The sequence below is a fragment of the Streptomyces sp. sk2.1 genome (assembly GCF_008120935.1).
In the GTDB taxonomy this organism is placed as follows: domain Bacteria; phylum Actinomycetota; class Actinomycetes; order Streptomycetales; family Streptomycetaceae; genus Streptomyces.
Genome location: NZ_RDBO01000021.1, coordinates 115,343 through 172,020 on the forward strand (window position 1 = coordinate 115,343; position 56,678 = coordinate 172,020).

The following is a 56,678-nucleotide window of genomic DNA, read 5'->3' on the forward strand; positions in this document are numbered from 1 at the left end:
GGTGCTGGCCTGGGGCGCGCTGATGCTCCTCAACGTCGTCGTCAACAACCCCGTCTCCAACGCCCGTTACTGGTTCCTGACGGTCCTGGTCTCGTTCCTGTTCACCGCGTTCCCGAGCAGTTCGGCGATGTACCGCTCGGTGCTGGCGCTGGGGGTGGTGGGGGCGCTGGTGGTGTTCCCGTACGCGGACCGGTTCCGCTACGACGGCGACGGGTACCGGCCGGTGGAGTCGTCGTCGGTGTTCGAGCCGCTGGCCACCAAGGACTACGACCAGACGGTGATGTTCGCCAACGCCATCACCTGGGTCGACACCCGCGGCCACACCTACGGGCGCCAACTGGCGGGCTCCGCGCTGTTCTTCGTGCCCCGTTCGGTGTGGGACGGCAAGCCCGAGGACACCGGGGTGCGCGTCGGCCAGTGGATGGGGATGCGGATGACCAACCTGTCGGCGCCGTTGTGGGCCGAGCTCTGGGTCGACTTCGGCGCGCCGGGCATGGCGGGCGCCTTCGCCCTGGCCGGGTACGTCGCCGCCCGCACCGACCGGCGCTACGCGCGCGCGGTCTCCCGGGACGGGCCGGGGCCGGGCAGTGTGGCGGCCGTCTCCGTGCCGCTGCTCGCCGGGTACGCCTTCATCCTGTTGCGCGGGCCGCTGTTGCAGTCCGTCGGGAAGCTCGCCGTCGCGGCGCTCTGTCTGCTGCTGGTCACGAGCTTCCGGGAACGGGGCGAACGGCGTCCGCGCTGACCGGCGGCCGGTTCGCTGCGGGGCGGCGCCCCAGCCGGGCCACCCGGGTCCAGGTGGCCACCGCCTTGCAGACGGAGCCCAGGCACAGGCCCCAGGCGGCGCCCGGCACCCCGCCGAGCGCGTATCCGCCGATGAGGAGGGCGGCGGCGGTGAGCGAGAAGACCACCTGGACGGGGAGCGTGGTGCGGGGGTCGAGCATCCGCAGGGCCAGCAGCCCGCAGGTGCCGACGGCCATCGCCACGTACTGGCTGCCGGTCGCCGGGAGGAGGGCGGCGGCCGTGGGCCAGGTGTCGCCGAGCAGTCGACGGCCGACGCCGTCGGGCAGCAGGGCAAGTGCGGTGGTCCAGGCGGCGGCCGTGGCGGCCAGGACGGCGGCGAGCGCCGCGGCGGCCCGGGTCCGGCGGTGTGCGGAGGGGATGCGGCCCAGCAGCGGCGGGCCGAATCCGGTGGCCGAGGTGAACAGCACGTTCAGCGGCCCGAAGAGGGTGGTCGCGCCGCGCAGGGCACCGACCACCAGGGGGTTGCCGACCGCTCCGAGTCCGAGGACGGAGAGCTGGCCGGTGGCGTTGCCCACCCCGAACTCCACGACGAAGCGCCGCCCCAGGTGGTCGCGGCGCAGCAGGCTTCCCGGGCGCAGGGGCGCACCGGCCGTCCTGCGGTGCAGCAGTACGGCCGACAGCAGCAGGGCCGGGAGCGCGGACAGGCCCCACACGGCGACGAGCCGGGCGGCCGGGGCGCCGTGCGGCTGGGCGAGGAGCGCGCCCAGGGCGCAGCCGAGCCTGAGCAGGTCGCCGGTCAGCGCCAGGTGCGGCAGGTGCAGGGTGGAGAAGGCGTAGCGCATGGTGTCCTGGCCCAGGACGACCGGCAGGACGAGTCCCAGCGCCGTCAGGGCCGGTGCGGTGGCGCCGGGCAGCGAGAGGCAGACGGCGGCCGTCGGAACACCGAGCGCCGCCGCCGCGAGCAGGGTGAAGGCGACCGCCGACCGGCAGGAGCCGCGCACCTCGTCGGCGTCGCCGCGGCGCAGCACCAACGGCTGGCCGACGTAGGCACCGAAGGACCCCAGCAGCACGGTGAAGACGAGGTAGACCGCCGAGAAGCGGGCGAAGTCGGCCACGGTGGACAGACGGGCGGCCGTGACCAGCACCAGGATGTTGGTGAGCGCCGCCACGCCCTGGTCCGCGACCGAGCAGACGATCGCGGTGCGTGCCCTCATCCGTGTCCCGCGGTGGAATCGAAGGTGCGCAGGCCCAGGGTCTCGGCGGGGTCACCGGTGTACTCCGGGCCGCTGCGGTCGTTGCCGCCGGGGCCCGGGGCCGAGCCGTACCGGGCGGCCTTCGCGCGGCGCTTCCCGGCCTTCCTGAGGGCCCGGCGCTCGTAGCGGCCGCGGGCGGGGTGCAGCAGGGCCCCGAGCACGGAGCCGTCGGCCGCCTCGATGATCTCGCGGATCCGTTCCAGGTCGCTGCGGCGCACGTCGCGCGGGTCGCAGACCACGACGACGCCCTCCACCCGGTCGAGGAGCGCGACGGCGTCGGCGTACGCCAGCACGGGCGGGGCGAGCACGATCACGACGGCGTCGGGCCGGTCGCCCTCGGCGATGATCCGTCCGACGGGGGGCGAGGTCAGGGCGCGGGGCACGTTGCCGGTGCGGCGGCCCGCTATCAGGGTGAAGGCGCCCGACCCCGGTACGTCCACGTTCATCCGGCTGTCCGAGGGCCAGGCCCGTTCGCCCTCCGCCGCCCACCGGGGCCGGACGCCCTGCACCGCGGGGCCCAGGTCCCCGGCCAGGGAGGGGGTGCGCAGGTCGGCCTCGACCAGGATGACGTCGCGTCCCATCTCGGCGAAGGCCGCGGCCAGGTTGACCGCGGCGGCGGCCGCCGCGGCGCCGTCCCCGCGCGGGGCCGTGACCAGGAGCCGGCGGCGCCGGGAGAACGACGGGTCGTAGGCGAGCCGGAAGGCCACCGCCCGGTACTCCTCGGCGAGCCGGCTCCCGCCGCGGCCGACGGCGAGCAGGGTCCCGGCGGTGGCGCGTTCCCTGGGCAGGGTGCCGAGCAGGGGGGCGCCGAGCGAGCGGACCAGTTCGCGGGTGGAGCGCACGGCCGGGTCGAAGACCAGGCGCACCCAGGACAGGAGCAGCCCGAGCGCGAGGCCGACGACGCCGCCGAGCCCCAGCAGCAGGGGCAGTCCGGCACCGGTGGGTCCGGTGGGGGCGGCGGGTTTCTTCGTCAGGTATCCGGGGGTGGTGTCCAGGGCGCGCAACTCGGAGATCTTCCGGTTGAGTTCGGAGATCGCGACCACGAGGTTGGCCCGTGCGCTGGTCACGTCGTTGCCGCCGGAGGTCTGTTCCGCCAGCTGGTCGCGCTGTTCGGTGAGGGGGGTCAGCTGGGCGCGGTAACCCTGGACCATGTGGGCGATGCTGTTCTCGGTGCGCTGTCTGCGTATCTCCAGATAGGCGTCGGCCAGTGCCTGGGCCCGGCCCCTGGCCAGTTCGGGGGTGCGGCCGGTGTAGGCGAAGCGGAGCGCGAGGGTGTTGGGCGGGTTGGTGACCTGGAGGCCGGAGAGCAGCGGCCCGACCTCCACCGGGTCGCCCTGCCGGGCCAGGACGACGGCGGCCAGGCTGCCCACGGTGTCGCTGACGGCGGTCTGCCGCTCGGAGCCGATGTTGATGCCCTTGTCGGCGGAGGCTCCGGCGGCGAAGGGGTCCGAGGTGGCGGAGCGCACGACGACCTCGCCCGTCGAGGTGTAGTTCTCCTCGCCGCTCAGGGCGAGCCAGCCGCCGCCGAGCAGGCCGACGACCACGCCGGAGACGAGCAGCGCCCGGTAGCGCAGGAGCTGGCGGAACTGGTCCCTCAGCAGCGCGGGTTCGTCCTGGTCCTCCAGGGCGCGGATCGGCTGGTTCATCGGCGTGGTCTCCCTTGTGTGTCCGCGAGGACCTCGGTGAGCAGCGCGTCGAAACGGGCCAGGCCCGCCTCCCGGCTCAGGTGGCGTGTGACGTACTGGGGTCCGTTGGCGCCGAGCAGGTCCGCCTCGGCGGGTGCTTCGACGAGCTTGCGCACGGCCGACAGCAGGGCCGCCGGGTCCTCCGGCGCGACGAGGAGGCCGGCGCCGGACCGCTGGATCTCCTGCGCGGTGCCCCCGCCCCGGGCGACGGAGCCGACGACGGGGCGGCCCGAGACGAAGTACGAGGTGAGTTTGGACGGGACGCTCATGTCGAGCACGGACGCCCGCTGGGTCACCGCGAGCACGTCGGCGGCGGCGAGGACGTCGGTGAACGTGTCCTCGTCGGCGGGCGGCAGGACGTCGAGGTTGCGCAGGCCCGCCGCGCGCCGCAGCAGTTCCTCGCGCTGGTTGCCGTCCCCCATCAGCACCACGCGGATCTCCGGGGCGAGCCGGGCCGCGTCGACGAGGACCTCCAGGCCCTGTTTGAGGCCCATGTTCCCGGAGTGCAGGACCACCGGGGTGCCCTCGCCCCAGCCCATCCGGGCCCGGGTGGCGGCCCGGTCGGCCGAAGGGGTCCGCACGTGCGACCAGTTGGGCACGAGGCGGACGCGGTCCGGGTCGACCCCGTACGCGGTGACGCGGGGGACGAAGCTCTCGTGGATGACGCCGACGAGGGTCGCGGCGCGCAGCGCGTACCGTTCGGCGGCCGAGGCCACGGCGGCGGCCCTGCCCCCGCCCCGGATGCCGCTCTGTGCGGCGGCGGCACCCATCAGGTCCTGCACGACGGGTATGTACGGGACCCGGTGGCGGCGGGCCAGCCGGGCGCCGACGACCCCGCCGGCGAGGCTGGGCAGCTGGGCGACCACGGCGTCCGGCGGGCGTGTCGCGGGCGGGGAGAGCAGGGCGTGACCGAGCACCGTTGCCTCGAACAGCCCTCTGCGCAGAGCGGTCTGACGGGGCGGCACGTAATGTCTTCGCCGATGCACCATGACCCCGGCCCGTTCCTCGGTGACCCGCCACACTCCGCGGTACTCCGCGTCGGTCCGCCAGGACGGATAGTGCGGCATGCCGGTCAGTGCGTGTGTCTCGGCTCCGCGGCCGGCCCAGTGCTCGGCGAGTTGCGCGGCGTACGGGCCGATGCCGGTCAGTTCCGGCGCGTAGTTCGTCGAGACGAGCAGCAGGGTGCGGCCCCCGAACGGCTCGTGATGGTCTGCATCGGACATGGACGCCCGCCCTTCCCCCCGGAACAATCCGTGCTCCCCAAGGAACAGCGTCGGGAAACGCCCTTGAGGAACAGCCCCAAAAGCGAGCTTATCCGTTCACGAGATGCGCAAGTGGTCTTCACAGTAAGGTCGTTGCACCATCAACACCGATACCGATATCCCATGGCACCGGATGCCATGTCCGGACAACGGCCACGGAAGACGGATGTCGCGTTCACCGTGGGGGGAGAGAACGGATGGCACACAGGGTCGGCTACGCGCCGGGGGTCTACGACCTGTTCCATGTGGGGCACCTCAACATCCTGCGGCATGCCCGCAGTCAGTGCGACTACCTCGTCGCCGGGGTCGTCTCGGACGAGATGGCGGCGCTCGCCAAGGGCCGCGGACCGGTGATCCCGCTGCCGGAGCGCCTGGAGATCGTACGCAGTGTGCGCTACGTGGACGCGGCGTTCGTCGAGACGGTGCCCGACAAGGTCGAGACCTGGCAGCAGGTGCGGTTCGACGTGATCTTCAAGGGGGACGACTGGCGGGGCACCGAGAAGGGCAGGCGGCTGGAGCGCGACTTCGCCGAGGTCGGTGTGGAGGTCGTCTACTTCCCGTACACGGTGCACACGTCCAGCACCCAACTGCGACGGGTGCTGGACTCGCTCGTCAGCCCGCAGTCCGGAGCGATCTCAGCTCCCTGAACCACTTGGCGAGGAACATCACCAGGAACAGCGCGTGCACGGCGGCGAGCACCGCGTAGCCGAGGCGGAACGCGGTGCGGTCGCCGAGCAGCAGGAAGACCAGGCAGAACACTCCGTAGTCGGCGGGCAGCAGTGCCACGGCCCGCAGCCGGGAGACCGGGGCCGCCGTTTCGCCCGCGACGGGCGGTACGGCGGCCCCGTCCGGTTGTGTTCCATCCGGTTGCGCCGTGCCTCGTCGTGTCCTGCTCCGCTGTGCCATGCCCGGTTGCGCCTTGCCCAGTTGTTCGCGCAGCAGCCCGGCGCAGAAGGTGAGCACGGCCGCGAAGAGGAAGCCGAGCGGCAGCAGCAGCCAGCCCTCGGACGGCAGGTCGAAGAACCGCCGGAACGAGATCAGCACGGCGGTGTGCACGAGGATCATCTTGGCGCAGTCCACGACGTGGTCGAGCCATTCGCCGTCCGGGCCGCCCCGTCCGGTCAGCCGGGCCAGTTGCCCGTCGGCCGAGTCGAGGGCGAAGCCGACGACGAGACCGCCCCAGACCAGCGCGGCCAGGCCCCAGGACGGCCGGACGAGCGCCACCGAGGCGATGGCGGAAAAGGTGAACGCCGCGCTCAGCAGGGTGACTTGATTGGGCGTCATGCCGATGCGGTACGCACCGGCCGCGAGGACCCGCCCGGCCGGACGGTTCACGTACCGCGAGTAGAGCGAGACCCCCTTGGCCGTCTTCTGCGCCCCGCGCAGCTCACGCATGACCGTGCCCGTGGTTCCCATACGCCCCCCAGCGTGCAGCCGTTGCCGACGGCATCGGGGAAGCCGCCCGGACACCGCCGCCGAAGCCGCATCATGGCACGCCGCCCCGGTCCCGCGCGGCCACTCGCCCGCTCCGGCCGGGGAACGGCATCCGGCCGCGTCCGGAACCGGTCCGCGTCCAGAGCCGGTCCGCGACCGGCCCGGGACGGAACCGGTCAGTGCGGGGCCGGGCGGCACCGGTCAGTGCGGAGCGGGACGGCAGCGGCCCTCCGGCCGCCGGGCCGGTCGCGTCGGCCCCGGCTCCGGCTCCGGCCGGACGGGGACGGAACCGGTCCGCGCGGGGCCGGGCGGTGCGACAGGGGGCGCCGGGCGGCGTCCGCTCAGGCGGGGGCGGTGCGGCACTCCGGGTGGCCCCAGCCGTTCGGGTTCTTGGCGATCGGGTCCTGGGCCGCGTAGGGCTTCCCGCAGTGGCAGCGGCCGGCGAACCTGGCCTTGATGGTGGCGCCGGAACGCGCGGTGCGCGCCGTGCCTCCCGTCCTCCGCGCCGCCGTGCCGCTCCGCTTCGTCGCCGTGCCGCCGCTCCGCCCCTCGGTCGCCCGGCCGGGAGCGGGGGTCGGCAGCTCGGTGGCGCCGTGCGCGGTACCGGCGGGCACCTGCGCCACCGCGGCCTCGCTGGCCGCCTGGTCGGCGAGCGCGTTGAGCGGGTCGCCGTCCACCTGGTGGGCGGGGACGTGGGTGAAGCGCACGGACCGGCCGGTCAACAGGTCGTCGATCCGGACCACGAGGTCACGATTGGCCACCGGCTTGCCGGCCGACGTCTTCCAGCCGTTGCGCTTCCACCCCGGCAGCCATTTGGTCACCGCGTTCATCGCGTACTGCGAATCCATCCGCACCTCGATCGCGGTGGCCGGGTCCGTCGACTCCAACAGCTCACGCAACGCCGTGAGTTCGGCGACGTTGTTGGTGGCGGTGCCCAGCGGCCCGGCCTCCCAGCGCTCCGGCCGCCCCTGCGCGTCGGCCACGACCCACGCCCAGGCCGCAGGTCCGGGATTGCCCTTCGACGCCCCGTCACACGCGGCGATGATGCTTTCGTTCATGCCCCCGATCATGCCAGCGCCGTATCACCTCACGGATCCGTGACGCTGAGTGACGATTCGAGGTGCGGTGGCCCGGCGACGCTGGTTCTCTGATGGAGCCCGCTCTTCCCTACGCACAAGGAGCGATGATGAGCGCTGCACGTGAATCCGGTGACCGTGCGCAACAGCTGCGCGACAAGGCCCGGCACATGACCGAGGCCGCCGAGCGCACCACCGACCCCGATCAGCGCCGACGCCTTCAGGAGAAGGCCCGGCTGCTGCGGGAGCAGAGCGACCAGCAGGGCACCATGGGTGGCGAGGACATCCGCCCGACCCGGTAGGCCCGCCGTCGCACGCCGACGCCCCGCCGTCCTTCCATGAGTGGGCGGCGGGCCGTCGCACGGCCGCTGCCGCTCCCCGCCCCTCCCGTACCGCCTGTTGACGTTCCCCGGCCGTGGCCCCTACGGTTCGGTAAGCGCTTTCCAGTCGTATCGGGAGACTTTGGGGACATGAGCAGTCCACTGCGCATCACACACATTCACGGGGACCGGATCACGGTCACGGAGGAGCGCCGCGGCGTCGAGCTGATCTCCTACGTCTACCGCCCCGAGGCGGCCTGGGAGGCCCCGAAGCCGTACATCCATCCCCTGCGCACCTTGGCCGATAACGTTGTCAGCGACTACCGGCCCAACGATCACCGCTGGCACAAGGGCCTCCAGATGACGGCCTCCCATCTCTCCGGGCAGAACCTGTGGGGAGGCAACACCTATGTGCACGGGCAGGATTACCAACCGCTGCCCGAGCTGGTCGGCTCGATGGCGCACCTCGGCTTCGACGAGGTGACGGCGCAGGCGGGGCGCGCGGTCATCACGGAGCGGCTGAGCTGGCGCCACCACGACGGCACGCACTGGGCGGACGAGCTGCGCCGGATCGAGCTGCACGACGTCGAGCACGGTGTCGGACACCCGGAACCGGCCGCCGGCGACACCGCCCCCGGCGCCGAGCACGCCGGACCGGACACCGCCCCCGCGGGGGCCGGCGGGAGCTGGACACTGACCTGGTCGAGTGCCGTCACCAACCGGCGTTCCGAGCCGCTGCGCTTCGGCAGTCCCACCACCCACGGCCGGGAGGCCGCAGGCTACACCGGCCTCTTCTGGCGCGGCCCGCGCGCCTTCCGCGGCGGGCGGATCACCGGCCCGGACGGGGAGGGCCCCGGGCTGATGGGGACGCAGGCCCCCTGGCTGGCCTACAGCGGCGAACACGACGGCGCCGACGGACACGCCACGCTGATCTTCCGGCACGCCCCGGAGAACGACCATTCGGGAGCGGGCGGCACCCACCCGGCCCACTGGTTCGTGCGCAACGAGCCGTTCGCCGCCGTCGCCCCCTCCTTCGCCTTCCACGAGGAGCTGGAGCTCGCCCCGGGCGACACCCTCGCGCGCCGCTACCGGATCACCGTCGCGGACGGGGCATGGGACCGGGACCAGATCACCGAGTACCTCGCGGAGCACCCGTGGTGAACGCGGGCGATCACCGCCCCGGCCTGTACGTGGAGCTGCCGCTCGACGAGTCCGGCCGCGCCCGCCTGCGGGAACTCGCTTCCGGGCCCGTGTGGTTCGCCGAGCCGGGGACGGTCTCCGCGGCCGATGACCGTGCCCTCGCCGACGCCGGCATCGCGCTCGGCAACCCCGAGGCCGCCCGGGTGGCCGAGGCCCCCCGGCTCCGGTGGCTGCAGCTCGCCTCGGTCGGGATCGACGGCTATCTCGGCCTGGACTGGCCGGTCCTCGGCCGTCGGCTGACCGTGACCAACCTGGGCGATGTCTTCGCCGACCCGGTGGCCGAGTCGTGCCTGGCGGGCATACTCGCACTGCACCGCGGCATCGACGAGCTCTCCGGGCTGCGCTCCCGCGGTACCTGGGCGAAGTCCGTCGTCCGACCGCGGCTGCGACTGCTGTCCGGTGCCCGGGTCCTGGTGCTGGGCCGGGGGTCCATCGCCCTGAGGTTCGCCGAACTGCTCGGGCCGTTCGGCTGCCGGATCTCGCACTTCGCGCGCGGCTCGGGCGACATCCGCACCCCGGCCGGGCTCGATGCGCAACTGCCGGACTTCGACGTGGTGGTGGGGCTGTTGCCCGGGACGCCCGGTACGAGCGGGCTGCTCGACGCGCGGCGACTGGCCCGGATGCGGCCCGGGGCCGTCCTGGTGAACGCGGGCCGGGGATCGCTGGTGGACGAGGAGGCGCTGGTGTCCGAGCTGTCCTCCGGGCGGCTCGGCGGTGCGGTGCTGGACGTCACCGGACAGGAGCCGCTGCCCGCCGGACATCCCTTGTGGACCTGCCCGAACGTCATTCTCACCCAGCACACCGCGGGGGGTTCGACGGACGAGACCGCGCGGGTGATCGACCTGTTCGCCGAGAACCTGCGCCGTTTCGAGACCGACGCCCCGCTGCGCAACCCCGTGCAGTGGGCCAGGGGATTCTGAGGACGCGACGACATGGCCGAACACACTTCCTCGCGCATCGGTGCGCTCGATGCCGGGGCACGGATCGCGGCGGTCCGGCCGGTCCTGCTCAGCGCCCCGTACGCCGACCCGGAGAATCTGGAGGTGCGCGTGGCGCTGCCCACGGGGTGGCGCACGACGGGACTGGTCGAGGTGACCCTGGACGACGGGACGACCGGTCTGGGCGAGGGGTATCTCGCCGTGTTCGCCCCGCATGTCTTCGTGTCGACGGTCGAGCTGATCACCCCCTACCTGGTCGGACGTCCCGCCGGGGACCTGGCTGGGCGCTATCGGGACATGGTGGACGTCACGGGGTACTGGAGCCTTCAGGGAGCGGCCCGTCATGTCGTCTCCGCCGTGGAGGCGGCCCTGGTCGACGCCCTCGGGAAACGGGCCGGCGTGCCGGCGTACGAGCTGCTGGGCGGCCGTCGTACGAACCGGATCCGGCTCTACGCCAGCGGGGGCGACTCGACCTCCCCCGCGGCGATGAGGGCCGAGATCGCCGCTGTCGCCGCCCTGGGCATCGACACCTTCAAGATCAGGGCACGGGGCCACGAGGCGGACAAGGCGGTGTGGACACTTGAGCACGCGGCCCCGCACGGGGTCGGGATCGCCGTCGACATGGCACAGAATCTCCATGACCCAGGCCAGTCGGCGGCGGACGCGCTGGCGTTCCTCGACGAGGTGCGGGCCGGCACACGGCGGCCGGTGCGTTTCCTGGAGGAACCGCTCGGCCCCGCCCGTACACACGAGTACCCCGCCCTGCGGCGGGCGGCCGGCTGCCCGGTGGCGGGCGGGGAGACCGTCACCACCGCGCGCGAGCTGCTGGAGCGCGTGACTGCGGGGTATTACGACATGGTCCAGCCGGACGCCACGGTCGTCGGCGGGCCACGACAGACGCTGGCCGTCTTCGCGGGGGCCGCGGAACACGGCGTCGCCACGGTGGTCCACTGCTGGGGCAGTGCGGTGTGCCAGGCGGCCAACTACCACGCCGCGTTCGCCGGGGGCGGTCGGCTGGCCGAGTGGCCGCTGCCCGCATACGCCCTGCGGTCCGAGCTGCTGGTCGAGCCGTTCCGCATCGAGTCGGGCCGGCTGCTCGCCCCGCGGGCACCGGGGCTCGGCGTCCGGCTCACTCCGGAGACCGAACGGCGGTTCGCCTTCCGCAGCGATGCCGTCTACCGCTGCCTGGCCAGGATGCCGTCGGCCGAGCCCGGCCGATGGAGGACGGACTGAGCGGGGCGCGGGAGGAGAGCACCGCCGAGCGCCGGATCCGCTTGCTTGCGCGATGGGAAAACGCTTTCAGGGCGGTTATCGTAGCCCCATGCAGAGCCAGGTCAATCGACGTTCCGCCCGTCCCCGCCCGTCGTCGGCCGTGACGCTCCAGCAGGTCGCGCAGGATGCCGGGGTGTCCCTCGCCACGGCCTCGCGCGTCCTCGGCGACAGCGACCGCAACGTCACCCAGGAGCTGCAGGAGCGCGTCCTGGAGGCGGCGGCCCGGCTCCGCTACGTGTCCAACGCGCCGGCCCGCGCGCTCGTGCGGTCCACCACCTCCATCGTCGGACTGCTCGTGCACGACGTGAACGACGCGTACTACTCCGCCATCGCCGCCGGCGTGATGGAGGTCGCCCGCGACCACAAGCTCCTCGTGATGCTGGCCGGCACCTTTCACGAACCCGAGCTCCAGGCGGAGTACGTGGCGCGGCTGCGGGCGCAGCGGGCCCGGGCCGTCGTGCTCGCCGGCTCGGGCTTCACCGGCAGGAGCCCCGCGCTCGTCCAGGAGCTGGAGGCCTTCGCGGCACAGGGCGGCCGGGTGACCGCGGTCGCGCACGAGGGCCTGCCGGTGGACACGATCGCGCCGGGCAACCACGAGGGCGGCCGGGCCGTGGCCGAGCACCTCGCCCGACTGGGGCACACCGAGGTCGGCGTCGTCTGCGGGCCGCTCGCCCTGGTCTCCGTGCAGGACCGGCTGCGCGGCTTCCTGGAGCGGGCCGCCGAGCTGGGCGTCGTCGTGCAGGAACGCCACCGGGTCGAGGCCGACTTCACCCGGGAGGGCGGACGGGCCGCGACGGTGCGGCTGTTCCGCAGGTCGCCGGGGATCACCGCGGTCTTCGCGCTCAACGACGCGATGGCGCTGGGGGCGCTCGCGGCGCTCCGGGACGACCTCGGGCGGGGCGTGCCCTCCGACGTCTCCGTCGTGGGCTTCGACGACCTGCCGGTGGCCGGTGACGTCACGCCCGCGCTGACGACGGTGCGCCTGCCGCTGGAGGAGATCGGCCGCAGGGCGCTGCTGCTGGCCCTCGGTGACGCGACGCCCTCGCCGCGCACACTGGCCGTGCCGTCGCGCCTGGTGGTGCGGGCCAGCACCGCGCCGCCGCCCCTCGTGACCGGCTGAGCCGGAACGGGCCACGACGGCCCGGACGAGGGTCTCCCCACCCGGGAGCCCTCGTCCGGGCCTTTCCTTTGACGCGTCGAAGCGACAACCACCCTGCTTGACGCACTAATTGAATCAATTATTCGCGGAAAACCTCTTGAAATGACGCGTTAACCACCGCCACACTGACGTCAACGCCATTTGACGCGTCAAACCCGGGAAGGCGGTGGCTGGATGGGTACGCCAGGGCCCAAGTACCAGCGCATCAAGGATGAGTTGAGGGCCGAGGTCGCGCGCGACGAGTACGAGGCCGGCGCTCCGTTCATCACCCAGAACCAGCTGCGCGAGCGCTTCGGGGTCAGTTCCACCACCGCCGTGCGGGCGCTCAACGACCTCGTCGCGGAAGGGCTGTTGGTGCGTCGGCGCGGTCTGGGCACCTTCGTCGCCGACCCGGACGGACGGACCGGCGGACCCGGACCCGCGCAGCGCTCCGGTGTGGTCGCCTGCGTCATCAGCGGCCAGGGCCCGTACCAGTCCGAGGTGCTGCGCGGGATCGAGTCCGGCTGTTCGGAGCGGGGGCTGCGGCTTTTCTTCTCCGACTCCGCGGTCCGGATGACGGCCACCGGGCACGCCGACCACGCGGCGTCGCTGGCCCGCCAGGACCAGGCGCTGCGCCAGGCCGCCGAGGACCGGGTCGACGGGATCATCCTCTATCCGGTCCAGGGCTCGCCCGACCCCGCCGTGCTGGAGGAGCTCCGGCGCCTGCGCATCCCCATGGTCCTGGTCGACCGGTACTTCCCCGGTTTCGCCGTCGACGCGGTCACCGCCGACAACTACGACGTCGGCTACCGGCTCACCGAGCATCTGCTGGCCGACGGCCACACCCGCATAGCGACGCTCTGGGGCGAGACGCAGTGCACCAGCGTCCACGACCGGATGACCGGGCACAAGCAGGCGCTGCGCGCCCACGACCAGCCGCTGCTCCCCCGGTTCACCGCGCTGCGCTCGTACACGGCACTGCCCGAGGAGGACCGCAAGCGGCTGCTGTCCGAGCTCCTCGCCTCCGCCGAGCCGCCGACCGCGCTGCTGTGCGCGCACGGTTTCGCCGTCGCCACCGCCGCCGCCGACCTGGCCTCGCTCGGCATCGCCGTGCCCGACGAGATCGTGCTGGCCGGCATGGACGACGCGGGCCCCTACGACCTGCTGCCGCTCACCAGTTTCGCCGCCCGGCTGCCCGCCGGGGAGATCGGCGGCCGCGCGGTCGAGCAGCTGGTCAAGCGGATCGCGGAGCGCGCGGCGGGCGAGGACCCGTACCGCGACGCCGAGCAGATCGTGCTCCCCGTCCGGATCAGGACGCGCGAGTCCGTACCGGTCCGGCTCCGTACCGTCGCCGCCCGTCGGCCCTGAGGGAGGAGACTCCTGTGTTCGCCGCCCCCACCCCCCGTACCCGCGAACTCGGGACCGACGTCCTGGTGGTCGGTGCCGGCCTCGGCGGTCTGGCCGCCGCGCTGACCGCCGCCCGGTTCGGACACCGCGTCGTACTCACCGAGGCCACCGACTGGCCCGGTGGCCTGCTCACCGCGCAGGCGGTGCCGCTGGCCGACGGCCACCGCATCGAACTGGACCCCGTCTCCCCCGGCTACCGGGACCTGCGCGAACGGATCCGCGACTTCTACCGCCGCAACTACCCTCTGTGCCCCGGCCCGTTCGCCGATCCCCTGCTCGACCCCGGGCTGAGCACCACCGGCCATCTCAGCCACGAGCCGCGGGCCGCGCTCGCCGTCGTCCAGGAGCTGCTCGCCCCGCACCTCGCCGCCGGCCGGCTCACCCTGCTGCTCCGCCACCGGCCGGTCGCGGCCCGGACGGACGGGGACCGGGTCGCCTCGGTCACCCTGGAGACCGCGGACGGCGGGCAGTTGACGGTCACCGCCCCGTACGTCGTCGACGCGACGGACCTGGGCGAGTTGCTCGACCTCGCGGGCGTCGAGCACGTCACCGGCGCCGAGTCCCGGGAGGAGACCGGTGAGCCGCACGCGGCGGCGGTCGCCGACCCGCTGGACCAGCAGCCCCTCTCCTGGGCCTTCGCCCTGGACCACCGCCCCGGCGAGGACCACACCGTGGACCGGCCGGCCGGCTACGACCGGTGGTCCGGCGCCTTCTCCTGGGAGACCGCGGAGCCCGGCGGCGGCCCGGCCCGCACCGTGCCGCTCTTCCTGCACGAACCGGACGAGGTCCCGCCCTGGGGCGCGCCGCCCAACGACCGCTGGCACCGGTTGCGGGCACTCGCCCGAAGCCGGTACCTGCCCGGCACCTTCGACAGCGACATCACCCTGGTCGACTGGGAGCAGACCGCCTACACCGGGCTGCCGCTCACCGGGGCCGGTCAGGAGGTGCGGGCCCGTGCCGAACGGGAGGCGCGGGAGCAGGCGCTGTCGTTCCTGTACTGGATGCAGACCCGGGCGCCCCGGCACGACGGCGGCCACGGCTACCCCGAGCTGCGGCCGAGGCCCGACGTCACGGGCACGCCGGACGGGTTCGCCAAGGCGCCGCACGTACGCGAATCCCGGCGCATCCGGGCCGAGTTCACCCTGCTGGAACACCATCTGACCGTCGCGGCACGGGCCGGGGCCCCGGGCGCCGAGACCTTCACGGACAGCGTGGGCACCCTGCGCTCCCGGATCACGCTGCACCCGGGCACCGGCGGCGGCGCCGGCCTGGACCTGGAGTGCCTGCCGTTCCAGCTGCCGCTGGGCGCGCTGCTGCCCGTACGCGTGGAGAACCTGCTCCCGGCCGGGCGGAACATCGGTGCCACGCACCTCAGCGCACCGGCGGTCGGCGGCCACGCGGGCCAGTGGAGCATCGGCGAGGCGGTCGGCGCGCTGGTCTCGTACTGTCTGGAGCACCGGCTGCCGCCGCGCGCGGTGCGCGGCGACGAACGCCGGCTCGCCTCCTTCCAGGACCGGCTGAGCGACTCGCTCGGCCTCGCCCTGGAGTGGCCGCACCGGCTGCGCACCGGTCCGGTGACCAACGCCGGCGCGCTCTACGCCACTCTCTGACCCCCACCCCCGCCCTTCCTTCGGGAAGGGCTTCTTCCCGACCTTCTGGAAAACGCTTACCAACCTCGGCGGCCACGCCCTCAGCCCGGACGGCTCCCTGTGACTGTGACTCCCCTTCGTGTACTGCTCGTCGGCGCGGGCAACATCGCCCGCGCCGTCCACATGCCGGCGTTCCTCCGGCTGCCCGCGGACTTCGCGGTGCTCGGCGCGGTCGACGCCGACCCCGCGGCGGCCCGTTCGTTCGCCACCGACTTCTCGCTGCCCCACCACTCCACCGACCTCGCCGCCTCGCTGCGCGAGATCCGTCCCGACCTCGTGGTCGTCGCCTCGCCGCCCGTCGTCCACCGCGAGCAGGTCGTCGCCGCCCTGTCCGCCGGGGCCTGGGTGTGGTGCGAGAAGCCGCCCGCGCTCAGTCTCGCGGAGTACGACGCCATGACCGCCGCCGAGGGCGAGGACGGCCCGTACGCGCCGATCGTCTTCCAGCACCGCTTCGGCTCGGGCGCCGAGCACGCCAGGGCCCTGATCGCCTCCGGCGAACTGGGGGCGCCGCTGGTCGCCCACTGCCAGACCACCTGGTACCGGGACGACGCCTACTACGCGGTCCCCTGGCGCGGGAAGTGGGCCACCGAGGGCGCCGGTCCCGCCATGGGGCTGGGCATCCACCAGATCGACCTGCTGCTCGAACTGCTCGGCGACTGGACGGAGATCCGGGCCATGGCCGCCCGGCTGGCCCGTGACGTGGAGACCGACGACGTCACCACCGCCACCGTGCGCTTCGCCTCCGGCGCCCTGGCCACCGTGGTCAACAGCGCCCTCTCGCCGCGCCAGTCGAGCCATCTGCGGATCGACCTGCGCGACGCCACGATCGAGCTGAACCACCTCTACGGGTACGGGAACGACGACTGGACCTACACCCCGGCCCCCGGCGTCGATCCGGACCGGGTGGCCCGCTGGACCTCCCCGGCGCAGGACGTGCCCAGCTCGCACGACGCCCAGCTCCGCTCGCTCCTGGCCGACATGCGGGCGGGCCGGCGGCCCCGGGCGAGCGCCGGGGACGGCCGCCGGTCCCTGGAGCTGATCACCGCGATGTACAAGGCGGCGCTCACCGGCCGCACGGTCCGGGCCGGCGAGATCGTCCCCGGCGACCCCTTCCACACGGCGCTGCACGGCTCCGTCCCCGGCTGGGCACCGCAGGGGTCCGGGCGGTGACCGGACGCGTGGAGCGGGCCCTGCTGCTCACCTTCGACGACCGGCACGTGCGCGAGTGGGCCGCCGTCGCGCCGCTGTTCGCCTCGTACGGGGCGCGGGTCACCTTCTTCGTCTGCGAGCCCGACCGGCTCGACCGGGACGAGGTGCGGCTGCTGCGCGGGCTCGCGGACGACGGACACAGCATCGGCTGCCACGGCCTGCGGCACGAGCGCGCACCCGATTTCGTCGCGGCGCACGGACCGGCCGCCTATCTCGACCGGGAGGTGGTGCCCGCCCTGGAGCGGCTGCGCCGCCTCGGCTTTCCGGCCCGGAGCTTCGCCTATCCGTGCAGTGCCCGGGACGAGGTCACCGACCGGCTGCTCCTCACACTCTTCGAGCGGCTGCGCGGCGGAGTGCCCGTCGGCCGTCGCGCCGATCCGGCCCTCGCGGACGAACTGCGCGTACCGGCCCGCGACCTCACCGCACGGCGGGTCCTGCCGGGCTGCTCGGTGGACAGCGGGCGCGGCGCCGTCGCGTACGGGGACGATCTGGGCGGGGTCGAGGCGGCGCTGCGCCGGACCGCCGACGAGGGCGGCGCGATCACCCTGTACGCCCACTGCGTCGCCGACGCCCATCCCGACAACCACGTGACCCCGGCCCGGCTGGACGGCCTGCTGTCCCTGGCCGCCGGGCTGTCGCTGCCCTGCGTGGGCTTCGACGAGCTCCCGTGAACCACTCCCCCGTCGCACCACGCCGCCGGTCACCACATCGTTGATCACCACGCGTCCGGTTCACCACGATCACCACACCTTCGATCCAGAGGGGCCCCTTCACCCATGCATGACGACCGCACACTGACCGAGGAACGGCTCGACCGCGTCCTGCGCGAGCGCATCCGCCCCGCCGTCCACCCCCGTACGGCCCCGCTGGCGTTCGAGGTCTGGCACGCCCCCGGCGAACCGGTGCCCTTCGCCGAGGCGGTGGCCGCGTCCTACGAACCCGGCGCCGTCGGCGACCCCTGGGGACCGGCCTGGGGCACCAGCTGGTTCCGGGTGACCGGGCGGGTGCCGGAGGACTGGGCCGGTGAGACCGTCGAGGCGGTGATCGACCTGGGGTTCGCCAGGGACCGGCCCGGCTTCTCCGCGGAGGCGCTGGCCCACCGGCCGGACGGCGGTGTGGTCAAGGCGCTCAACCCGCGCAACACCTGGCTGCGCGTCGGTGAACGGGTGGCGGGCGGCGAGGAGTTCACGTACCTGCTCGAAGCCGCCGCCAATCCGGAGATCCTGGACGGGGTCGGTGCGCTGGGCGACCGGGAGACCGCGGGGAGCGAGCCGCTGTACCGCGTCGAGCGGATGGACGTCGCGGTCTTCGACCGGCAGGTGTGGGAGCTGGTCCAGGACCTGGAGGTGCTCGACCAGCTGATGCGGCAGCTGCCGCTGGGCTCGGCGCGCCGCTGGGAGATCCTGCGCGCGGTGGAGGACTGTCTGGACGCGCTGGACCTGGACGACGTGGGGGCGAGCGCGCCCGCCGGACGGGAGCGGCTGCGGGCCGTGCTGGCCTCCCCCGCGCACGCCTCGGCGCACCGGTTGTCGGCGGTGGGGCACGCTCACATCGACTCGGCGTGGCTGTGGCCGCTGCGGGAGACGGTGCGCAAGGTGGCCCGTACCACCTCCAACGTGGTGGCGCTGATGGACGACCATCCGGAGTTCGTCTTCGCGATGTCGCAGGCGCAGCAGCTGGACTGGCTGCGGGAGCACCGGCCGGAGCTGTACGCCCGGGTGAGGGAGAAGGTGGCCGCCGGTCAGTTCGTGCCGGTGGGCGGGATGTGGGTGGAGTCGGACACCAACATGCCCGGATCGGAGGCGCTGGCCCGGCAGTTCGTGCACGGCAAGCGGTTCTTCCTGGAGGAGTTCGGGGTGGAGACCGAGGAGGTGTGGCTGCCCGACTCGTTCGGGTACTCGGCGGCGCTGCCGCAGCTGGTGGCGCTCTCGGGTTCGCGCTGGTTCCTGACCCAGAAGATCTCGTGGAACACGACCAATCCGTTCCCGCACCACTCCTTCCTGTGGGAGGGGCTGGACGGCACCCGGGTGTTCACGCACTTCCCGCCGGTCGACACCTATGTGGCCGAGCTGTCCGGCCAGGAGCTCGCGCACGCCGAGGCGAACTTCCGGGACAAGGGCCGTGCGACGCGCTCGCTCGTCCCGTTCGGCTGGGGCGACGGGGGCGGCGGCCCCACCCGCGAGATGCTGGCGCGCGCCGGGCGGCTGGCCGATCTGGAGGGCTCGCCCCGGGTGACGGTCGAGAAGCCGGCGGACTTCTTCGCCGCGGCCGAGGCGGAGTACGAGCGGCCGCCGGTGTGGCTGGGCGAGCTGTACCTGGAGCTGCACCGCGGCACGTACACCTCGCAGGCGCGGACCAAGCAGGGCAACCGGCGCAGCGAGCACCTGCTGCGGGAGGCGGAGCTGTGGGCGGCGACCGCGGCGGTGCGGACCGGGTTCCGCTACCCGTACGAGGAGCTGGACCGGATCTGGAAGAGCGTGTTGCTGCACCAGTTCCACGACATCCTGCCGGGTTCGTCCATCGCCTGGGTGCACCGCGAGGCGGAGGCGACGTACGCCCGGATCGCCGAGGAGCTGGAAGCGGTGATCGGCGCCGCGCAGCGGGCGCTGGCCGGGGCTCCGGAGGGCGGCGGCACGGTCGTCTTCAACTCCGCGCCGCACGAGCGGGACGGGGTGGCCGCGGGGGGCGCGGTGCCCGCACCGGACCGGCGGGAGGCGCCGGTGGAGGTGACGGCGCACGACTCCGGTTTCCGGCTGGACAACGGGCTGCTGCGGGTGACCGTGGACGCGCGGGGCCTCGTGGTCTCGGTCGTCGACCTGGTGACCGGGCGGGAGACGGTCGCGCCGGGCGGGGCGGCCAACCTGCTCCAGATCCACCCCGACCTGCCCAACCACTGGGACGCCTGGGACGTCGACGCCTTCTACCGCAACACGGTGACCGATCTGACCGGGGCCGACTCGGTGCGGCGCAGCGGTGACGGCGTCGAGGTGGTGCGCAGCTTCGGCGCGTCCCGGGTCACCCAGCTGCTGACGCTGCGGCCGGGGGCCCGGCGGCTGGACATCGACACCGAGGTCGACTGGCACGAGCGGGAGAAGTTCCTCAAGGCGGCGTTCCCGATCGATGTGCGCGCCGACCATTCCACGGCGGAGACCCAGTTCGGGCACGTCCGGCGGCCGACGCACACCAACACCAGCTGGGAGGCGGCCAAGTTCGAGATCTGCGCGCACCGCTTCCTGCACGTCGGAGAGCCGGGCTGGGGCGCGGCGCTGGTCAACGACTCGACGTACGGGCACGACGTGACCCGTACGGTCCGGGAGGACGGCTCCACCACGACCACGGTGCGGCTGTCGCTGCTGCGGGCGCCCCGCTACCCGGCCCCGGAGACCGATCAGGGGGTGCACCGGCTGCGGTACGCGCTGCTGCCGGGGGCGACGGTCGGCGACGCGGTCCGCGAGGGCTGGCGGTTCGCCCTGCCCGAGCGCCGGGTGCCGGGGAGCGCCGCGGTGGCGCCGCTGGTCTCGGTGGACGACGACGCGGTGGTCGTGACGGCGGTGAAACTCGCGGACGACGGCGGCGGGGACGTGGTGGTCCGGCTCCACGAGGCGCACGGCGGGCGGGCCTCGGCGCGGCTGACGGCGGGCTTCGCGCTGGCCGGGGCGAGCGTCACGGACCTGCTGGAGCGTCCGCTCGCCGACGGGACGGCCGCCGAGGTGGCGGGCGACGTGGTGCGGCTGGCGCTGCGGCCGTTCCAGATCGTGACGCTGCGGCTGACGCCGGACGCCAGGCCCTGAGCCGTGTACGGGGTGGGTGCGTCTCGCCGCGGACCTGCCCCGTAACCTCTTTTCCATGAACGCTGGGGGGCCTGTGCGCCGTGTGATCGACGACCGTTTCGAGCTGGTGAACAGACTCGGCAGTGGTGGCATGGGCATGGTGTGGCGGGCCCGTGACCTGGCCCTGCACCGCGATGTGGCGCTCAAGGAGGTGCGGCCCCCGGACCCGGCGCTCGCCGAGAACGACCCGGAGTCGGCGAGGCTGCTGCGCGAGCGGGTGCTGCGCGAGGCCCGCGCGCTGGCCCGGCTCGACCACCCGGGCGTCGTCACCGTCCACCACATCGTGGACGGCGGCGTCGGGACGTACCCGTGGATCGTGATGGAGCTGGTGCCCGGCGCCTCCCTCGCGGAGCGGCTGGCCGAGGGCACGCTCACCCCGGTGGAGGCGGCCGGGCTGGGGCGCGGGGTGCTGTCCGCGCTGCGCGCCGCCCACGCCGCCGGAATCCTCCACCGGGACGTCAAGCCGGCCAATGTGCTGCTGCGGACGGACGGCAGTCCGGTGCTCACGGACTTCGGCATCGCGGCGATCCGGGAGTCCACGAGCCTGACGGCGACCGGTTCGATCATCGGCTCCCCGGACTACATGGCGCCCGAGCGCATCCGGGGCGACGAGGACGACCCGTCCTCCGACCTGTGGTCGCTCGGCATGATGCTGTACGTCGCCGTGGAGGGCCGGCACCCGCTGCGCAAGGCCACCACGCTGGCGACGCTCGCGGCCGTGCTCGACGAGGAGATCCCGCCGCCCCGGCGGGCCGGTCCGCTGGCCCCGGTGCTGGAGGCGCTGCTGACCCGGAGTCCGGCGGACCGGCCGGGGGCCGACGAGCTGGACCGGATGCTGGCGGCGGTGGGCACCGCGTCCGCGGCGGCGCCGCCCCGGCAGGACCCCCGGGCCCCGCGGGACGCCGTGCCGCCGCGCCCGCGGCCGTCGGCCGCCCCGCAGGACACGGTGCCCACCGGTGGTCCCACCGCGGTGCTGGCCACCCCTCCGGCCACGCCCCCGTCGCCCGGCGCGGGCAGCGGCACGCCCCGGACGCTGGGGACGCGGGAGGCGCGCCGCCGGGTCCGGCGGGGCCGCGTCGTCGCGGTCACCACCGCTCTCGCCGGGACGGCCCTGACCGGTGCCCTGGTCTGGTCGCTGCTGCCCGACTCGGACGACCGGGCCTCCGACGGCGCCCCGTCCGCCTCGGCCGGGGACACCCGCGGCCCCTCTGCCGCCGGCGGGAAGGCGGGGCAGTCGGCGGGAACGGAAGGTGCGACGGGAACGAAGAAGACGGCGGGGCCGGAGGAGACGGCTCCGGAGCAGCCGGAGAACCTGCTGACGCCCGCCGGTGCGCGTTCCGTCATCGCCGCGCTCGAACCGGTGATGGGCGGCACCCGGATCACCTCGTTCACCCTGTACGAGGAGCACGCCGGCGTCGAGGCCCCGCTCAGGAGCAACAAGAACCTGTACGACGTCTACGCCTACAGGGACGGCAGGGCAACCCGCGAGCGGGCCGGCGGCACCCTCATGTCGGACGCCAGGTCCGTGGACCTGAAGAAGTTCGACTGGGACGCCCTGCCGGGACTGATACGCCGGGCGGACAAGGAACTCGGCGTCGCCGAACCCACCACCCACTACGTGGACATCGACCCGGCGTCCCCGTTCGACGGCTACCGGCCGACGATCAGCGTCTACGTCTCGGACGAGTACGGCGGTGCCTACCTGCGGGCCGACATCAACGGCAAGGTGCTCAAGAAGTACCCGCGCGACAGCTGAGCCCGCCGCGGCCCGGCTCCCGTCGGCTCAGCCGAGCACCCGGATCAGCACCAGCAGCACGGCCGCGAGCACCACACCCGCCGCCAGGGTCCGGGAGCCGGTCGGAAAGGTGCCGCCGCCCGAAGTTCTCACCTCGCCCGTGGGCGCGGTGAGGACCTGTGCGCGGGCCAGCCACTCGCGCGGCGGATTGTTGGGGACGACGACCCGCCAGGGCTGCTCCGGGTCGTACTCGACGACCGCCCTGGACTTGTGCAGCAGCCCCTGGAGATCGAGGGGGTGACGGACCTCGATCCGGTACGGGGGCAGGTCGTCGGCCACCACGGTCAGGTCGAAGACGAACACGGAGTTCCCCGCCCGCCCGTCGGCGACGGAGCGGCCGTCGGCCCTGTTGACGGCCTTCACGCCGTTGACCACGGCGGGTGCGAAGGCGCGCGGGCCGGCGGCGCGCAGCCCGGGGGAGGCCAGGCCCGAGGTCGCGCTCTCGGCGACCTTGCCGAACGCCGTCAGGGCCAGGGCCGTCGCGGGGAGCGCGAGGAGCAGCAGCCAGCGGGGGCCGTCCACGGCGCCCTGGACCACCGCGGTGAGGAGGAGTCCGGTGCCGAGCACGGACACCACGGCGAACAGACTGAAGAACCGGCGCAGGGAGGAGGTGGAGGAGTTCGACGTGATCATGTGAGGCGCAGCAACTTCCGGCGGGGGATGACGACCCGGGTGCGGTCCGGATCGTCGGGGCGGTCGGCGTCGTACAGGGCGAGGACGTCCCGCTTGAGGGCGACGCGTGCCACGACGGCCGGGACCTCGTGGCGCACCCCGTCCCCGTCGGTGAACACCGCGGTGACCTCACCGTACTTGCGGCCCACCGACCGCCAGCCCTCCAGTACCGCGTCGGCCGTGCGGTGGCGGCGGGAGAGCCTGCGCAGCCCCGCGGTGCGCCGCAGACTGACGGCCGCTCCCCACCAGGCGGCGAGGCAGCCCGCGCCCGCGACGGACCACAGGAAGGTGAGCCAGGTGGAGACGGAGAAGTCGCCGAGCGGAAGGAGGACGTGGAAGCTGGTGACGGTGTCCCGCTCGACCAGGTCCTCCGCCAGCGCGTCGTACCAGCCGGCCGCGGCCGCGACGGCACAGAGCGCGATCATCGCGCCCGGTGCCGCCCGGTGCAGGTACCGGGCGCCGAGCAGGCCGAGGGCGACGGCGAAGCCGATCCCGAGCATCGGGGACATCGACGCGAGCTGGTCACTGGCACAGCCCCCGGCCAGGTCGCAGGACCACTTCACCCCCACCGCCTCGTGGCTGGAGATGTACCACATCGTCCAGACCTGCCATGTCATCAGCGCGCACGCGATGACGCGCATCGCGTGCGCGTAGACCCTGTGTCGCACCGTCCGCCCTCGTCCTTGCAGTTCACGGGGTTGTGGATCACCCCGGTGGACCTTATACATGCTGTCCACGCCTTGTCCGTGACGCACACCACCCGGCCGGACGGCGACGGGTCAGACCGCACCGGCCAGCACGTCGGGCACCCAGCGGAGCTGGGCGGCCTCCTGGAACATGGCACCGCCCTCGTGCCCGTTGAACGGGTGGACCTCGATCGTCTTCCGCCCCCGGTACGCGTTGTGGGCGGCGAAGACCGTGGAGGGCGGGCAGGTCCGGTCCATCAGCGCGACGGAGAAGAGCGCGGGGACGCGGCCCCGGGCGGCGAAGGACACCCCGTCGAAGTACGACAGGGTGCGCAGGGCGGTGCCCTCCTTGCCCCGGTGCATCCTGAGGTAGCGGACGATCTCGGCGTACGGGTCGGCGTCGGTCAGGGTGACGGCCCGTTCGAAGTGGCAGAGGAAGGGCACGTCGACGGCGATCGCGGCCAGGTCGGGGACGAGTGCGCCGACGGCGAGGGTGATGCCGCCGCCCTGGCTGCCGCCGAGGACGACGGTGCGGGCGGGGTCGGCGAGGGGGTGGGAGCGGGCCGCTTCGACGGCGCGCACGGCGTCGGCGTGGACCCGTCGGTAGTAGTAGGTCTCCGGGTCCTCGATGCCCCGGGTCATGAAACCCGCGTGGGAGGGGCCGGAACCGACCGGGTCCGGGGTGTCGCCGACGTTGCCGCCGCTGCCCTGGCCGCGTACGTCCATGACGAAGTGGGCGAAGCCGGCCAGCGGCCACATGCCCCAGCAGTGCGGGAGGCTGCGGCCGCCGTTGTAGCCGTGGAACTGGACGACGAGCGGCAGCGGCCCCTCGGCGTGCGCGGGGGCGTTGAACCAGCCCTTGATCGGGTGGCCGCCGAAGCCGGCGAACGTGACGTCCCAGGTGCGCATGCCGGTCAGTCCGGTCTCGACGGGTTCGAGGACGACCGCGGGGTCGTGGGTGCGGGTCTCGGCCAGGGTCTTCGCCCAGAAGGCGTCGAAGTCCTCCGGTTCATCGATCCGCGGCCGGTAGTCGCGCAGTTCGTGGAGCGGCAGGTCGAACAGGGCCATGGGGTCGTTCTCCTCGCGGTGGGACCGGGAACGGTGCGGGGGGGCGGCACGGAGCGGCGGGGCCGGGCGCCGTCAGGTGCGCCCGGCCCCGCCTGTTCGGGGGTGGGTCAGTCGGTCAGCTGGACGGCCCTCAGCCCGGCGGCGCTCTTGGAGTTGTTGGCGATGGAGTCGCCCCACTCCGTCCAGCCGCGCACCCGGCCGTCGTCGTCGCTGTCGTTGACGACGAGGCCGAGGCCGATGGACCGGGTGGGCTTGCCGGTGAGGCCGAGCGAGGTCCACGGCACCGTCACCGTGTAGTGGGTGGTGGTGCCGTCACGGGTGATCCGCGCGGTGGCGCCGGGGGTCGGGCCGGTGGACTGGCCGGCCGGTGCCCGCCAGGTGTACACCTGTGCCTCGCCGCCCACGAGCGAGGCGCCGACCTCGACGTACTGCTTGCTGCGGCCCGGCAGTTCGGGGGTGACCGCGAACTGGATGCTGTCGCCCAGCCACATGTTCTCGGCGGTGGTGGCGGGCTGGGCCAGGGCGTTGTCCGTGATGGCGCCCCTGAGCACGAGTCCGGCGTCCGTGTACTGGGGCCGGACGGTGCCGGACAGGTCGGCCGCGCCGTTGTAGCCGCCCTTGTGGTTCACCCTGCCGTCGCCGACGATGTCGACCGGTGTGGTGGTGTCGGTGCCGGACGGCTGGACGGCGCCCCAGCCGTTCCAGGCGCCCATGGCGGTCCTGGTGCCGTCGGGCGTGGTGATGTGGGCGGCCGTCCAGTAGCGCTTCCACTGCTTGATGTTGCGCGCGTCCACGGTGTACGAGGTGCTGGAGTCGGCACCGATCCTGATCGGGCCGTCGACGGTGCCCCGGTCCAGGTAGGCGTCGCCCTCGTTCACCTGCCATTCCAGCCTGGTGAGTTCGAGCGGGCCGCGGACGCGGTTGTTGGTGACGGTGACCTTCATCGCCGCGGCGAAGGGGGCCGCCTTCTTCACCACCGGGTCGAAGGCGACCTGGGGCGGCGGCAGCACCTCGGTGCCGGAGGTGAGTCGGGCGAGGCCGACCGGTCCGAGTCCGACCGTGCCGCTGACCGTGCGCGGGCCGGTGAGGGCCGAGGTGGGCAGTTCGACGCTCCTGCGGACGACCTTGCCGGGCTCGGCGGTCACCCGGTACTCCTCGCCGGCGATCCGGAAGGTGTAGGGCAGCGGCAGTGGGGTGCGGCCCTGGGTGCCGTCGACCTGGAGCACCGCGTCGACGGTCTCCTCGGTGTTGGAGTGCTGCGGCAGCCGGAGGGAGAACACCGGGGCGTCCACCGCCTCGACCGCGCTCACCGCGCCCTTGACGTACAGCACCTTGTCGTCGATGCCGAGCTGCACCTTGCCGCCGATCGGCAGGTACGTCTTCTCGTGGCCCGTCTGGTCGGTGGCGGTGACCGGGCCGGAGGCCTTCAGCTCCACCGTCTTCGGAGTGTCCGCGGTGGTGTACAGGGTCCGGACCGTCTCGCCGCCGGTGCCGAAGCGGTACGAGCGGATGTCGTCGGAACCGGCGTCGTCGCGGCCCGCGTAGGCGCGTCCGGCGAGCTGACGGATCAGGACGCCCTCGGTGACCACGGACGGCTTGGGCTGCCAGGCCTTGACCTCGGCGGTGGGCCGCTTGAAGGCGCCGAAGTTGTGTTCCTTGTTGGTGGCGTCGGTGCCGTCGTTGGTGAGGTCGTACCAGTAGTAGCGGTCGACACCGGAGGCGAAGGAGAAGATCTGGGCGCGCGGCACGTACGCGGCCTGCTGGGCGGGGGTGACGCCGTCGCTGTGGGTCGGGTAGCCGTTCTCGGTGATCCAGAGCGGGAAGTCCTTGCCGCCCGCCGCGTTCAGGTCGGCGCGCACCTGCGGCAGCTTGGCCAGGGCGGTCTCCGGCGGGTTCGGGTAGCCGTAGTGGTGGACGCTGAGCGCGTCCATGTACTTCAGGCCGCCGATCGTGTACAGCCGCTTCAGCCAGTCGGTCTGGAGGCCGGCCAGGCCGCCGCCGACGACGGTGGCGTCGGGGACCTTGGCGTGCACCTTGCCGTAACTGGCCTTGAGCAGCTTGATGTAGCAGTCGGCGGTGATGCCGCAGGTGCCGTTGTTGAAGCCGGTCGAGTTGTACTCGTTGTAGATCTCGATTTCCTTGGAGGACTGCTGGTACTTCTCCACCGCCGCGGCGGTGAACTTCCCGTAGGCGTCCAGGGCCGTGTCGGACGCCGGGGTGCGGTTGTCGTCGTAGTTGGCGTTGCGGTAGCCGGAGATGGGCAGGGCGGTCAGCCCCTGCGACTTGGCGTACGGGATGTGCTGGTCGGTGGAGTAGGTGCTCCAGGAGTACTCGCCGGGGGTCTTCTCGATGGCGCCCCAGTTGATGTCGGAGCGGATGCCGTGCATGCCCATGAGCTTGACCGCGCGCAGCAGCTTCTGGTCGTCGCCGCCGTTCCATCCGTAGTGGATGCCCGTACCGAAGCGCTCGTCCCGCTGCTCCTTGCCGGTCAGCGCGGTCAGCACGCCGAAGTTGGCGTTGCGGGTGGTGGTGCCGGCGGTCGCGGTGAGCGTGTAGTAGCCGCTGCCGAGACCGGTGGCGTCGACGGTGGCCGTGCCGCCCGAGACCGGCGCGGTGCCCGACGCGACGGTCAGGCCCTGGTCGTCGATGGCCTTCCAGGCGACGGCCGCCTGGTCGGAGGCGAGGGTGATCCTCGCCTGTCCCTTGACGAAGAGCAGGTCGGGCGAGGTGACGGTGAGGGTGCCGGCCGCGTGGGCGGCCGGTGCCGTACCGGGCAGGGGTGCCGCCACCAGCAGGCAGGCCAGCAGGGCCACCGCACCGCCCCGGGCCGCGGGCCGCCGGGAGCGGCCCATTACTCTGGCCGGTGCCGCGGGGCCCGGCCGGATCGTGCCGTTCTGTTCCATCGAGGCTTCCTCTCGATTCGATCGGATCGGCGCGGTGCGTCCTTGGGTCTCCCGGGCGGTGGTGTGCTCCGTCGGCTGTACCCCGGCGGAGCACACCGGTCCGTGTGCCGTCGGCGCGCACCGCTGCCGCCGTCGGCCGCGCGGACCGGGTCCGCGCGTGTGTCCCGGGTGGAACTCATCCCTTGAGGCCGGTGAAACCTCCCCCGCCGCGCACGATCTGCCGCTGGAAGATCAGGAACAGCACGACCGGGGGCAGGATGGCGAGCAGCATCCCGGCGATGAGCAGCGATTGTTCCGCTGTTTCCGCGAGGCGCGGCAGCGCGGCGGAGATGGGCTGCTTCTCGGTGTCCGGGATGACGATCAGGGGCCAGAGGAAGTCCTTCCAGGAGTTCATGACCGTCAGCAGGGTCACCACCGCGAGGATCGGCCGGGACATGGGCAGCACGATCCGGCGGAAGACCACGAACGGCCCGGCGCCGTCGACCTCGGCCGCCTCGAAGAGTTCGCGGGGTATGCCGTCGAAGAACTTCATCACGATCAGGACGGTGAAGGCGCTGGCCGCGTGCGGCAGCCAGACGCCCCAGGGGCTGTCGGCGAGCGAGATGCCGAGACCCGGCAGGTCGAGGACGGTGAGGTAGAGCGCCACCAGGGAGATGGAGCCGGGGACGAAGAGGGTGGCGAGCACCATCCACCGCACGGGCGCGGCCCACTTGGGGCGCAGCACGGACAGCACGTAGCCGCCGGTGGTGGCGACGACGAGGTGGGCGATCACCGAGCCGGTGACCAGGACCACGGTGTTCCAGAGGTACTGGCCGACCTGGAGTTCGTTCCAGGCGCGGGAGAGGTTGTCCCACTGCGCGTGGTCCGGCCACAGTTCCAGCGGGTGGCGCAGCAGTTCCTGGGTCGGCGACACCGCGCCCTTGAGGGTCCAGTAGAGCGGTGCGGCGCCGAAGGCGAGCAGCAGCAGGAGCGAGAGGGTCTGGACGGAGCGCAGCGAGAGGCGTACGGAGGTCCGCCGCCGGTCGGCGTCGGAGATGAGTCCGCGTCCGCCCTCCTCCGGGCGGTTGCGGCGGCGGGTGCGCAGGGGGGTCTGTACGGCCATCAGTTGCTCCAGCTCCTCGTCGCCCGCAGGTAGATCGCCGAGAGCGCGCCGAGCACGACGGCCAGCATCACGCTGAGCGCGGTCGCGGCACCGAAGTCGCCGTTCCGGAAGGCGTAGTTGTAGATCAGCATCAGGACGGTGATGGTGGAGTCCTCCGGGCCGCCGTCCGTCATCACGAAGGGTTCGGTGAAGACCTGGAGGGTGCCGATGATCTGGAGCAGCAGCATGATCAGGACGACGCCGCGCAGCGACGGCAGGGTGATGTGCCAGACCCGGCGCCAGATGCCCGCGGCGTCGATCTCGGCGGCCTCGTACAGCTCGGTGGGTACGGAGCCGAGCGCCGCCAGGTAGATGATCACCGTGGACCCGAAGCCCGCCCAGGTGGCTTCCAGGACGATCGACAGCATCGCGGTGTCGGTGGACTGGAGCCAGGGGTACGGGCCGAGGCCCACCTGCGCCAGCAGTTGGTTGAACAGGCCGGCTTCCGGGTCGTAGAACACCTTCCACAACAGGACGGAGACGACCGGGGGGATCGCCACCGGAAGGTAGGCGAGGATGCGGAACAGTGTGCCGCCGCGCCGCAGTTCGGCGATGAGCACCGCGAGGAAGAGCGGTACGGGGAAGCCGATCACCAGGGCGAGCACGGCGAACAGCGCGGTGTTCCCGACGGCCTTCCACAGCAGCGGGTCGTCCAGCACGTGCCGGAAGTTGTCCAGGCCCACCCAGGTGGCGGGGTCGACCAGATTGGTCTGCTGGAAGCTGAGCCGCACGCTCTGGACGATCGGCCACCAGGAGAAGTAGGCGAAGCACAGCACCATCGGCAGGCCGAACAGGATGGTGGTGATCCCGCCCCGCCCGGCCCAGCGGACGAGGCGTTCCGCCGGGCCGCCGCGGTGCGGGGAGGCGGTCCGCGGCGGACCGTCGGCGGTACGCGGCCGGGCCGCGGAGGGATCGGCGGAGCGTTGTTCTTCCGTCCGTTCGTCCCCGGGGCCGTTGCCGGTGGCCGCCACAGGCGCTTGCGACCTGCTCATCGACGTCTCCTCGCCTCTCCTCGTGCTGTGCTGGCTGCCTGGTGTGCCGGATCCGCCGTCAGTTCTGCGCCCGCTCCACCTGGGACTCGACCTGTGCTGCGGCCTTCTTCAACTGCTCGGCCGGGTCGGCGTCCTCGCGGGTGAGCACGGCCTGGACGGCGGTGTCGAGGGCCTTGTAGACGTTCTGCGCCTCGACGGGCGGCTCGACGACCAGTTCGTAGTCGCCGAGCGTTCCGCTGTAGGGGGCGAAGTTCCCGACCGGCACGTTGGCCTCCTTGTTGACCGCGGCGTCGACCGGGCCGGAGACGGCCGGCTCGTAGAACGGAACGCCGGGCACGCCGATGACCGCGCCGTCCTTCTTCTTGGCCTGCGCGTCCTTCCCGGCGAGCGTCGCGTCGTACTTGGTGGAGAGGTAGTAGAAGTCGATGAACTTCGTGGCGGCCTCGCGCTGTCGCGCGGTGGCCCGGGGGCTGATCACCGCGATGGTGCCGCCCGCCAGGGTGCGCTTGGCGGTGCCGCCGACGGGCATGGCGCCGAGGCCGATGGTCTTCGGGTCGCCCTTGTACTGCTGGACGTAGTGGCCGATCATGCTCGGTCCGGCGAGTGTCATGCCGATCTTCCCGGCGGAGAAGTCCTTCTCCATGTCGGTGATGTTGCGCAGCTGGTTCCTGCCCATCGAGTCGTCCGTCCAGCGCATGTCCTTCAGCGCCTTCAGCGCCTTCTCCGCGCCACTGCCGGGGCGGTCGAAGGTGTTGGCCCACTTTCCGCCGGACTCCGCCTGCATGCTGTCGCCGAAGGAGTACGCCATCGCGGTCAGCATCCAGCCGCCGGTGTTCTCCTTGGTCATCTGCGCGTACCCGGTGGCACCCGTCTTCCCGGAGATCGCCTCGGCCGCCGTGCGAACCTCGGACCAGGTGGTCGGCGGCTTGTCCGGGTCGAGTCCGGCCTTCTCGAACAGGTCCCGGTTGTAGACCAGGCCGAGGGCGTACTCCTCGGTGGGTATGCCGTAGAGCTTGCCGTCCACGCCCTTCGCCGCCCCGAGCGCGACGTCGTTGAAGTCCTCGCTGTGCTTCAGCCCCTCGAAGTCCGAGGTGAGGTCGGCGATCTGCCTGCGCTTGATCAGCCCCGACATCTCGGTCAGCGGCACCCGGACGATGGTCTCCAGGCTGCCGCCGCCCACCTTGGTCTGGAAACTCTGCTGGTCGTACTGGTACTCGTTCGTCCTGACCTCGATCTTGGGATTGGCCTTCTCGAACTCCGCCACCCGGGCCTCGAACGTCTTGAGCGCGGCCGCGTTCGTCGCGGGCGGACGCCCGGAGACGGTGATGGTCACCGTGCCGTCGGCGGCGGTGTCGCCGCCGGAGCCGGAACACGAGGCAAGCACGCAGACGAGCGCACCCGCGGTGACGCCCGTCAGGGCGGTGCGCAGGGAGGGTCTCATCGGGGACTCCATTCAGGGGCGTACCGGAACCGGCTGGAAAGCGTTTTCCAGCCGGGGTCACCTTGCACCGGCCGATATGGCCGCGTCAATGGGTGAACACGGGCCCGTCCTCGACCCCCGGACCGATGTCGGGGTGTTTTCCGACCAGGAACCCCACATGTGCCCCTTGCCGGACCGTTGACGTCGGCCTAGCCTCTGGAAAACGTTTCCCAAGCATTTCCGTAGACCGTCGGCCCGACGGTCGCGAGCCGGAGGACTTCCCGTGCACCCTGCCTGGTCGGCCGACGCCTACGACCGCGTCCTGTTGCGAACGGCTCTCGCCGAGGGCGACCGCTGCTGGGACGCCGGGGCGGACCTGCTGCAGGTCGAGGCCCCGTACAACCCCATCCACACCCGCATCAAGGGCGGACCCGCCCACCCCACGCGCAACTCCCTGCAGTACGCCCTGCTCCTGCTGGAACGGGGCGGCGAGGGCGACGCCGAGCGCGCCCACGCCGCGATCCTGCGCGTCGCGGCCCTCCAGGACCGGTCCGCGGAGAGCCCCACCTACGGAATCTGGGGCTACTACGCCGAGGAGCCGGCGGCGGAGATGGACCCGCCCGACTGGAACTGGGCGGACTTCCTCGGCATCCAGCTGCTGCTCGTCCACGCCCGGCACGGTGACCGGCTGCCGCCCGTCGTACTGGACGAAATCCGGGAATCGCTGCGGCACGCGGCGGCGTCGATCGTCCGCCGGAACGTCCCCATGGGGTACACCAACGTCGCCGCGATGGGCACCTTCGTCACGCTCGCCGCCGGCCAGGTCCTCGACGACGGGGCGCTGTTCGCGTACGGCAAGGACCGCATGGCGCGGCTGTGCGCGGCGATCGACGGCACCGGCAGTTTCACCGAGTTCAACAGCCCGTCCTACTGGGGCGTGGTGCTCCAGACGCTGACCCTGATCAGGGAACACGTCCGGGACGAGGAGGTGCGGGAGCTCAACGAGCGGCTGCACGACCGGCTCTGGCTGCACTTCCTCGCCCGCTGGCACCCGCCGACCCGTCAGCTCTCCGGCCCCATGGCCCGCTGCTACAGCAACGACCTGGGGGTGCCGCCCGCCCTGGCGAAGGCGGTCGGGGGGCTGCTCGGCGCGCCGGAACCCCGCCCGGTCCGGGGCGAGATGACCACCGGGGTGGACTCCTGCGTGGACTACCGGATGCCGGACTGGGTCCTGCCCCGGCTGACGGAACTGGGGGGCGAGCACGAGCACCGGGAGCTGTTCGCCGACGGCCCGGCCCCGGAGACCGGCACCACCTGGCTCGACCCGGTCACCACTCTGGGCAGCGTCAACCACCAGGACACCTGGCTGCAGCGCAGGCCGCTGTTCGGCCACTGGGTGCGCCCGGACGGGACCGCCGGTCATCTGCACGTCCATCTGGTGAAGGACGACGGGGCGGAGGACTTCGACTTCGCCTCGGGCGTGCTCTCCACCGTGCAGAGCGGCCCGCACGTGGCCTGGCTGGCGGGATTCGCCTGCCCGGCGGGCGACCGGCACCACCACCTCGACATGATCGGGCCGGGCGACCGGTTCCGGGCGCGGTCGCTGCGCCTGGTGGTGGACGCGATCGGCGCGCCGCCCGTCGCGGGGGTGACGGCGGTCGACGGCGGCGTCGAACTCGACCTGGGAACGGCCCGGTTGGACTTCCGGACCGCCGGGGGAACCTTCGCGGGGCGCACCCCGACGACCCGGCTGGTCCCGCGCCCCGACGGGGCACGGATCGAGGTGGTGCTCCTGGAGAGCGACACCCCGGTCGAGCTGGACTGGGCGGAGGTGGGCGACGCCTTCGCGGCGGGGACCCTGTCCCTGGTGCCGTCCGGCGCCCCGCGAAGCACCGGGCCGGCCCCCGAGGTGGTCGTGGCCGGTGACCGCGCCGAGGTGCGCTGGACGACCCCGCGGGGTCAACGGCTCACTGTGCGCGGCGGCCGGTCCGTGGTCTCCCGCGAGGAACACGCCGCGCTGCACTCCGCGACGCTGGACGGCGCCCCGCCGCCCTCGCCCCGCCTCTCGGACTCCCGTCTGGCGCCCTGACCCGTCGTGCGGAGGGGCGGGCGGTGCCCCTCCCCTCCGCACGGCGCCCCCGTCGCCGGGGCGCGTTCCCCCGCCCCGCGCGGGTTCCGAGACCTGAGAATCCGGAGAAAGGACCGAACGCATCATGCGTACGGAGACCGTGACGAGCGACATCACCGTCGTCGGCGGAGGACTCGCCGGCGTCTGCGCGGCCATCGCCGCCGCGCGGCTGGGCCTGCGGGTCGCCCTGGTCCACAACCGCCCCGTGCCCGGCGGGAATTCGAGCAGCGAGGTACGGGTGTGGGTGTGCGGCGCCACCGCGCACGGCGCCCAGCGGTGGGCCCGGGAGACGGGCATCATCGGCGAACTGATCCTGGAGAACCAGTACCGCAACCCGGAGGGCAATCCCCACTACTGGGACCAGGTGGTCCTGGACGCGCTGTTCGCCGAGCCGAATCTGACCCTGTTCCTCAACACGGACGTCCGCGAGGTGGCCGCCGGGGGCCCGGCCGAGGAGCGCGTGATCACCTCGGTCACCGGTTGGACGATGGGCTCGGAGCGGCTGATCACCTTCACCGGTCCGGTGTTCCTGGACTGCACCGGTGACGGGCTGGTCGGCCACCTCGCGGGCGCCGAGCACCGGATCGGCCGGGAGTCCCGCGCCGAGTACGGGGAGTCCTGGGCGCCCGAGGTCCCCGACCGGGAGCTGCTCGGCTCCACGATCCTCTTCCACACGAAGGACGCCGGGCACCCGGTGAAGTACGTGCCGCCGTCCTTCGCCAGGAACATCCTCGACACCTCGATCCCCGAGCACCGGCTGATCCGCACCGGTGACAACGGCTGCGACTACTGGTGGATCGAGTGGGGCGGCGAACTCGACACCGTCCACGACAACGAACGCATCCGGGACGAGCTCTGGTCCGTGATCCACGGCATCTGGGACCACATCAAGAACTCCGGGAAGTTCGACGCGGACCGGCTGACCCTGGAGTGGGTCGGCTCCCTGCCCGGCAAGCGCGAGTACCGCCGCTTCCTCGGGGACCACGTGCTGACGCAGAACGAGGTCATGGGGCAGGAGCCCTTCGAGGACCGGGTCGCGTTCGGCGGCTGGTCGATCGACCTGCACCCGGTGGAGGGCATGTACTCGACCAGCCCGAACGCGCGGCAGATCCACCCGGACGGCGTGTACCACATCCCGTTCCGCAGCCTCTATTCGCGCAATGTCCGCAACCTCCTCCTCGCGGGCCGCAACATCTCCGCCACCCACGTCGCGTTCGGCACGACCCGGGTGATGGCGACCTGCGCGGCGATCGGCGAGGCCGCGGGCACCGGGGCGGCGCTGTGCGTGCGGGACGGGGTCACCCCGCGCGAACTGGCCGCGGACCGGCGCCTGCAGCAGATCCTGCTGCGGCAGGACGCCTCGCTGGTCGGGGTGCGCAACACCGATCCGGACGATCTGGCGCGCGCGGCCCGGGTGAGCGCGTCGAGCACCCTGTCCGTGCTGGCCGTCGAGCCGGGCCCCGGCACCGAGCCGTTCCCGCTCGACCGCGACCTGGGCGTCGTCCTGCCGGTGGAACCCTCCCTGGAGGGCTTCGAACTGCTCGTCGACGCCGCGGCGGCGACCACACTGCGGGTGGAGCTGTGGGACACCGTCCGGGCGGAGAACGCCGTGCCGGTGAGCCGGCTGGACGCCCGCGCGGTCGAGGTCGCGGCCGGGAAGGGGCAGTGGGTCGGGGTGCCGTTGGTCTGGCACCCCGAGGAACCGAGGAACGCCGTCGTCGTGGTGCGGGCGGCCGAGGGCGTCGCGCTGCACCTGGCCGACGAGCGGCGCACGGGCGTCCTGGCGCTGGCCCGCGAGCCCGGTTCCGGCGACCGCTCCCCCGAGGAACGCCAGTTGGTGACCGAGTGGGTGGCGCGCGGGCTGCGCCGGCGCAGCTTCTGCTTCCGGGCGGGTGCCACGGCGGCGTTCGATCCGTACAAGGCCGTCGGCGGTTTCCAGCGCCCTTGCGGCGGACCGCAGTTGTGGCAGGCCGCCGACGAGGGACCGGGCTGGTTGCGGCTCGACTGGGACTCCCCTGTCGGGATCGGCACCGTGCAGCTGGTGTTCGACGACGACGTCGACGAGTTCCTCAACAATCTGCACCTGCACCGCGCACCGTTCGAGATCATGCCGGAACTGGTGCGTGACTACCGCGTCGAGGCCCTGGCCGACGGCGACTGGTACCCGCTCGTCGAGGAGACCGGCAACCGCGTGCGCCACCGCGTCCACCGGTTCGCGCCGCGCGCAGTCTCGGCGCTGCGGGTGTGCGCGGACGCGACGAACGGCGCGCCCCGGCCGGGGATCGTGGCGGTGCGCGCCTACGCCTGAGCCGCCGGGCCGGACCGGGCGCCCCCGCCGGTCGCGGGGTGCCCGGTCCGGCTCACGCCGGGGTCTCCAGGCGGTGGGCCCGTTCGGTGAGGTGGCGGCGCTCGGGGGCGCTGGCGGTGCGACCGGCCGCCTCCCGGTAGGTGTCCGCGGCCTCCTGGTGCTGGCCGAGCCTTTCCAGCAGGTGGGCGCGGGTGGCGAGCAGCCGGTGGTGGCGTTCCAGGCCCTTGTCGCCCTCCAGTTCCGCCAGCAGGTCGAGACCGGCGGCCGGTCCTCGGACCATGGCGACCGCGACGGCGCGGTTGAGACGGACCATCGGGTTCGGCCCGCACTGCTCCAGGAGGTCGTACAGGGCGAGGATCTGGGGCCAGTCGGTGGCGTCGGTGTGTCCGGCCTCGTCGTGCACGGCGGCGATGGCCGCCTGCAACTGGTAGGGGCCGACCTGCCCTCGGGGCAGGGTGCGGCTGATCAGGTCCACGCCCTCCGCGACGAGTCGGCGGTCCCACCGGCCGCGGTCCTGTTCCGCCAGGGGCACCAACTCGCCGCGGGGGCCGGTGCGCGCGGCGCGGCGCGCGTCGGTCAGCAGCATCAGTGCGAGCAGCCCCGCGGTCTCGGCGTCCTCGGGCACGAGGCGGTGCAGCAGCCGGGTGAGCCGGATCGCCTCGGTGGACAGTTCCGGCGCGGTCAGGTCGGTGCCGCCCGTGGTGGTGTAGCCCTCGTTGAAGATGAGGTAGAGCACGTGCCGGACCTCGGCCAGCCGCTCGGCGCCGTCGGAACCCTCCGGCGGGGACAGGGTGGTGCCGGTCGCCCTGATGGTCTGTTTGGCCCGGCTGACGCGCTGGGCCATCGTCGTCTCGGGAACCAGGAAGGCGGCGGCGATCTGCGCGGTGGTCAGGCCGCCGACCGCGCGCAGGGTCAGCGCGATCCGGCTCGGCGCGGACAGCGCGGGGTGGCAGCACAGGAAGAGCAGGGACAGGGAGTCGTCGTGGTCCGAGGCGGGTGCGGCGTCGGCCGCGTGGGCCAGCAGCGCGGATTGCGGGGTGGCCAGGGCGAGGGCGTCCTCGCGCCGGCGGCGCGCCGCCTCGCTGCGCACCTGGTCGACCAGCCTGCGGGAGGCGACGGTGACCAGCCAGCCGCGGGGGTTGTCGGGCACCCCTTCCCCGGGCCACTGGAGGGCGGCGGCCAACAGTGCCTCCTGGACGGCGTCCTCGCAGGTGTCGAAGGCGCCGTACCGCCGGACGAGCGCGCCGAGGACCTGCGGCGCCAGTTCGCGCAGCAGGTCCTCGGCCCCGTGGTGCGCGGTGCTCACACGTCCGCCGCGGATTCGTGCAGCACCGGCCACAGTTCCACCGGGTCCGCATCGGCGAACGGCATGTCCGCGGCGATCTGCTGCGCCCGTTCGAGGCTCTCGCAGTCCAGCATGTAGAAGCTGGCGATGTACTCCTTGGTCTCCAGGTACGGCCCGTCGGTGACGGCCGGGACGCCGTCCTCGCGACGCACCAACTGGGCGGCGGCGGCGTCCGCGAGACCGTAGGCCCCCAGCAGTTCGCCGCTCTCCCGGTACTTCTTGTTGAACGCCTCCTGCCTGGCGATCGCCTCCGGCCACGCCTCGGCCGGGAAGGAGTCCCACTTGGCCTGGTTGCCGTAGATCATCGCGACGTACTTCATCTCGGGTGTCCTCCCCGTCCCGCGCGCCCCGTCGGCGCGCTGTCACCCTTCGGTCGGAGCGGGAAACGGGTCCTCGACATCCGACGACGAAATTTCTTCGATTCTTTTCGATCCGCCTTCGACCTGCCCCGATGCCGGGCGTCGCGGCTTCCGGGCGGTGCGGATGATCAACCTATGCGGTCGTCGTCCGCCGGGCCACCTGCCCGGGGCCGGGCACCGGGAGACCGGACGCCGCGAAAGCGCCCGGACGCGGCGGCGCCCACCGCACGGGCGTGCGGTGGGCGCCGTCGCGTCGTGCGGTACGGGTCAGGGTTCGAGGGTGGCGAGCAGTTCCGCCGCCGTGGCGGTGTTCCGCATCTCGTCGGCCAGGGACCGGGCCCGTGCGCGGTACGAGGGCTGTTCGAGGATCCGTTCGGCGGCCTCGCGGATGTTCCGTACGTCGTCGGGGCCCAGCACCGGCGCCTCGTCCTCCGGGCCCCCGGTCGGGGTGACGGACTCCCCCACTCCTGCCCCGGTCACCAGCCGGGCGTTGTCCGGCTGGTCGGCGAAGAGGGGGACGCAGACGACGGGGACGCCGGCCGCGAGGGCGCCGTAGACCGTTCCCGAACCGCCGTGGCAGACCACGAGGGAGGCACTGCGCAGGACGTCCGCCTGCGGCACCCACTGCTCCGCGTGGACGTGGGGCGGCAGCGGTCCGAGGGCCGCCGGGTCGATGTGGTGCCCCGTCGTGAGCAGGACGCGCACCGGCAGTGCGCTCACCGCGTCCAGGACCGCGCGGTACAGGCCGGTCGCGGTCGGCAGGGCGCCCGCCTCGGTGCCGAGGGTGACGTGGACCAGCGGTTCCGTCGCCCCTCCCCACCGGTCCGCCAGCGCCTGCGGCCGGAGTTCTTCGTGGTAGCGGCGGGTCGTGGGGTACGGCGAGGGATCCAGGGAGGCGGGCAGCCGGGTCAGGTACGGGGAGTCGAGGAGCCGTCGGGCGATGCCGGGGCCGTACGGGTCGAGCACGGGGGCCAGGAGCCGGTCGGTGGACGCGGTGAACCCCGCGGCCGAGACCGCGACCCGGGCGTGCGGGATTCCGTGGCGCTCGGCGGCCACCACCGAGGCGAACTCGAACGTCTCGTGCAGGACGAGGTCGGGCCGCCAGTCGCGGCAGGCCTCCTCCAGCGCGGGGAGCATCGCGGCGGTGCAGAGCCGGCCGAACACCTCCGCGACCATCAGGGAGACCCCGTCGTCCGGGGCCAGCGTCAGCACCCGCTTCATGATCCCCGCGAGTTCCTCCGGGTCCGGCTCCCGGCCGATGCGGTACGGCTGTTTCCTGGACGCCAGTAACCCTTCGAGGGCCGGCGGCGCGACGACCAGGACGTCGTCACCGCGCGCCGTGCACGCGTCGATGAGGGGGACGAGTGGGTTGAAGTGGCCCGAACCGCGAGTCGAGGCGAAAAGTACACGCATGTGGTCGAGCCTAGAGATGTCCCCTCTCTCACCACAGGACGGCTTTTCGCCGATTTCGGCGTATTCCTTGCCGCTCGTGGGCGGCTCGGTCGTCAGGCCCGGCAGCCGTCCCGATCGTCCCGGCCCGTGCCCGGCACGTTACCCGACCTGGGGGCGAGCAGGACGGCCAGGACACCCGGTACGAGCAGCAGCGCGAAGGCCGCGCCGTAGCCGACCGCGTCGTCCGGGCCGAGGGCCGGGAAGGCGTGGAACACGGCGGATGCCACGCCCAGGACCAGGATCTGGCCCAGGTTCTGGGTGGTCTGCATCGCGCTGCTCGCGTAGCCCTGTCGGCCGGCCGGCGCGTGGGAGAGCGACAGCACGGTGAGGGACGGGGCGAGCAGGCCCATGCCGACCGCCGCGACGACCATGGACGAGGCGGCGACGGCCGGGTGCGCGCCGGGCGCCGAACCGGCTGTCGCGACCACGACCGCCGCCACCTGGATCAGGGCGCCGATCACGACGAGGCGGTGGCGCGGGGTCCGCTCCGGCAGGCGGCCCTGCACCCAGGAGGAGGCGGCCCAGGCCACGGCGGCGCCCGTGAAGGCCAGGCCCGTCACCACGGGGGCCACGTCCCGGTCGGTGACGAGCATCAGCGGCACCAGCGCCTCCAGGGTGAAGAACACCCCCGAACTCAGGCCGCGCAGCAGCACCGTGGCGGGCAGGCCGCGCGCGGCGCGCACGGTGCCGGACGGCAGCAGCCGCGTGGCGAACACCGCCAGCAGGGCGAGTCCCACCGCCGCGAACAGCAGGTGGCGGGTGTCCCGACCCGACGCACCGTACTGGCCCAGCGCCGCGCCCACGCTCACCGCGACCGCGACCAGCAGCGCGGGGCGCGGCGCGGCGTCCTTCGACGGTTCCGGCGCGGCGGGCCGGAAGCGGCCGTGCAGCAGGGCCACGACGGCCAGGGCCGGGAGCGCGGTGAGGGCGGCCAGTCCGTAGAACACCGCCCGCCAGGACCACCATTCGGCCACCAGTCCCGCCAGGGGCGGTCCGACCAGTGACGGAATGATCCAGCAGGCGCTCATCAGCGCCAGGGCGCGCGGCTGGAGCCGTTCCGGGTACGCCTGGCCGATCGCCGCGTTGACCGCCACCGCGATCATTCCGCCCGCCACGCCGTCCACGAAGCGTCCGGCGGCCAGTTGCCAGACGGAGGTGCTGGCGGCCGAGACGACCAGGGTGGCCACGGCCAGCACCATGCCCGCCGCCAGCGGGCGGTGCGCCCCCGACCGGTCGGCCCAGTGGCCGCCCAGCACCCCGCCCAGCAGGCTCGCCGCCACGAAGCATCCCGCCACCAGCGGGAAGAGCGCCACGCCGTCCAGGTCCTGGGCGGCCGTCGGCAGCGTGGGGACCACGGCCAGTGCGGCGAGCCCGGTCAGGAACATCACCGTGGCGAAGACGGCGGTGGCCGACGCGTACTGCCGGGAGAACAGTCCCTGCGGGGTTTTCGCCGTCGTGGCCGGGGCCGTGGCCGTCATGGCCGGGTCACTCGATGAACGCTGCTGGGCATCAGTCACGGCCGCACAAGCTATGCGGCTCGCAATGGTCTGGTCCACCGGTTTTCGGTGGATGGACCGCACCCGCCGACGGCGGTCGTGTCTCAGCCCTCGGCGGGTGCGGGCGAGGGCTCCGGCGCGGGTCGGGGCGACGGCGCGGCGGAGTGCCGTCGGGGCAGGAGGAACGCGAAGAACAGGGCCACCAGCGCCGCGCCCGCGCCGATCGCCATGACGGTGCGGAAGCCGTTCTGCGACGGCACGGTGAGCGGGCCGAACGAGGTGGTCATCTGGGCGAGGACCACTCCCGCCACCGCGCTGGCGGCCGAGGTGCCGATGGCCCGGGTGAGGGTGTTGAAGCTGTTGGCGGCGGCCGTCTCCGAGACGGGCACGGCGGCCATGACGAGGGCGGGCATCGCCCCGTAGGCCAGTCCGATCCCGGCCCCGATCACGGCCGAGACCAGCACCAGTTGCCAGATCGCCGACATCAGGACGATGCCGAGGAGGTACCCGGCGGCGACCACCGCCGCACCGGCCATCAAAGTGGTCCTCGGCCCCTGGTTCCGGGAGATGCGTGCCGACAGCGGCGCGACCGCCATCATGACCAGTCCGGACGGTCCCATGACCAGGCCCACGGTCAGCAGCGAGGCGCCCAGGCCGTATCCGGTGTCCTCCGGCAGCTGGATCACCTGGGGCAGCACGAGCGACACCGCGAACATCGCGAAGCCGAAGACGGCCGAGGCGACGTTCGTCAGCAGCACCTGGCGGCGGGCGGTGGTCCGCAGGTCGACCAGCGGCTGCGCGGTCCGCAGCTCCCACCGGCCCCACAGCCCCAGGACGACGGCCGAGGCGCCCATCAGGCCGAGGGTGGGCGCGCTGCCCCAGCCCCAGGTGGCGCCCTTGGAGATCGCGAGCAGCAGGCAGACCAGGGCCGCGGAGAGCCCGGCGGCGCCCACCAGGTCGAACCGTCCGCCGGTGCGCACCGGCGATTCGGGCACCAGGGCCAGGACGAGGACGGTGGCCAGCGCCCCCGCGCCGGCCGACGCCCAGAACAGCACGTGCCAGTCGACCCGTTCGGCGAGGAACGCGGCGGCGGGCAGGCCCAGGGCTCCCCCGACCCCCAGCGAGGCGCCCATCAGCGCGATCGCCGATCCGAGCCGGTGGGCGGGCAGTTCGTCGCGCATGATGCTGATGCCGAGCGGGATGACACCGGCGGCCAGGCCCTGGAGCGTACGGCCGACGAGCACCGGGCCCAGTCCCTCGCCGAGCGCGGCGGTCACCGAACCGGCCACCAGCAGGCAGAGGCCGGTCAGCAGCATGCGGCGCTTGCCGTACATGTCCCCGAGCCGGCCCATGACCGGGGTGGCGACCGCCCCGGCGAGCAGCGTGGCGGTGATCGCCCAGGCCGCGTCGGAGGCGGACGCGTGCAGCAGCCGGGGCAGTTCGGGCACCAGCGGGATCACCATCGTCTGCATCAGGGAGACGACGATCCCGGCGAGGGCGAGTACGGCGACCAGGACGCGCGCCTCTTTCGGCGGGGCCGCGGGGGGCCTGCTCCCGGCCCGGGGCTGGGCACTGGACATCACGGGGACCTCCCTCGGGGATGCGCCGACGCGGGCGGCACCGCGTGGCCGGACATGTTTGGGTCAGTCGCTCGACGCAAGTTAGCAGTCCGTCACGGCCGCTCGCGTCCGCTGCCCTCCGGAGGAGACGAAGGTGACCCGTACGGGCAACGCCCGGTGCCGGGCCGCCCGTTGCGCCCCCGCCCGCCGGGCACCGGTCCCGCCGGTCCGGGCCGCGCGGGCGGGACACGGCACCGGCCCGCCACCGGTGCGAGGGCAACGGTGACGGGCCGGTCCCGTCGGCTCGCGTGCGTCACGGCCGGACCGGCGCCCCGGTGGCCGCGGGCGGGCGGTGCCGTACGGGCCGGGGCGCGGCGGCCCTTCTCACAGGGTGCGCTCCAGACGGTCGGCCATCAGCCGGACGAAGCGCGAGGGGTCGGCCAGTTCACCGCCCTCGGCGAGCAGCGCCAGGTCGTGCAGGAGCTCGGCCGTCTCCTCCAGGCCGGTGCCGGTCTCCTCGCCCCGGTCGGCGTACGCCCGGTTGAGGCCGCTGACCAGCGGGTGCTCCGCGTTGAGTTCGAGGATGCGCTTGACGTGCGGTACCTCCTGGCCCATGGCGCGGTACATGTTCTCCAGGGCGGGCGTCACGTCGTGCGCGTCGGAGACGATGCACGCGGGCGAGACGGTGAGCCGCGAGGAGAGCCGCACCTCCTTGACGGTCTCGCCCAGCCGCTCCGTCATCCAGCCGAGGAGGTCCGCGTACTCCTGCTGCCGGTTCTCGCGCTCGGTGGCGGCCTCCTTCTTCTCCTCCTCGGTGCCGAGGTCGACCTCGCCCTTGGCCACCGACCGCAGCTTCCTGCCGTCGAACTCCGCGTCCGCCTCGACCCACACCTCGTCGACGGGGTCGGTCAGCAGCAGCACCTCGACGCCCTTGGCCCGGAACGCCTCCATGTGCGGGGAGTTCTCGATGGCCTGCCGGGACTCGCCCGTGAGGTAGAAGATGTGCTCCTGGCCGTCCTTCATCCGCTCCACGTACTGCCGCAGCGTGGTCGGCTCGTCCTTGTCGTGGGTGGTGGCGAAGGAGGCGACGTTGAGGATGGCGTCGCGGTTCTCGAAGTCGCTCAGCAGCCCTTCCTTGACGACGCGGCCGAACTCCCGCCAGAACGTGGCGTACCGCTCCGGCTCGGAGGACATCATGTCCTTGACCGTCGACAGCACCTTCTTGGCCAGGCGCCGGTGCATCAGCTGGATCTGGCGGTCCTGCTGGAGGATCTCGCGGGACACGTTGAGCGAGAGGTCCTGCGCGTCGACGACGCCCTTGACGAAGCGCAGGTACGGCGGCATCAGCGCTTCGCAGTCGTCCATGATGAAGACGCGCTTCACATAGAGCTGGATGCCGCGCTTGTACCCCTGCATGAACAGGTCCTGGGGCGCGTGCGACGGGATGAAGAGCAGTGCCTGGTACTCGAAGGTGCCTTCCGCCTGGAGGCGGATGGTTTCGAGCGGGGCGATCCAGTCGTGGCTGATGTGCTTGTACAGCTCGTGGTACTCGTCGTCGGTGACCTCCTCGCGCGAGCGGGCCCACAGGGCCTTCATCGAGTTGAGGGTCTCGGGCTCGCGCGGGGCGTCGTCGGCCCCGTCCTCGTCGCCCGCGCCCTCGGGGGCCATCCGCACGGGCCAGGTGATGAAGTCGGAGTACCGCTTGACGATCTCCCTGATCTTCCACGGGGAGGTGTAGTCGTAGAGCCGGTCCTCGGTGTCCTCCGCCTTGAGCCGGAGGGTGACCTCGGTGCCCTGCGGGGCGCTGTCGACGGTCTCGATCGTGTACGTGCCCTCGCCGCCGGACACCCACCGGGTGCCCCGGCTCTCGCCCGCGCGCCGGGTCAGCAGCGTGACCTCGTCGGCCACCATGAAGCTGGAGTAGAAACCGACGCCGAACTGGCCGATCAGTCCCTCGGCCGCGGTGCTGTCCTCGGCCTCCTTGAGCTCCCGCAGGAATTTCGCCGTGCCCGAGTTCGCGATGGTCCCGATGAGCTGGACCACTTCGTCGTGAGACATTCCGATGCCGTTGTCCCGCACGGTCAGCGTGCGGGCCTGCCGGTCTGTCTCGATCGTGATGTGCAGGTCGGACACGTCCGCGTCGAGCGAGTCGTCGCGCAGCGCTTCGAGCCGCAGCTTGTCGAGCGCGTCGGAGGCGTTGGAGACGAGTTCGCGCAGGAACACATCCTTGTTCGAGTAGATCGAGTGGATCATCATCTGCAGAAGCTGGCGAGCTTCCACCTGAAACTCGAACGTCTCAGTGGGCATAACCGTGATTCCTTCTCAGGTCCGCTTGGTTGGGATCCGGACCCGAGAACTTTAGTTCAGCAGATGATCTCCCAGGGGCGATCCGCGGGAACCCGGCCGGACCTCTTCCCTCCCGCGCCCGGTGCGCCGCCCGCGGCCGGGCCGCCGACTGCGGTTCCACGCAAGAAAGTTGATGGTCCATCCACCGTTCATCGCACCGCCGCCCGCCCTCCACCCGGCCCCCATAGCGTCGCCGCCGACCGTAACGCTACCGAGGAGTACTGTGAGCACTTCCGCTCTGACAGCGCTGACCGCCGCACTCGTGCTGGTGACCGGTGCCCCCGCGGCGCCGCAGCCGGTGTCCGTCACCGCGTCCGTGGAGACTCCCGCCGTCCACGACGACGAGGCGGGTGGCAACGCCGATGCCGACGACCCCGCCGTCTGGGTCGATCCCGACCGTCCCGGCCGCAGCCTCGTGATCGGCACCCTGAAGGAGGCCGGACTCGATGTGTACGGTCTCGACGGCAGGCGTCTGCAGCACATCGCCGCGCCGTCGGCGCCGGGCGGGGACGCGGCGCCGGGCCGGTTCAACAACGTCGACGTCGTCTACGGGTTCGAGCTGGGCGGCCGGAAGACGGACCTGGCGCTCGTGAGCGACCGGGGCCGGGACCGGATCCGGGCCTTCGCGATCGACCCCGCAGCCGTCGCGGCCGGCCGGCCGCCGCTGAGGGACGTGACCGCCCCCGACGTCCGGCCGGTCTTCGCCGCGAGCGAGTCCGAGGTGGACGAGCAGCGCACGGCCTACGGGCTCGCCGCGTTCAGCGACGGCGACGACGCCTATGTCGTCGCCTCGCAGCGCGAGGAGACCCGGCTGCGGCTGCTCGAACTGGAGGACCGCGGCGGCCGGGTCGGCTACCGGACCGAGGACACGCTCGACCTGCCCGCCTCCTTCACCCTGCCCGACGGGACCGGCTGGCGGCCGTGCGCCGACCCCGGCGAGCGCCCGCAGGTCGAGGGCATGGCCGTCGACCAGGAGGAGCACGTCCTGTACGCGGCGCAGGAGGCCGTGGGCCTGTGGCGCGTCGACCTCGACGACGAGGAGTTCGAGGCGCCCGAGATGATCGACCGGGTGCGCGAGTACGGCACGCCGTGGACGTACGACGCCGAGGAGGAGGAATGCGTCCTCGACACCGCCCATGACCCCGGCTTCGGCGGGAAGAACCTGAGCGCCGACGCGGAGGGCGTCACCGTGTACCACGCGGCGGACGGCGCCGGTTACGTGCTCGCCTCCAGCCAGGGCGACAACGCCTTCGCGGTGTACGGGCGGAAGGGCGGCAACGACCACGTCGGCTCCTTCACCCTCGACGACGGCCCGGCCGTGGACGGCGTGCAGCACTCGGACGGCTCCACCGTCGTCAACGTCCCCCTGGGCCGGCCCTTCCCCCGGGGCCTGCTGGTGACCCACGACGGCGAGGCCACTCCCGCGGACGGCGGACGCGAGGCCACCAATTTCAAGCTGACGCCCTGGAACGCCGTGGCGTCCGCCTTCCCCGAGCCGCTGACGGTCGACACCGGGTCGTTCGACCCCCGCGACACCGACTGACGCACGCACCGGTGGTCACCGGACCGTCCCGGGTGACCGTCCCCGGCCCGCGACGGGCCGGGGACGGGCCGGGGACGGACACGCAAGGGAACGGGAACGGTCACGGCGCCATCTCATAGGACCCGGACAACGCCTCGACCCGCTTCCAGACCCGGTCCGAGCGCCCCGCGTCCACGGCCGGGCGCCGCACGGCCCCCAGGGCCCAGAGCTGCTGCTGCTCGGTGGCGGAGTCCTTTCCGTGCAGTTCGACGGCGTGCGCGGAGAAGTCCCGTACGAGAACGGCGAACAGTTCGTCCAGGACGTCCTCGTCGAGCCCCGTCGGACCCGCCTGCTCCAGGACCAGCTGGCCGTGGACGACGAGCGCGAAGAGCTGGCCGATCGCGAGGAGCAGGTCCAGGTCGCGGCTCTGCTCCTCGTCGGGGGCCGCGGTGGCGACGAACTCGCACAGCGCGTCGGCCTGTTCGCGCAGGCGGCCGACGTTGGGCAGGTGGGCGTACGCCTCGTAGGCCGGGCGCCAGTCGTGGAAGCGCACGGCGCCCAGGCCGCGGGCCGGTCCCTGGCGGAAGAGGAACGTGTCGTCGGCCCCGTCCAGCCGGGTCGGCACGGGCGCGTATTCGGCCGGGTCCAGCAGGTGGTTCCGCATGAACTTCAGGATCAGCGCCAGGTTGACGTGGACGGTGCCCTCCAGCTTCGGCAGCCCCCGGATCTCGACGGCGGCCTGGGCGAAGTAGTTGTCCTTCTCGAAGCCCTTGGCGGCGATGACGTCCCACATCAGGTCGATGACCTTCTCGCCCTCCGTGGTCACCTTCATCTTCGTCATCGGGTTGAACAGCAGGTAGCGGCGGTCGTCGGGGCCCGCGGAGCGGAAGTAGTCGACGGCCCGGTCGCTGAACAGCTTCATGCCGACGAGGCGGACGTACGCGTCGGTCAGCTCGCGCCGCACGTGTGGGAAGGCGGTGACGGGGCGGCCGTACAGGATGCGGTTCTGCGCGTGGGTGACGGCCTCGTACATCGCGTGCTCGCAGATGCCGATGGAGGCGGTGCAGAGGTTGAACTTGCCGACGTTGACGGTGTTGAGGGCGGCGTCGAAGGCGGCGCGGCCGGTGTGCAGGACGTCCTGCGCGGCGACCGGGTAGTCCGCCAGACGGAACTCGCTGACGTACTTCGACGAGTCGACGACGTTCTTGACGAGGTGGTACGCCGGGTGGCGGCTGTCGGCGGCGAAGAAGACGTAGCCGTCCGGGCCCTCGATGTCGGTGCGGCGGCCGAAGACGGAGACGAGTCCGGCGGCGTTGCCGTTGCCGATGTAGTACTTGGAACCGGTGGCGCGGAAGCCGCCCGCGCCGTCGGGCTCCAGCAGCATGTCGGTGGAGTAGATGTCGGCGCCGTGGGTCCTCTCGGACAGGCCGAAGGCGAACACCTCGCCCTGGCGCAGGAGTTCGGCGGCACGGTCGCGGGCGGCGGCGTTGTCGCTCTGCCAGACCGGGCCGAGGCCGAGAATGGTGACCTGCCAGGCGTACCAGTAGTCGAGGCCGTAGAAGCCGAGGATCTCGTTGAGCGCGGCGATGCGGGCGGTGTCCCAGCGCCTGGTGTCCCGCTCCCCCTCGGCGGCGGCGGAGGTGGGCGTGAGGAAGGTCGCGAACAGCCCCTCCTCGGCGGAGAACGCGAGGAAGTCGGCCGGCCAGGCCCGCGACCGGTAGTCCTCGATCAGCTTGCCCTTGCCGCGCGCCTCGAACCAGTCGACGGTGGCGCGCAGCAGCCTGCGGGTCTCGGGGTCGAAGTGCGCCGGGTCGTAGGTGCGCGGGTTGAACAGCAGCGGATCGGTCATGGGGGTGCCTTCCGTTTCGGGCCGGTGGGAGGGGGCGTCGCGTCCGGGCATGCGTGTGCACGGGGCCGGGGGGTCCTCGACCTGGCCGGCGCCGTACTGGTCCTCGTCGGCGCGGCCGTCTGCCTGCTCGGCGTGATCGGCATGCTCCGCCTCCCCGACGTCCTCTCCCGCAGCCACGCCGCCACCAAACCGCAGACCCTCGGCATGCTCCTGACCCTCGCCGTGGTCGATCTGGCCGGTCCGGTAGGCGGACCGGGCCACCAGGTGGGCGGCCACGGGGCCGGTCATCAGCTGGAAGAAGCCGATCAGGCCGAGGGTCGCCAGGTCCATGCCGCTGCGCAGGCGCAGGGCGACCCCGGCGAGGGTCAGGAGCATGCCGAGGGTCTGCGGTTTGGTGGCGGCGTGGCTGCGGGAGAGGACGTCGGGGAGGCGGAGCATGCCGATCACGCCGAGCAGGCAGACGGCCGCGCCGACGAGGACCAGTACGGCGCCGGCCAGGTCGAGGACCTGGAGCCAGACGTTCATCGGGACTCCCCCTCGCGGCCGCCGTCCGGGGCCCGGCGCGGCGGCCGGTCGCGGACGGCGATGAAGCGGGCGATGCCGACCGACCCCGTGAACCCGAGGAAGGCCAGCACCAGCATGATCGGGAAGTAGAACGAGTCGCGCGCGAAGGCCGACTTGGCGGCCAGGCCCGCGATGATGAGGGCGGCGCACACGTCCAGCGAGATCGCCCGGTCCAGCATGGACGGCCCCCGCCAGATCCGGGCGAGCAGTCCCGCCCCGGCGACGACGATCAGCACGACGGACGCGGTGAGCAGCGCCCGTTCGACGGTCTCCGGCGTGCTCATGTCCCAACTCCCTTGCCGGGTACGACTGGTGGCGGCGGCTCGGCGACCCGGGCGATCTCGTCGGCGGTGCCGAAGGCCCGTACCGTCAGCGCCTCCAGGCGCCACACCGAGCGCCGTGCCGCGTCGAGCACGGCGGGCCGGTCCGCGTCGAGGACGTGCAGGAAGACGGTGGCCGTGGCGCGGCGCACCTCGACGACCGATCCGCCGGGAACGTTCGACACGGCGACGGCGGTGGCGGCGAGCATCAGGTCGGAGCGGCAGCGCAGCGGTACGGCGATGACGGCGGCCCGGTGCGGGTGGTCGACGAAGATCTGCCGGGTGACGCGTACGCCCGAGGTGTACATGTCGTAGAGCAGATAACCGGCGAGCATCAGGATGCCCCAGGGGTGCAGGCGGAGTCCGAGGTCGACCCGGGGCAGCGGGAAGGCCAGGCAGACGACCACCGCGACGACCGCGCCGGTCAGCAGGTTGACCCAGTTGGGGCTGGACCAGAGGAGCACCCAGATGAAGGTGAGCCAGGCGATCAGCGGGAGGTCGAGCACGCGCCGTCGGCGCCCGACGAACTCGCAGCTGAGGGGCGGCAGGTCCTTGTCCCGGAAGGACAGTTTGATCAGGCGCTTCACCGGCCGAGCACCGCCTGTGTGTAGGGCGTCCGCGCGATGAGTTCGGCGGCGGCGCGGTCGGTGTAGGAGGTCAGCGGTCCGGCGAACACGGTGAAGGCGAGGCCGAGTGCGACGGCCGCCGCGGTCGCCCCGGTCATCGGCCGCGGCAGTTTCGTCGTGGTGGTGACGGCGTGGCCGTGCAGGGTGGCCGTGACCGCCCGCCCGGCGGGCTGGTGGCGGGGGTGCACCGGTTCGTCGCCGCTGCCGGGGATGCGGTCGGGGCCCTCGTCGGTGTCGGTGTCGTCCTCGTCGGAGCCGGACTCCAGGACGGTGCCGTACGCGGCCTGTCCGGGCGGTGCGGCCCGCCAGAAGGCCAGGTTCCAGACCTTGGCCATCACGTAGAGGGTGAGGAGGCTGGTCACCGCCGATCCGGCGACGAGGGTCCACGCCCAGAAGCCGCCGTCGGCGACCCCGGCCCGCATCAGCCCGAGCTTGCCGATGAAGCCGGACAGCGGCGGGATGCCGGCCAGGTTCATGGCGGGGACGAAGAACAGTGTGGCGAGCAGCGGGGCCGCCTTGGCGAGGCCGCCGATCCGGGTGAGTTCGGTGGTGCCGCCCCGGCGTTCGATCAGCCCCGCCACCAGGAAGAGGGTGGTCTGGACGGTGATGTGGTGGGCGACGTAGACGATCGCGCCGCCGTACCCGTCCCGGGTGGCGAGGCCGATGCCGAAGACCATGTAGCCGATGTGGCTGATGAGGGTGAAGGAGAGCAGCCGTTTCAGGTCGGTCTGGGCCACGGCTCCGAGGATGCCGACGACCATCGAGGCGAGCGCGGCGGCCATCAGCAGGTCGCCGAGCCGGTTGCCGGGGAAGAGCAGTGTCTCCGTGCGGAGCATGCAGTAGACGCCGACCTTGGTGAGCAGGCCCGCGAAGACCGCGGTGACCGGGGCGGGCGCGGTCGGGTAGGAGTCGGGGAGCCAGGCGGCGAGCGGGAAGACGGCGGCCTTGATGGCGAAGACGGTGAGCAGCATCGCCTGGATCAGGGTCTGCACCCCGAGCGGCAGTTCGCCGAGTCGTCCGGCCAGTTGCGCGAAGTTGGCGGTGCCGGCCGCCGCGTAGGTCATGGCGATGGCGGTGAGGAACAGCATCGACGAGAACAGCGAGATGATCACGTAGGTGGAGCCGGCCCGGACCCGGGGGCCGGTGCCGCCGAGGGTGAGCAGGACGAAGCTGGCGACCAGCATGATCTCGAAGCCGACGTAGAGGTTGACCAGGTCGCCTGCGAGGAAGGTGCAGGCGACCCCGGCGACCAGGATCAGGTACGCGGGGTGGAAGACCGCGACGGGGGTCTCCTCGTCGCGGTCGGCCATGCCCTGGCCGAGGGAGTAGACCAGCACGCAGAGCGTGACGGCGGAGGACACCGTCAGCATCAGCCCGGAGAGCCGGTCGGCGACCAGGGTGATGCCGAGCGGCGGCGCGAAGTCGCCGAGGTCGACGGTGAGCGGGCCGCGGATGTCGGCGACGATCATCAGGGTGACGGAGAGTCCGAGCACGGCACCGAGCACGGCGACGCTGATGAGGCGCTGGACCTGTTTGAGTCTGGTGCCGAAGGCGAGGCTGAGGCCGGTCGCGCAGAGCGGCAGCAGCACCGGCAGGGGGACGAGTGCGTTCATCCGGTGGCTCCTGGATCGGCGTCGTCGGGGCGGGGGTCTTCCGGGGAGTGCCCCCGCGGGTCGTCCTCGGGGCGCGGGCCGACCTCGGAACGGGGGTCCTCCGGCGGGCCGTTCCCGGTGCGCCGGTCCCCCGGGTCGGTGTCCTCCGTGCGCGGCCGCTGTCGCGCGTAGTCCTCGGGGTCCGCGCCCAGTACGTCGTGCCAGAGGTCGCCGGCGGCGTACCGGCCGCGTGCCTGCAGGGCCCGGTCGGCGCGCAGCCGGGCCCGCAGCCGGCGGCGTTCCTCGCGGTAGCGGGCGCGCTGCTCGTCCGTGACGTCGTCGGCGGCCCGGTACCGCTCGCGCAGTTCGTCGCGCTCCCCCAGCACCTCGGCGCGCAGCGCGATGCGCCGGTCCTCCAGGTCGTCGTGGACCTCGTCCGTGCCGGTCAGCTGGTGGCCCCGGTACGCCATGGCGAGGAGGAACGCCGTGGTGGCGAGGGTGATGACGATCGCGGTGAGCGCGATGGCCTGCGGCAGCGGGTCGGTGACCCGCCTCAGCGGGACGCCGTAGAGGAGCGGTTCCTCGCCGGCCGAGCCGGTGGCGGAGAGGACGAGCAGGTTGATGCCGTTGCCCGCGATCACCGCACCGAGCAGGATGCGGGTGAGCGGCCTGGTGAGCATGAGGATGCCGCCGACCGCACAGAGCACCACGGCGGTGGCCAGGAGCGAGGCGCTGACCGTCATTCGGCGACGCCCCCCGTCCCGAAAGCCGTCCCGGGGGCTGTTCCCGGTGGTGCGCCGGTACCGGCCGCCGCGGCCCTGGCGGCCGCCTTCTCGATCACCGCCCGCTCGATCTGCCGGTCGATCTTGGCGCCGAGCGCCCGCACGATGTCCAGCACCACGCCCAGGACCAGCAGGTAGACCCCGAAGTCGAAGAGGATCGGCGTGCCGATGTGGTACTCGCCGATCAGGGGCAGCCGGCCGTGGTGGGTCCAGGCGTGCAGGACCGTTCCGTCGGCGAGGCCGAGCAGGGCGACCCCGGTGGAGACGAACAGTCCGAGGCCGGTGAAGAGTCCGGGCTGGAGCGGTGCGGCCTCGGCGAGTTCGAAGCGTCCGCCCGCCAGGTAACGGGTGATCAGCGCGAGTCCGGCGACGAGTCCGGCGACGAAGCCTCCGCCCGGCATGTTCTCGGCGCAGAACAGCAGGTACACCGAGAGCACCAGGACCGGGTGGAACAGCAGCCGGGCCACGACCTCGAAGACGATGGAGCGGTGTTCGGGCGCCAGCGTCGAACCGGCCGCGAGCCAGCCGCGTTCCGGTGCCCCCTCGTCGCCGTGCGGAAGCCCCGTCAGGCCGGGGGACGTCACCGACCAGGCGGTCCGTCCCCGGATCTCCTCGCGCGGCGGTTCCTCGGTGCGGCGGTGCAGGTAGATCAGGCTCGTCACCCCGATCGCCGCCGCGGCGAGGACGGCGGACTCCCCCATCGTGTCCCAGGCGCGCAGGTCGACCAGGATGGTGGCCACGACGTCCTTGAGCCCGTGGTGGGAGACCTCCTCGACCATGGCCGCGCCCGCCGGGTCCGCGGTACGGGCTGCGGCAGCGACCCACACCACCGTGCCGAGCGTCGCCGCCGCGGCCAGGGCCACCGGGATGCGCACCGCGCGCCGCCAGGTGCTGACCGACTCCTGGAAGTGCACCGGCATCCGCCGCAGCACCAGCACGAAGACGATCATCGACACGGTCTCGACGCAGAACTGGGTGAGCGCCAGGTCGGGGCCGCCCTGGACGACGAAGAGCAGCGCCGCGCCGTATCCGGTCAGTCCGGCCAGTACCACCGCCTTCATCCGGCGGCTGACGGTGAGGCACAGGAGGGCGGCCGCGCAGGTCAGTGCGGCGACGGCGCCCTGCAGGGGGACGTCCCAGAGCCGCGGGGCCGGGGCCCCCTGCCACGGCCGGTCCACGCCGAGGACGGTGAGCTGTCCGGCCAGCATCACGAGCAGGGTGGTGGCGAGGTAGACGGAGAGCGAGCCGCGCTGGACGAAGCCGGTGAGCTGGAGCGAGAAGCGTTCCAGGCCGAGCAGCAGATGTCCGAAGACGCTGTCGGCGGTCGGCCAGGCGATCCGGCGGGAGAGCCGGGTCACGGTGGTGCGGCCCAGGAAGAGCACCGCGCCGCCCGCCGTGGCGACGGCCGAGAGCAGCAGGGCGGTCCCGAAGCCGTGCCAGAGCGCGAGGTGGTACGGGTACGGGGACGGCGGGAACGTGTCCGCGTACGCGCCGAACAGCCGGTCGGTCCATTCGACGCCCGGTCCCAGCACCAGTCCGCAGAGCGCGAGCAGCGCGGGCGGCGCGAGGAAGGCCGGGCCCACCCGGTGCACCGGGGTGTCCTCGACTCCGGGCTTGCGGGCGAAGGCCCCCCAGACGAACCGCGCGGTGTACGCGACGGTCAGGACCGAGCCGGCGACGGTGAGGCCCAGCGCCCAGTGGTCGGCGGTGGAGCCGTGCAGCAGTGCCTCGAACGCGGCTTCCTTGGCGGCGAATCCGAGCAGCGGCGGCAGGGCCGCCATGGACGCGGCGGCGAGCACCGCGACCGCGCAGACGTGCGGCAGGGCCCGGCCGACACCGGAGAGTCTGCGCAGGTCGCGGGTGCCGGCCGCGTGGTCGACGATGCCGGTGACGAGGAACAGCGGGGCCTTGAAGCAGGCGTGGCCCAGGATCATGGCGGCCGCGGCCAGTGCCGTGTCCCGGGTGCCGGCCCCGGCGAGCAGGGTGAGGAAGCCGAGCTGGCTGACGGTGCCGTAGGCGAGGACCAGTTTGAGGTCGTTCAGGCGCAGTGCCCGCCAGCCGCCGAGCAGCATGGTCGCGGCGCCGAGGACGATCACGACGGGCCGCCAGACCGGCACGTCGGCGAAGGCGGGCGCGAGCCGGGCGACCAGGTACACCCCGGCCTTCACCATCGCGGCGGCGTGCAGATAGGCGCTGACGGGCGTCGGTGCGGCCATGGCGTTGGGCAGCCAGAGGCTGAACGGCCAGATCGCCGACTTGGACAGGGCCCCGCACAGGATCAGCAGCACCGCGATCGAGACGGCGGGTCCCGTCGGGGGCGGGTCGGCGAGGATGGCGGAGATGCGGTACGTGCCCGCCGTTCGGCCGAGGAGGAGGAAGCCGACGAACATCGCGAGGCCGCCGAGCGTGGTGACGGTGAGCGCCTGGAGTGCGGAGCGGCGGCTGTGCTTCTGCTCGCTGTCGTATCCGATCAGCAGGTACGAGAAGACCGTGGTCAGTTCCCAGAACACGTAGAGCGAGATCAGGTCGTCGGCGAGGACGAGGGCGAGCATGGCGCCCGCGAACGCGAGCAGGTTCCCGGCGAATCCGGCCAGTTGCGGGGTCCGGCCGGTGAAGTACGAGGCGCAGTAGAGCAGGACGAGCGTGCCGATCCCGGCCGCGAGCAGCACCATCAGTTCGGCGAGCGCGTCGAGCCTGAGGTCGACGGTGACGTCGTAGGCGGGCATCCACGGCCACGACCAGGTGACGGAGCCGCCGGACGCGGTGGTGCTCCACTGCGTGGCCGCCCACCCGGTGGTGGCGGCCGGGGGCAGCGCGAGGAGGACGAAGGCGCGGCTGCCCAGCGCCCGCACCAGCGGGCGCGCGCAGGCGGCCAGGACGAAGTGGCAGACGATGAGAGCGGTCATGCGGTGCCGGTGGGCGTCCCGCGCCCGCTCCGGGCGGACGTCCGGGACCTGAACGATGCATTACGGGCGAAGAGCACCGAATACAGATATATCCCTGACGGCTCTTCACCCGTACGGCGCGCCGCATCCGGTGCGGCGCGGTGGGCCCGTCACCCCGGGCGCAACCCCGGAACCGGCCACTCCCCCACCGCCGTCGAGGGTCCGGGGAAGTGCGGGACGCACCCCGGCCGCTGCGCGAACCCTTGTGGACCGGGCGACTTCAGGGCTCGGTGATGAAGCTGTGCGCGATCGGTGATGCGCATGTGAGCCCGCTATCTGTTCGTTTTTTCACTGTGACTAATATCTTCCCGTCCAGATTCTCAACGGATTTGACCAGTCATGAGGCTGGCACCATCGTCAAGGAGCACGCCCTGCGCACGCGCGCCTCACGGCGGACCGGATCGACCCCCATGTCGTTGCGGACAGCCCTGCTCGTACTGGCCATCGTTCCCGGTGTCGCACTGGCCGCCCTCTGGGCCGTCACCAGCGGCCAGACCCTGCTGGACTTCCAGCGCCAGGCGGCCCAGGGGCAACTGGCCCAGAAGGCCGGTCAGCCGTCCAACATCGTGTACTACAACCTGCAGGAGGAGCGCCGGCTCAGCGCCGAGGCGCTCGCCCGGCACAAGGGCGCCACCGAGGCACTCCAGCAGCAGCGCAAGCTGACCGACAAGGCGGTCGAGAGCTTCCGTTCGCTCTCCGACGTGGCCACCGACGACGCCCCCTCCGAGGTCCGCGACGCGGTCGCCGAGGCCCGCGAGGCGATCGACCAGCTGCCCACCCAGCGCACCCTCGTCGACGAGGGCGGCAAGGAGCAGCAGAAGGCCGTGTACGGCTACTACACGGACCTGATCGCGGTCGACCTCGAACTCTTCGCGGCCCTCAGCCATGTCGACAACGGCCACATCACCACGCTCTCGCAGCCGCTGGTCGACCTGTTCTGGACCAAGGAGATGATCTCCCGCTCGGACGCCCTGCTGGCGCGCGGCTGGGCCGACGGGAAGCTGAGCGCCGCGGACCTGCGACTGGTCCGGGAGGCCGTCTCCGGCCAGGAACTCCAGTACTCCACCAAGGTCGTCCCCATGCTCCCCGCGGACGAGAAGGCCATGTGGCAGGAGATCACCCGCAGCGACGCCTGGAAGGCCAAGTCCCGGGTGGAGAACGAGGTGCTGCGCCCGGCCGAGGCCGACGCGGACGGGTTCGTCGCCCTGGACGCCCGGGAGGAGACCTGGCGCGGGGCGATCGACGAACTCGACCCGCGGATCGAGGAACTGCTGGAGCACCGCACCGCCCTCGTGGTCGAGGAGGGCAAGGGCAGCGTCATGTCGCTGCTGCTCAGGATGGTGCTGATCAGCGTCATCGGTCTGCTGGCCGTGATCGCGGTCATCTGGACCACCTGGCGCCTCACCCGTAACCTCCGGCGCCGGATCGGTCATCTGCAGGAGCGGGCCGAGGAGCTGGAGAAGGCCCTGCCGGAGGTCGTCGAGCGGCTCGCGCAGGGCGAGCGGATCGACGTCGAGGCCGAGGCCCGGGCCATCGAGCGCGACGGCGAGAACGCCGGCGACGACGAGCTGACCCGGCTCGGCGACGCCCTCAACCTGGCCCGCACCGGCGCGCTGGCCGCGGCCGTCAAACAGGCCGACCAGCACCGCGGCTTCGAGCGCCTGCTCCAGCGCATCGCCCGCCGCACCCAGCAGCTGATCGGCCAGCAGCTGAAGAAGCTGGACGAGCTGGAGCGCAAGCACGAGGACCCGGAGGTGCTCAACGGCCTCTTCGACCTCGACCACCTCACCGCCCGACTGCGGCGGTACGAGGAGAACCTGGTGATCCTCTCGGGCGGTTCGCCGCACCGGCGCTGGCGCAAGCCGGTCCCGCTGCTGGACGTGATGCGTTCCGCGCAGGGCGAGGTGCAGGACTACCGGCGCGTGGTGCTGGACATCGACGGCAGCCCCTGGCTGTCGGAGCGCGCCGTCGGCCCGGTCTCCCACGTGCTGGCCGAGCTGATCGAGAACGCGCTCAGCTTCTCCCGGCCGCCGAGCCCGGTCGAGGTCAGGGCCGCCAAGGTGATCCGGGGCCTGGCCATCGAGGTCGAGGACCGCGGCCTCGGGATGGACGAGGAGCAGCTGGCGGCGGCCAACGAGCTGATGGCCCGGCCGCCCCGGATGGACGTGCTCGCCCACGCCGACGACATCCGTCTCGGCCTGTACGTGATCGCGCGCCTCGCCGACCAGCACGGTCTGCGGGTGGAGTTCCGCTCCTCGGCGTACGGCGGCACCCGCGTGGTCGTGCTCGTGCCCGACGAGCTCACCGTGCCCGAACCGCGGACCGGCCCGGTCGGCGTGCGCGAGCACGTCCATCCGGGGCGGCCGGGCCATCAGCTCGTTGGCCGCCGCCAGC

General features: G+C 72.8%; 41 protein-coding genes and 1 pseudogene (1 of these 42 cut by a window edge). 17 read left to right on the forward strand and 25 right to left on the reverse strand.

Annotation, left to right across the window (positions count from 1 at the left end; translation table 11 throughout):
- Nucleotides 1-742 carry the 3' end of a hypothetical protein gene (locus EAO76_RS11155; RefSeq protein ID WP_187438556.1) on the forward strand. Its footprint begins 773 nt before the window's first position, so 742 of the gene's 1,515 nt are visible here — the last part of the coding sequence; the start codon falls outside the window, past its left edge; its stop codon occupies nucleotides 740-742.
- Here EAO76_RS11155 and EAO76_RS11160 read toward each other — a convergent pair.
- Genes EAO76_RS11160 through EAO76_RS11170 form a run of 3 tightly spaced genes read right to left on the reverse strand, consistent with a single transcriptional unit; the run spans nucleotide 702 to nucleotide 4,902 of the window.
- A complete protein-coding gene (locus EAO76_RS11160; RefSeq protein WP_148835764.1) occupies nucleotides 702-1,955 on the reverse strand; it encodes a hypothetical protein in 1,254 nt (417 codons plus the stop codon). The genes EAO76_RS11155 and EAO76_RS11160 overlap by 41 nt on opposite strands.
- Nucleotides 1,952-3,640, reverse strand: coding sequence for a CpsD/CapB family tyrosine-protein kinase (locus EAO76_RS11165; protein WP_148835765.1), 1,689 nt, complete (start codon nucleotides 3,638-3,640; stop codon nucleotides 1,952-1,954). Before EAO76_RS11165 ends, EAO76_RS11160 begins: the two co-directional genes overlap by 4 nt.
- Entirely contained in the window at nucleotides 3,637-4,902 is a 1,266-nt protein-coding gene (locus EAO76_RS11170) for a glycosyltransferase (RefSeq protein WP_148835766.1), read from the reverse strand. Before EAO76_RS11170 ends, EAO76_RS11165 begins: the two co-directional genes overlap by 4 nt.
- Before the next feature lie 236 nt (nucleotides 4,903-5,138).
- Here EAO76_RS11170 and EAO76_RS11175 point away from each other — a divergent pair, with 236 nt between their 5' ends.
- On the forward strand, nucleotides 5,139-5,588 hold the full coding sequence (locus EAO76_RS11175; protein WP_148835767.1) for an adenylyltransferase/cytidyltransferase family protein: 450 nt from the start codon (nucleotides 5,139-5,141) through the stop codon (nucleotides 5,586-5,588).
- Here EAO76_RS11175 and EAO76_RS11180 read toward each other — a convergent pair.
- On the reverse strand, nucleotides 5,554-6,357 hold the full coding sequence (locus EAO76_RS11180) for a CDP-alcohol phosphatidyltransferase family protein (protein WP_148835768.1): 804 nt from the start codon (nucleotides 6,355-6,357) through the stop codon (nucleotides 5,554-5,556). The two genes, EAO76_RS11175 and EAO76_RS11180, sit on opposite strands and share 35 nt — an antisense overlap.
- Before the next feature lie 359 nt (nucleotides 6,358-6,716).
- Entirely contained in the window at nucleotides 6,717-7,433 is a 717-nt protein-coding gene (locus EAO76_RS11185) for a ribonuclease H (protein ID WP_148835769.1), read from the reverse strand.
- A 128-nt stretch (nucleotides 7,434-7,561) separates the two neighbouring features.
- Between EAO76_RS11185 and EAO76_RS11190 the strand changes: the two genes are divergently transcribed.
- The 11 genes from EAO76_RS11190 to EAO76_RS11240 all read left to right on the forward strand — a co-directional run bounded on the left by EAO76_RS11190 (nucleotide 7,562) and on the right by EAO76_RS11240 (nucleotide 22,170).
- A complete protein-coding gene (locus EAO76_RS11190; protein WP_148835770.1) occupies nucleotides 7,562-7,753 on the forward strand; it encodes a DUF6381 family protein in 192 nt (63 codons plus the stop codon).
- 168 nt (nucleotides 7,754-7,921) lie between these two features.
- A complete protein-coding gene (locus EAO76_RS11195; protein ID WP_148835771.1) occupies nucleotides 7,922-8,932 on the forward strand; it encodes a PmoA family protein in 1,011 nt (336 codons plus the stop codon).
- Nucleotides 8,929-9,891 (forward strand): D-2-hydroxyacid dehydrogenase, encoded by a 963-nt coding sequence (locus EAO76_RS11200; protein ID WP_187438557.1) that lies wholly within the window; start codon nucleotides 8,929-8,931, stop codon nucleotides 9,889-9,891. Before EAO76_RS11195 ends, EAO76_RS11200 begins: the two co-directional genes overlap by 4 nt.
- A 12-nt stretch (nucleotides 9,892-9,903) precedes the next feature.
- Nucleotides 9,904-11,142 carry a mandelate racemase/muconate lactonizing enzyme family protein gene (locus EAO76_RS11205; RefSeq protein WP_148835773.1) on the forward strand — a complete coding sequence of 413 codons (1,239 nt, stop codon included), beginning with the start codon at nucleotides 9,904-9,906 and terminating at the stop codon, nucleotides 11,140-11,142.
- Between the two features lie 88 nt (nucleotides 11,143-11,230).
- Nucleotides 11,231-12,301 carry a LacI family DNA-binding transcriptional regulator gene (locus tag EAO76_RS11210; protein ID WP_148835774.1) on the forward strand — a complete coding sequence of 357 codons (1,071 nt, stop codon included), beginning with the start codon at nucleotides 11,231-11,233 and terminating at the stop codon, nucleotides 12,299-12,301.
- 213 nt (nucleotides 12,302-12,514) lie between these two features.
- Nucleotides 12,515-13,687 (forward strand): LacI family DNA-binding transcriptional regulator, encoded by a 1,173-nt coding sequence (locus EAO76_RS11215; RefSeq protein WP_148835775.1) that lies wholly within the window; start codon nucleotides 12,515-12,517, stop codon nucleotides 13,685-13,687.
- Between the two features lie 14 nt (nucleotides 13,688-13,701).
- The gene (locus EAO76_RS11220; protein ID WP_148835776.1) at nucleotides 13,702-15,336 is read left to right on the forward strand and encodes an FAD-dependent oxidoreductase; all 1,635 of its coding nucleotides are present in this window, start codon (nucleotides 13,702-13,704) and stop codon (nucleotides 15,334-15,336) included.
- A 105-nt stretch (nucleotides 15,337-15,441) separates the two neighbouring features.
- On the forward strand, nucleotides 15,442-16,545 hold the full coding sequence (locus EAO76_RS11225; protein WP_262375384.1) for a Gfo/Idh/MocA family protein: 1,104 nt from the start codon (nucleotides 15,442-15,444) through the stop codon (nucleotides 16,543-16,545).
- Nucleotides 16,542-17,255, forward strand: a complete 714-nt coding sequence (locus EAO76_RS11230) for a polysaccharide deacetylase family protein (RefSeq protein ID WP_148835777.1) — start codon at nucleotides 16,542-16,544, stop codon at nucleotides 17,253-17,255. The genes EAO76_RS11225 and EAO76_RS11230 overlap by 4 nt, the downstream gene beginning before the upstream one ends.
- Nucleotides 17,256-17,360: 105 nt before the next feature.
- Nucleotides 17,361-20,375 (forward strand): glycoside hydrolase family 38 C-terminal domain-containing protein, encoded by a 3,015-nt coding sequence (locus EAO76_RS11235; RefSeq protein WP_148835778.1) that lies wholly within the window; start codon nucleotides 17,361-17,363, stop codon nucleotides 20,373-20,375.
- 55 nt (nucleotides 20,376-20,430) lie between these two features.
- Entirely contained in the window at nucleotides 20,431-22,170 is a 1,740-nt protein-coding gene (locus EAO76_RS11240; RefSeq protein WP_187438558.1) for a serine/threonine-protein kinase, read from the forward strand.
- Between the two features lie 27 nt (nucleotides 22,171-22,197).
- Here EAO76_RS11240 and EAO76_RS11245 read toward each other — a convergent pair whose 3' ends face one another.
- From EAO76_RS11245 to EAO76_RS11275, 7 genes are all read right to left on the reverse strand, one after another.
- Nucleotides 22,198-22,842: a hypothetical protein gene (locus tag EAO76_RS11245; RefSeq protein ID WP_148835779.1), complete on the reverse strand. Its 645-nt coding sequence runs from the start codon at nucleotides 22,840-22,842 to the stop codon at nucleotides 22,198-22,200.
- Nucleotides 22,839-23,549 (reverse strand): hypothetical protein, encoded by a 711-nt coding sequence (locus EAO76_RS11250; RefSeq protein WP_148835780.1) that lies wholly within the window; start codon nucleotides 23,547-23,549, stop codon nucleotides 22,839-22,841. Before EAO76_RS11250 ends, EAO76_RS11245 begins: the two co-directional genes overlap by 4 nt.
- Nucleotides 23,550-23,660: 111 nt before the next feature.
- Nucleotides 23,661-24,635, reverse strand: coding sequence for an acetylxylan esterase (locus EAO76_RS11255; RefSeq protein ID WP_148835781.1), 975 nt, complete (start codon nucleotides 24,633-24,635; stop codon nucleotides 23,661-23,663).
- Between the two features lie 107 nt (nucleotides 24,636-24,742).
- Nucleotides 24,743-27,538, reverse strand: a complete 2,796-nt coding sequence (locus tag EAO76_RS11260; RefSeq protein WP_148835782.1) for a hypothetical protein — start codon at nucleotides 27,536-27,538, stop codon at nucleotides 24,743-24,745.
- Between the two features lie 175 nt (nucleotides 27,539-27,713).
- Nucleotides 27,714-28,640, reverse strand: coding sequence for a carbohydrate ABC transporter permease (locus tag EAO76_RS11265; RefSeq protein WP_148835783.1), 927 nt, complete (start codon nucleotides 28,638-28,640; stop codon nucleotides 27,714-27,716).
- Nucleotides 28,640-29,671, reverse strand: a complete 1,032-nt coding sequence (locus EAO76_RS11270) for a carbohydrate ABC transporter permease (RefSeq protein ID WP_148835784.1) — start codon at nucleotides 29,669-29,671, stop codon at nucleotides 28,640-28,642. The genes EAO76_RS11265 and EAO76_RS11270 overlap by 1 nt, the downstream gene beginning before the upstream one ends.
- Before the next feature lie 58 nt (nucleotides 29,672-29,729).
- Nucleotides 29,730-31,112, reverse strand: coding sequence for an extracellular solute-binding protein (locus tag EAO76_RS11275; protein ID WP_187438559.1), 1,383 nt, complete (start codon nucleotides 31,110-31,112; stop codon nucleotides 29,730-29,732).
- A gap of 262 nt (nucleotides 31,113-31,374) precedes the next feature.
- On the opposite strand from EAO76_RS11275, the gene EAO76_RS11280 reads away from it, so the two are divergent.
- Together EAO76_RS11280 and EAO76_RS11285 are read left to right on the forward strand one after the other, a co-directional pair.
- Nucleotides 31,375-33,180, forward strand: coding sequence for a hypothetical protein (locus EAO76_RS11280; protein ID WP_148835786.1), 1,806 nt, complete (start codon nucleotides 31,375-31,377; stop codon nucleotides 33,178-33,180).
- Between the two features lie 124 nt (nucleotides 33,181-33,304).
- Nucleotides 33,305-35,527 (forward strand): FAD-dependent oxidoreductase, encoded by a 2,223-nt coding sequence (locus EAO76_RS11285; protein ID WP_148835787.1) that lies wholly within the window; start codon nucleotides 33,305-33,307, stop codon nucleotides 35,525-35,527.
- Between the two features lie 52 nt (nucleotides 35,528-35,579).
- Here EAO76_RS11285 and EAO76_RS11290 read toward each other — a convergent pair whose 3' ends face one another.
- The 6 genes from EAO76_RS11290 to htpG form a co-directional block, all read right to left on the reverse strand.
- On the reverse strand, nucleotides 35,580-36,833 hold the full coding sequence (locus tag EAO76_RS11290) for an RNA polymerase sigma factor (protein WP_148835788.1): 1,254 nt from the start codon (nucleotides 36,831-36,833) through the stop codon (nucleotides 35,580-35,582).
- Nucleotides 36,830-37,192, reverse strand: coding sequence for a YciI family protein (locus EAO76_RS11295; RefSeq protein ID WP_148835789.1), 363 nt, complete (start codon nucleotides 37,190-37,192; stop codon nucleotides 36,830-36,832). Before EAO76_RS11295 ends, EAO76_RS11290 begins: the two co-directional genes overlap by 4 nt.
- Before the next feature lie 306 nt (nucleotides 37,193-37,498).
- The gene (locus EAO76_RS11300) at nucleotides 37,499-38,644 is read right to left on the reverse strand and encodes a glycosyltransferase (RefSeq protein ID WP_148835790.1); all 1,146 of its coding nucleotides are present in this window, start codon (nucleotides 38,642-38,644) and stop codon (nucleotides 37,499-37,501) included.
- 92 nt (nucleotides 38,645-38,736) lie between these two features.
- Complete coding sequence (locus tag EAO76_RS11305; RefSeq protein ID WP_148835814.1) at nucleotides 38,737-40,161, reverse strand: MFS transporter; 1,425 nt, start codon at nucleotides 40,159-40,161, stop codon at nucleotides 38,737-38,739.
- Nucleotides 40,162-40,283: 122 nt separating this feature from the next.
- Entirely contained in the window at nucleotides 40,284-41,759 is a 1,476-nt protein-coding gene (locus EAO76_RS11310; protein ID WP_148835791.1) for an MFS transporter, read from the reverse strand.
- A 363-nt stretch (nucleotides 41,760-42,122) separates the two neighbouring features.
- Nucleotides 42,123-44,045 carry a molecular chaperone HtpG gene (gene htpG, locus EAO76_RS11315; protein WP_148835792.1) on the reverse strand — a complete coding sequence of 641 codons (1,923 nt, stop codon included), beginning with the start codon at nucleotides 44,043-44,045 and terminating at the stop codon, nucleotides 42,123-42,125.
- Nucleotides 44,046-44,307: 262 nt separating this feature from the next.
- Here htpG and EAO76_RS11320 point away from each other — a divergent pair, with 262 nt between their 5' ends.
- On the forward strand, nucleotides 44,308-45,627 hold the full coding sequence (locus EAO76_RS11320; RefSeq protein ID WP_148835793.1) for a phytase: 1,320 nt from the start codon (nucleotides 44,308-44,310) through the stop codon (nucleotides 45,625-45,627).
- A 100-nt stretch (nucleotides 45,628-45,727) separates the two neighbouring features.
- On the opposite strand, the gene EAO76_RS11325 is transcribed toward EAO76_RS11320, so the two are convergent.
- The 7 genes and pseudogenes from EAO76_RS11325 to EAO76_RS11360 all read right to left on the reverse strand — a co-directional run bounded on the left by EAO76_RS11325 (nucleotide 45,728) and on the right by EAO76_RS11360 (nucleotide 54,245).
- The gene (locus EAO76_RS11325) at nucleotides 45,728-47,455 is read right to left on the reverse strand and encodes an acyl-CoA dehydrogenase family protein (RefSeq protein ID WP_148835815.1); all 1,728 of its coding nucleotides are present in this window, start codon (nucleotides 47,453-47,455) and stop codon (nucleotides 45,728-45,730) included.
- A 216-nt stretch (nucleotides 47,456-47,671) separates the two neighbouring features.
- Nucleotides 47,672-47,980: pseudogene (mnhG, locus tag EAO76_RS11335) on the reverse strand (monovalent cation/H(+) antiporter subunit G); the annotation flags it as partial.
- Nucleotides 47,977-48,303, reverse strand: a complete 327-nt coding sequence (locus EAO76_RS11340; protein ID WP_148835794.1) for a monovalent cation/H+ antiporter complex subunit F — start codon at nucleotides 48,301-48,303, stop codon at nucleotides 47,977-47,979. The gene EAO76_RS11340 and the pseudogene mnhG, both read right to left, overlap by 4 nt.
- Entirely contained in the window at nucleotides 48,300-48,926 is a 627-nt protein-coding gene (locus EAO76_RS11345) for a Na+/H+ antiporter subunit E (RefSeq protein WP_148835795.1), read from the reverse strand. The genes EAO76_RS11340 and EAO76_RS11345 overlap by 4 nt, the downstream gene beginning before the upstream one ends.
- Complete coding sequence (locus EAO76_RS11350; protein WP_148835796.1) at nucleotides 48,923-50,578, reverse strand: Na+/H+ antiporter subunit D; 1,656 nt, start codon at nucleotides 50,576-50,578, stop codon at nucleotides 48,923-48,925. The genes EAO76_RS11345 and EAO76_RS11350 overlap by 4 nt, the downstream gene beginning before the upstream one ends.
- A complete protein-coding gene (locus tag EAO76_RS11355; protein WP_148835797.1) occupies nucleotides 50,575-51,300 on the reverse strand; it encodes a Na(+)/H(+) antiporter subunit C in 726 nt (241 codons plus the stop codon). The genes EAO76_RS11350 and EAO76_RS11355 overlap by 4 nt, the downstream gene beginning before the upstream one ends.
- Nucleotides 51,297-54,245: a Na+/H+ antiporter subunit A gene (locus EAO76_RS11360; RefSeq protein ID WP_148835798.1), complete on the reverse strand. Its 2,949-nt coding sequence runs from the start codon at nucleotides 54,243-54,245 to the stop codon at nucleotides 51,297-51,299. Before EAO76_RS11360 ends, EAO76_RS11355 begins: the two co-directional genes overlap by 4 nt.
- A 449-nt stretch (nucleotides 54,246-54,694) precedes the next feature.
- Here EAO76_RS11360 and EAO76_RS11365 point away from each other — a divergent pair.
- Nucleotides 54,695-56,678, forward strand: a 1,984-nt coding sequence (locus tag EAO76_RS11365; protein WP_148835816.1) for a nitrate- and nitrite sensing domain-containing protein, incomplete at its 3' end; no start/stop codon positions are given.

Bases quoted from the DNA above. Each gene is read 5' to 3' on its own strand.
- EAO76_RS11260 (WP_148835782.1), bottom strand. From the start codon at position 27,538: ATGGAACAGAACGGCACGATCCGGCCGGGCCCCGCGGCACCGGCCAGA.
- EAO76_RS11185 (WP_148835769.1), bottom strand. From the start codon at position 7,433: ATGAACGAAAGCATCATCGCCGCGTGTGACGGGGCGTCGAAGGGCAAT.
- EAO76_RS11270 (WP_148835784.1), bottom strand. From the start codon at position 29,671: ATGAGCAGGTCGCAAGCGCCTGTGGCGGCCACCGGCAACGGCCCCGGG.
- EAO76_RS11205 (WP_148835773.1), top strand. From the start codon at position 9,904: ATGGCCGAACACACTTCCTCGCGCATCGGTGCGCTCGATGCCGGGGCA.
- EAO76_RS11195 (WP_148835771.1), top strand. From the start codon at position 7,922: ATGAGCAGTCCACTGCGCATCACACACATTCACGGGGACCGGATCACG.
- EAO76_RS11170 (WP_148835766.1), bottom strand. From the start codon at position 4,902: ATGTCCGATGCAGACCATCACGAGCCGTTCGGGGGCCGCACCCTGCTG.
- EAO76_RS11355 (WP_148835797.1), bottom strand. From the start codon at position 51,300: ATGACGGTCAGCGCCTCGCTCCTGGCCACCGCCGTGGTGCTCTGTGCG.
- EAO76_RS11210 (WP_148835774.1), top strand. From the start codon at position 11,231: ATGCAGAGCCAGGTCAATCGACGTTCCGCCCGTCCCCGCCCGTCGTCG.
- EAO76_RS11295 (WP_148835789.1), bottom strand. From the start codon at position 37,192: ATGAAGTACGTCGCGATGATCTACGGCAACCAGGCCAAGTGGGACTCC.
- EAO76_RS11275 (WP_187438559.1), bottom strand. From the start codon at position 31,112: ATGAGACCCTCCCTGCGCACCGCCCTGACGGGCGTCACCGCGGGTGCG.
- htpG (WP_148835792.1), bottom strand. From the start codon at position 44,045: ATGCCCACTGAGACGTTCGAGTTTCAGGTGGAAGCTCGCCAGCTTCTG.
- EAO76_RS11175 (WP_148835767.1), top strand. From the start codon at position 5,139: ATGGCACACAGGGTCGGCTACGCGCCGGGGGTCTACGACCTGTTCCAT.
- EAO76_RS11360 (WP_148835798.1), bottom strand. From the start codon at position 54,245: ATGACCGCTCTCATCGTCTGCCACTTCGTCCTGGCCGCCTGCGCGCGC.
- EAO76_RS11255 (WP_148835781.1), bottom strand. From the start codon at position 24,635: ATGGCCCTGTTCGACCTGCCGCTCCACGAACTGCGCGACTACCGGCCG.
- EAO76_RS11215 (WP_148835775.1), top strand. From the start codon at position 12,515: ATGGGTACGCCAGGGCCCAAGTACCAGCGCATCAAGGATGAGTTGAGG.
- EAO76_RS11265 (WP_148835783.1), bottom strand. From the start codon at position 28,640: ATGGCCGTACAGACCCCCCTGCGCACCCGCCGCCGCAACCGCCCGGAG.
- EAO76_RS11300 (WP_148835790.1), bottom strand. From the start codon at position 38,644: ATGCGTGTACTTTTCGCCTCGACTCGCGGTTCGGGCCACTTCAACCCA.
- EAO76_RS11190 (WP_148835770.1), top strand. From the start codon at position 7,562: ATGAGCGCTGCACGTGAATCCGGTGACCGTGCGCAACAGCTGCGCGAC.
- EAO76_RS11325 (WP_148835815.1), bottom strand. From the start codon at position 47,455: ATGACCGATCCGCTGCTGTTCAACCCGCGCACCTACGACCCGGCGCAC.
- EAO76_RS11235 (WP_148835778.1), top strand. From the start codon at position 17,361: ATGCATGACGACCGCACACTGACCGAGGAACGGCTCGACCGCGTCCTG.
- EAO76_RS11305 (WP_148835814.1), bottom strand. From the start codon at position 40,161: ATGACGGCCACGGCCCCGGCCACGACGGCGAAAACCCCGCAGGGACTG.
- EAO76_RS11245 (WP_148835779.1), bottom strand. From the start codon at position 22,842: ATGATCACGTCGAACTCCTCCACCTCCTCCCTGCGCCGGTTCTTCAGT.
- EAO76_RS11285 (WP_148835787.1), top strand. From the start codon at position 33,305: ATGCGTACGGAGACCGTGACGAGCGACATCACCGTCGTCGGCGGAGGA.
- EAO76_RS11340 (WP_148835794.1), bottom strand. From the start codon at position 48,303: ATGAGCACGCCGGAGACCGTCGAACGGGCGCTGCTCACCGCGTCCGTC.
- EAO76_RS11165 (WP_148835765.1), bottom strand. From the start codon at position 3,640: ATGAACCAGCCGATCCGCGCCCTGGAGGACCAGGACGAACCCGCGCTG.
- EAO76_RS11350 (WP_148835796.1), bottom strand. From the start codon at position 50,578: ATGAACGCACTCGTCCCCCTGCCGGTGCTGCTGCCGCTCTGCGCGACC.
- EAO76_RS11240 (WP_187438558.1), top strand. From the start codon at position 20,431: ATGAACGCTGGGGGGCCTGTGCGCCGTGTGATCGACGACCGTTTCGAG.
- EAO76_RS11310 (WP_148835791.1), bottom strand. From the start codon at position 41,759: ATGTCCAGTGCCCAGCCCCGGGCCGGGAGCAGGCCCCCCGCGGCCCCG.
- EAO76_RS11160 (WP_148835764.1), bottom strand. From the start codon at position 1,955: ATGAGGGCACGCACCGCGATCGTCTGCTCGGTCGCGGACCAGGGCGTG.
- EAO76_RS11180 (WP_148835768.1), bottom strand. From the start codon at position 6,357: ATGGGAACCACGGGCACGGTCATGCGTGAGCTGCGCGGGGCGCAGAAG.